Source organism: Pseudomonas nitroreducens NBRC 12694 (genome assembly GCF_002091755.1).
Classification (GTDB): Bacteria; Pseudomonadota; Gammaproteobacteria; order Pseudomonadales; family Pseudomonadaceae; genus Pseudomonas; species Pseudomonas nitroreducens.
Genome location: NZ_BDAI01000021.1, coordinates 1 through 57,204, shown reverse-complemented (window position 1 = coordinate 57,204; position 57,204 = coordinate 1). Strand labels below are relative to the sequence as shown.

Sequence of the window (57,204 nt, the reverse complement as noted above, 5' to 3'; positions counted from 1 at the left end):
TCGACCTGGGCAGCAAGATGGTGTTCTACGACGACGGTCCGCGCATCGAGCCGTGCACCGACGCCGATATCAAGCTGACCGTGGACGAGACCAAACTGGGTGTCGACGCGCAGGCTTCGGCGGGTGATGTCGCGGCACTGTTCACCGGCCACTTCGGCGCCGATAGCGCTGGCGGCATCACCTACAAGGTCACCACCACCGACGGCACCGACAGCGGCCTGAAGGACACCGCCACGGGCGGGAAGATCTTCCTCTACAACACCGCCAATGGTGTCGAAGGGCGCGTGGAGGGCACCAACCTGGTGGCCTTCAGCGTGAACCAGCACAACGGGGTGATTACCCTCGACCAGCAACGGGCGCTGGTACACCCGGTGACCACCGATGCCAATGATCCGCTGAGCATCGACGCCGACAAGATCACCCTCACCGCGACCATCACCGATGGCGACGGCGATCATGCATCGGCCAGCATCGACCTGGGCGGCAAGCTGACCTTCCTCGACGATGGTCCCAGCATCCAGCCGTGCACCGATGCCGACATCCGCCTGGAAGTGGACGAAAGCAACCTCGCCAGTGACGCGCGGGTCGAAGCGCCGCTGGTGTCGGAACTGTTCACCGCCAGCTTCGGCGCTGACGGCGCCGGGTCGGTCACGTACAAGGTCAGCACCGTGGACGGCACCGACAGCGGCCTGCGCGAAACCGCCGGCGGCGCGCGCATCCTGCTGTTCAATGACGGCAACGGCGTGGTGGGCAAGGTCGAGGGCACTGGCGCCATCGCCTTCGTGGTGCGCCCCGATGGCGGTGCGCTCACGCTGGACCAGCGCGTGGCCTTCATCCATCCCGATGCCCATGACGACGATGAAGCCCTGAGCATCGCCAGCGGCAAGATCACCCTGACCGCCACCATCACCGACAAGGATGGCGACAGCGACAGCGCCTCCATCGATCTGGGCAGCAAGCTGGTGTTCCACGACGACGGGCCGAGCATCGTGGCCAACCAGGCCGATGGCCCTGCCCTGGTGGTGGACGAGAGCAACCTGGGCGCCAATGCCAGCGCCAGCGTCAGCAGCCTGTTCACCAGCCACTACGGCGCCGATGGCGCGGGTTCGCTGGTGTACAAGGTGGTCGCTGCGCAGGATGGCAGCGACAGCGGCCTGCGCGTCACCAATGGCGACAAGATCTACCTGTACAACGAAGGCAATGGCGTGGTCGGCCGGGTCGGCGGGCAGAGTGGGGCGGTCGCCTTCACGCTGACGGTGAACAACGGCACTGTCACTCTCGACCAGCAACTGGCGCTCAAGCATCCCGATGGCAATAACCCGGATGATGCACTGAGCATCGCCAGCGGCAAGATCAGCCTGACGGCCACCATCACCGACGGCGATGGCGACTCCCACAGCGCCAGTGTCGAACTGGGCAGCCAGCTGAGCTTCCATGACGACGGCCCGAGCATCACCGCCAGTGCGCAAGGCGCACCGGCCCTGGTGGTGGACGAGACCAACCTGGGTATCGACGCCAGCGCCAACATTACCAGTCTGTTCACCAGCAGCTATGGCGCCGACGGTGCGGGCTCGCTGGTGTACAAGGTGGCCGCGGCGCAGGACGGCGGCGATAGCGGGCTGCGCGTCACCAGCGGCGACAAGATCTACCTGTACAACGAGGGCAATGGTGTCGTCGGTCGGGTGGGTGGAGCCAACGGCGCCGTTGCCTTCACGCTGACGCTGAACAACGGCAGCGTGACCCTCGACCAGCAGATGGCGCTCAAGCATGCCGACGCCAGCAACCCCGATGATGCGCTGAGCATCGCCGACGGCAAGATCAGCCTGACCGCCACCATCACCGATGGCGATGGCGATTCGAAGTCCGCCAGCCTGGACCTGGGCAGCAAGCTCAGCTTCCATGACGACGGCCCGAGCATCACCGCCAATGCCGCTGCGGCGCCGACCCTGACCGTCGATGAAACGCACCTGAACGTCGATGCCACCGCCAACTTCAGCACGGCCTTCACCGCCAATGCCGGCGCTGACGGCGGCAGCACGACCTACAGCCTGAGCGCGACCACGGGCACCCAGAGCGGCCTGCAGACCACCGACGGGCAGAACATCGTGCTGGTCAAGGTCAGCGCCACCGTGGTGGAAGGCCACGTCGGCACTGCCAGTGGCGCGACCGCCTTCACCCTGACGCTCGACAGCGGCACCGGCGTGGTCAAGCTCGACCAGCAACTGGCGCTCAAGCATCCCAACGCCAGCGACCCGAACGATCCGCTGAGCCTGGCCAGCGGCAAGATCGGCCTGGTCGCCACCGTGACCGACGGTGACGGCGACACGAAATCAGCGAGCATCGACCTGGGCAGCAAGCTCAGCTTCCTCGATGACGGCCCGACCGCGGTGGACGACTCGCCGCGCTGCCTGGTGCAGCAGGCGCCGCCAGCGGTGAACCTGACCCTGGTGGTCGACGTTTCCGGCAGCATGGCTGGCGACAAGCTGACCAACGCCAAGGCGGCCCTGGTCAACCTGGTGCAGCAGTATGCGGCCATGGGGATTGCCATCCATGTATCGCTGCTGAGCTTCGCGGCCACTGCCAAGGACCTGGGCGACTTCAACTTCACCGGCACTTCCGACGCGCAGTACACGGCGCTGGTGAACAAGATCAATGGCCTCAGCGCCGACGGCGAGACCAACTACCAGGCTGCCCTGGACCTGGCCAGGACCAATGTCACCTCCGACATCACCGTCAGCGGCCATGATCCGGCGGCGATCAACCGGGTGTACTTCATCTCCGATGGCGAGCCGACCACCGGCAACACCAACTCGGCAATCACCCAGTGGAAGGCCTTCCTGGCCAACCCGGACGGCGACGGCAATGACGCCACCAACCATGTGGATGCCTACGCCGTCGGTCTGGGAGCCTCGATCACCGATGTCGACCTCAAGGGCGTGACCAACACTGGCGATCCGATCATCGTCACCAAGCCCAGCGACCTGACGGCCACCCTGCAGAACCTGGTGACCATCGACTCGGTGAGCGGCAACCTGCTGGCCAACGACCTGCCGGTCAGCGCCGATGGCACCGTGCGCATCACCCAGGTCGAGTTCGGCGGCGAGAAGTTCGCGGTGGATGCCGCGGGCAACCTCACCAACGAGAACCCCAACGCCACCACCGCGACCGGCAGCTACAACGCCAGCAGCGGCCTGCTGACCATCCAGACGGCCAACGGCACGCTCACCGTCTACCTCAAGGACGTGACCGGCCACCAGGCCGGCGACTACAGCTACGCCTCCAAGGCCGGCGTGGCGTTCCCGGAAAGCGGGCAGATCAGCGAGGTCTTCAAGTACACCATCGTCGATGGCGACGGCGACACTGCGTCGGCCAACCTCAACATCTGCCTGAAGTACGGCCAGCCGATCCTGGTGGTGGGCAGCAACAGCGGCGACGTGGATGGCTCGACCGTCCTGCACACCGTCCCCAGCCCGCTGGATGCGGACAAGGCCGGGCAGATCAACGGCAGCGGCGGCAACGACGTGCTGATCGGCGATGCCGGCGGGGTCTCGGTCTACACCCAGCCGGGCAAGAACTACAACATCTCGCTGATCGTCGATACCTCCGGCAGCATGGCCGACCCGTCGGGCAGCAACATGTCGCGCATGGCCCTGGCGAAGAACGCACTGATCAACCTGGTCAACACCATCAAGGGACACGACGGGGTGATCAACGTGAGCCTGGTGTCGTTCAGCGACAACTCCCACGTCACCACTTTCAATGGCCTGAGCGCCGCCAACGTGACCGCGCTGATCGCCGCCATCAACGCTCTGAGTGCCAACGGTGCGACCAACTACGATGACGCGATGAAAGCGGCCTCGCAGTGGTTCAACACCCAGGTGACGACCAACCATGCCGATGCGGCCCATGGCTACATCAACCTGGCGTTCTTCCTCACCGACGGCAACCCGACCGTTTCCAACAGCGACTCCAGCTCGGGCAACATCACCAACTACGGCGACATGAACAATGCACTGGTGTCGGGCAATGACATGCTTCACCACGCCGGGGCGCTCACGGGCGACAACGCGGTGGACGTCAATGCCATCGGTATCGGCAACGGCATCAACAGCAACTACCTGAAGTTCTTCGACAACACCGACACCACGGGCACCGGCTCGGTCACCCTGGATGGCAAGACCATCAACGCCAGCGTCGGCGAGCCGCAGATCATCAACACCGCCGAGCAATTGCAGGCAGCGCTGCAGGAAGGCTTCAGCACCAGCACGCCGGTCACCGTGGGCAACGACCACCTGGTCGGTGGCTCGGGCAATGACATCATCTTCGGCGATGTCATCAACACCGACTCGCTGGCCTGGGCCGGGCATGCCGCCGGCAGTCACAACGGCCAGGGGTACCAGGGGCTGGTGGATTACCTGACCGCCACCAACGGCAGTGCGCCGACGGTCGCGCAGATCACCAACTACATCGTCCAGCACGCGGACCAGTTCAACGTCGCCGGCGATACCCGCGGTGGCAACGACATCCTCGAGGGCGGCGCCGGCAATGACCTGATGTTCGGCCAGGGCGGCAACGACAAGCTGATCGGTGGCCCCGGCGACGACATCATGTACGGCGGTACCGGCGCGGACGAGTTCATCTGGAAGTCGGGCGATACCGGGCACGACGTGATCAAGGACTTCAGCATCGCCGAAGGGGATTCGCTGAACCTCGCCGACCTGCTGCAGGGCGCGTTGCCCACCGCCGATTCGCTGTCCCACTACCTGTCCTTCTCGGTCAACTCGGGCACCACCAGCATCGCCGTCAGCCCCACCAGTGGCGGCGCCGCGACCCAGACCATCGACCTGGCCAACGTCGATCTCTCCGCCAAGTACGCGGGCCACGCCGGCAGCGGCGTGCTCTCGGCGGGAGATACCCATACCGTGCTCAACGGCCTGCTGGGTGACCACGCGATCAAGACCGACACCGTCTGACCGGCGCAATACCGGTCGAAACCGCCGCTTCCGGGCGGCGGTTTCGTTCGTGCCTGCCCAACGAGGGTGGGGGCACGGCTATACGGCTGGTGAATGATCGTCGCGGTGCTCCGTCAGTGGCGCTTATGCTCCACGCACACCTTCCTCAGTCCAACAACAAGCAACGAGGTTTCCCATGCGCGAAGTGGTGATCGTCGACAGCGTCCGTACCGGCCTGGCCAAGTCCTTCCGTGGCAAATTCAACATGACCCGTCCGGACGACATGGTCGCCCATTGCATCGACGCGCTGCTGGCGCGCAACAACCTCGATCCGCTGCTGGTGGACGACTGCGTGGTCGGTGCCGGCTCCAACGAAGGCGCCCAGGGCCACAACATCGGCCGCAATGCCGCGGTACTGTCGCGCCTGGGCACCCACGTCGCCGGCATGACCCTCAACCGCTACTGCTCCTCGGGCCTGCAGGCCATCGCCATTGCCGCCAACCAGGTGGCCTCCGGCTGCAGCGACATCCTGGTGGCCGGCGGCGTCGAGTCCATCAGCCTGACCGCGGGCAAGATGAACCGTGACAACTTCGTCAACCCGCGCCTGGAGTCGGACTTCCCCGGCATCTACTACCCCATGGGCCAGACCGCCGAGATCGTCGCCCGCCGCTACAACGTCACCCGCGAAGCGCAGGACCTGTACTCGCTGCAGAGCCAGCAGCGCACCGCACGGGCCCAGGCCGAAGGCCTGTTCGATGACGAAATCGTGCCCATGAGCGTGAAGTACCTGGTGGAAGACAAGGCCACCGGCGAGAAGAAGGTGCTCGACGCCGTGGTGGATCGCGACGACTGCAACCGCCCGGAAACCACCCTCGAGGGCCTGAACTCCCTCAAGCCCGTGTTTGCCGAGGATGGCTCGGTCACCGCCGGCAACGCCTCGCAACTCTCCGACGGCGCCTCGATGACTCTGATCATGACCCTGGAAAAGGCGCTGGAACTGGGCCTCAAGCCCAAGGCCTTCTTCCGTGGCTTCACCGTCGCCGGCTGCGAGCCGGACGAGATGGGCATCGGCCCGGTGTTCTCGGTACCGAAACTGCTCAAGGCCAAGGGCCTGCAGGTCGCCGACATCGACCTCTGGGAGCTTAACGAAGCCTTCGCTTCCCAGTGCCTGTATGCCCGCGATCGCCTGGGCATCGACAACGAGAAGTACAACGTCAACGGCGGCTCCATCTCCATCGGTCACCCGTTCGGCATGACCGGCTCCCGCCAGGTCGGCCACCTGGTGCGCGAACTGCAGCGGCGCAACCTGCGCTACGGCATCGTCACCATGTGCGTGGGCGGCGGCATGGGCGCCACCGGCCTGTTCGAGGCGGTACGCTGATCCAGGCAAGACGGCCAGCGGCCTGCGCCGCTGGCTGATCGGCAGCGACCGCTCCACGCAAGCGGTACGAGGCCCAGGAGAACCCCCGGCGGCGACGCCGGGGGGGGTCATGTCTGCTCCTGCAGGACGAAGGACGAGCCGCTCAACGCCGCCACTTCCAAAATTTTTTCGCCCCTATACCAAAATCTGCCTATGGATCTATCGGCGCACTTGGCCCTTTGGAAATAGTGCCGTCGCAATCCGTCCCTAGCATGGACCTCGTTCCTTCACGCCGCGGCACCCGCAGCGTGGACCACAAGAAAACGAGGTACCGCCATGCATCCCACCATCGCCGGCACACCGCTCAGCGTGCGCCGCATCCGCAAGCGTTTCGGCCAGTTCGTCGCTCTCGACGGCGTGTCGCTGGACGTCAAGGCCGGTGAGCTGGTCTGCCTGCTCGGTCCCTCCGGTTGCGGCAAGACCACGCTGCTGCGCTGCATCGCCGGCCTGGAGCAACAGGATGATGGCAGCCTGCACCTGGGCGAGCGCGACGTGTCGAACCTGCCGCCGCAGGCGCGGGACTACGGCATCCTGTTCCAGTCCTATGCGCTGTTCCCCAACCTCACGGTGGAACAGAACATTGCCTATGGCCTGACCAATGCATCCAAGGAAGAAGCCCGCCGCCGCGTCGCCGAGATGCTCGAACTGGTCGGCCTGACCGGCAGCGAGAAGAAGTACCCCGGCCAGCTCTCCGGCGGCCAGCAGCAACGCGTCGCCATGGCCCGCGCGCTGGCGCCGAGTCCGTCGCTGCTGCTGCTCGACGAGCCGATGTCGGCGCTCGACGCCCGTGTCCGCGAACACCTGTGCGGCGAGCTGCGCCAGCTGCAGAAGAGCCTGGGCATCACCACCGTGATGGTTACCCACAACCAGGACGAAGCCATGCTGATGGCCGACCGCATCGCGGTGATGAACCACGGGCGCATCGAGCAGTACGGCACCGCCCAGGAAATCTACAGCACGCCGAGCACGCCCTTCGTCGCCGAGTTCGTCGGCCAGGGCAACTGGCTGCCCTTCGAGCGCGGCAGTGATGGTCATGCTCGCGTCGGCAGCCTCAACCTGCGCCTGCACAGCCAGGCGCAAAGCGCCTCGGGCCGGCTGTTCTGCCGCCCGGAAGCGATCAGCGTGAACCCGGCGGTGCACCAGGAAAACCTGTTCCGCGCGCAGATCCGCGAGATCACCTTCCTCGGCAACCGCTGCCGCATGAGCTTCGAGCTGGAGCAACTGCCGGGCCATGCGCTGCTCGCCGAGCTGGCGCCGGAGGACATGCCGCGCCTGGGCACTCCGGATATCTGGGTGTCACTGCCGCCGCGCAGCCTGCAGGTGTTCGCCTGAAATGGAAGCCGTGGTGAAGCACAGCCCGACGCTGTCCGTCGGCAAGGTTCGTGGCGATCTGGGTGATCGCCTGTTCGTCCGGGGCGGCAAGGTCCTGCTGCTGGTCCTGCTCATCCTGGCGGTGCTGATGCCGCTGCTGGCCATCTTCTGGCGCGGCTTCAGCGGCGAGGCGGGGCAGGGCGGCGGCCTGGCGGCCATGGGCGAGCTGCTGCGCAGCGACAACTTCCACTGGCTGCTGGGCAACAGCCTGAAGGTCTCGGTGAGCGTGGCGTGCATCGTCGTGCCGGCGGCCTACCTGTTCGCCTATGCACTGCAACGCACGCTGATCCCGGCCAAGGGCCTGTGGCGCGGGATTTCCCTGCTGCCGCTGCTGGCGCCTTCGATGCTGCCGGGTATCGCGCTGATCTACCTGTTCGGCAACCAGGGCCTGCTGCGCCACCTGCTGTCGGACAACATCTACGGCTTCTGGGGCATCGTCCTCGGCGAGGCGATCTACACCTTCCCCCATGCGTTGATGATCCTGTTGTCCGCGCTGTCGTTGGCCGACGCGCGCCTGTTCGATGCCGCCTCCAGCATGGGCGCCGGTCCGTGGAAGGCCTTCCGCAGCATCACCTGGCCGGCTTCGCGGCAGGGCGTGTTCGCCGCCTTCTGCCTGGTGTTCACCCTGACCATCACCGACTTCGGCGTGCCGGTCGTGGTGGGCGGCGATTATCAGGTGCTGGCGCTGGAAGCCTACAAGGCAGTGGTCGGCCAGCAGCAGTTCGGCCGTGGTGCGCAGATCGGCATGATCCTCCTGCTGCCGGCGCTGCTCAGCTTTGCGGTGGATACCTGGCTGCGCCGTCGCCAGGGCGACGCCATGAGCGGCCGCGCGCAGGTCTATCACCCGAAACCCTCGCGTCGCCGCGATGCCGCCTTCCTCGCCATCGTCGTGCTGATCAGCATGGTATTGCTGGGCGTGCTGGGCATGGCCGTGTACTCCTCGCTGGTGAAGTTCTGGCCCTATAACCTCTCGCTGTCGCTGAACCACTACGACTTCAACACCACTGCCGGCGGCGGCTGGCTGGCCTATCGCAACAGCCTGACCATGGCCGTGTGCACCGCGATCATCGGCAGCGCGCTGATCTTCACCGGCGCCTACCTGATCGAGAAGACCCGCGAGCAGCGCTGGCTGAGCCAGCTGCTGCGCATGCTCTGCTTCGTGCCGATGGCCGTGCCGGGCCTCGTGCTGGGCCTGGGCTACGTGTTCTTCTTCAACCTGCCGGGCAACCCGCTGCATGTGTTCTACGGCAGCATGGCGCTGCTGGTGGTGTGCACCATCGCCCACTACCTGACCACCGCGCAGATGACCGCCACCGCCGCGCTGCGCCAGCTCGACGGCGAGTTCGAGGCGGCCGCGCTGTCGCTGAAGATGCCGCTGTGGCGCCACTACCTGCGCGTCACCGTGCCGATCTGCCTGCCGGCGCTGCTGGACATCACCCGCTACCTCTTCGTCTCGGCGATGACCACGGTCTCGGCGGCGATCTTCCTCTACAACCCGGACACCATCCTCGCCGCCGTCGCCGTGCTGAACATGGACGACTCCGGCAACGTCGGCGGCGCCGCCGCCATGTCCACCCTGATCCTGCTCACCTCCGCGGCTGTGTCGCTGCTGCTGGCCGGCGCCTCGCACGGCCTGCTGCGCCGCTCCCAGGCCTGGAGAAACCCGTAACACCGCTGGACGCTGTCGCCCCCGTTTCGGCGAGGGCTCAACCCCTGACAAAACCCGCCTCCGCGCGGGGAAAAAACACTGCCAAGGAGCTCCACATGTTCAAACGTCTCGCCCTCGCCGCCGCCGTGGTTGCCGCTTTCGCCGCACAGGTCCACGCCGCCGACACCGAACTGACCGTCTACACCGCCCTGGAACCGGAACAGCTGACCGCCTACAAGCAGGCCTTCGAAGCCGAGAACCCGGACATCAAGATCAAGTGGGTACGTGATTCCACCGGCATCGTCACCGCCAAGCTGCTGGCCGAGAAGGACCGTCCGCAGGCCGACGCCGTCTGGGGCCTGGCCGCTTCCAGCCTGGCCATCCTCGATGCGCAGGGCATGCTGGAGAAGTACGCGCCCAAGCACCTGGACGCCATCGGCAAGAACTACCGCGACCCGGCCAACCCGCCGGCGTGGGTCGGCATGGATGTCTGGGCCGCCACCATCTGCTTCAACACCGTCGAGGCCGAGAAACTGGGCCTGGAGAAACCGGTGAGCTGGCAGGACCTGACCAAGCCGGAATACAAGGGCAAGATCGTCATGCCGAACCCGGCATCCTCCGGCACCGGCTTCCTCGACGTTTCCGCCTGGCTGCAGACCTTCGGCGAGAAGCAGGGCTGGGCCTACATGGACGCCCTGCACGAGAACATCGGCCAGTACGTCCACTCCGGCTCCAAGCCGTGCAAGCTGGCCGCCGCCGGCGAGTTCCCGATCGGCATCTCCTTCGAGTACCCGGCCGTGCAGCTCAAGCGCCAGGGTGCGCCGCTGGACATCGTCCTGCCGAAGGAAGGCCTGGGCTGGGAAATCGAAGCCACCGGTATCGTCAAGGGCACCCAGCATGAAGCCGCCGCGAAGAAACTCGCCGACTTCTCCGCCAGCCCGAAAGCCATGGAGCTGTACAAGGAAAACTTCGCCGTGCTGGCCCAACCGGGCATCGCCAAGCCGCAGACCGAACTGCCGGCCGACTACGAGCAGCGCCTGATCAAGAACGACTTCGCCTGGGCTTCGAAGAACCGCGACGAGATCCTCGCCGAGTGGCGCAAGCGCTATGACGGCAAGTCGGAGAAGGTTGCGCAGAAGTAAGGTTTGACACCAATGGCTCCCTCTCCCCAACCCTCTCCCTTCAGGGAGAGGGCGGGGGAGAGGGGCTCTTCGCCACGCAGGAAATACCCCCATGAGCCACACCCACTGCGACGTCGCCATCGTTGGCGCCGGTATCCTCGGCCTTTCCCACGCCTACGCCGCCGCCCGCCGCGGGCTTTCCGTGCGTGTCTTCGAACGCACCGCCACACCCCTGGGCGCCTCGATACGCAACTTCGGCCAGGCGCTGGTCACCGGCCAGCCGCCGGGCGTGATGTCCGACCTGGCACGGGCCAGCCGGCCGATCTGGGCGCAATGGGCGGAAGGCGCCGGGTTCTCCCTGCGGCGCAACGGTTCGTTGCTGTTCGCTCGCACCGAGGCCGAGGAGCATCTGCTGGAAGCCTTCTGCGCCGGCCGCGCGAAGGCGCTGGACTACCGCGTGGGCCTGCTGCGCGGCAGCGAGCTGAACGACCTCTACCAGGGGCACTTCCGCCATCACCGCGCCGCGCTGCTCGGCTTCGACGACCAGCAGTTGTACTCCCGCGAAGCGCTGCCGAGCCTGATCGATTACCTGCGCCGCGAGCACGGCGTGCAGTTCCATTTCTCCACCCTCGTGCGTGACGTCGACAGCGGCGTGCTGCGCACCACGGCGGGCAGCTTCGCCGCCGGGCAGGTGATCGTCTGCTCCGGCCACGACTACCAGACACTGCTGGCCGAGGTCATCGCGCCGCTGGAGCCGCAGGTGTGCCGCCTGCAGATGCTGCGCGCCCGCCCGCAGGTCGATTTCGGCCTCGCTCATTCGATCCTCACCGGCCTGAGTTGCGTGCATTACGGTGCCTTCTCCGACCTGCCCGAGGCCGACGCGGTACGCGAGCAGATTCGCCGCGAGACGCCGGAACTGGAAGAGCAGGGCATCCACCTGCTGGTCAGCCCGACGCCTCATGGCGAGCTGATCATCGGCGACTCCCACCATTACGGCAGCGACGCCGCGCCGTTCAATGCCGAGGCCGTGGACAGACTCATGCTGGAGCTGGCCGAGGACACCCTGGGCATGCATGTGGAGGTGGTCGAGCGCTGGCAGGGCGTCTACGGCTCGCGCGGGCCGGGGCCGTTCTCCGTGCTGCAGGCCGCCGACGGCATCACCGCCGTGCTGATGCACACCGGCGTCGGCATGAGCATCGGCCCGGCGCTGGGCGAGCGCACCGTGGCCGGATTGTTTGGCTGACACGCAGCTGTCATCTGCCGTTCACTGGGTTCTGGTACTACCGGCACACACGGATTCGCTTTTTTGTAGGAGCGAGCAAGCTCGCTCCTACAGGCTGCGCGCGCGGAGAGACATGAACCACAGCATCGTTCAGAGCCATCAGGATTCCGACCTGTTCGGCCTGCTCTATGGCTTCAGCTTTCGTCCCGGCCAGCCCGGCCTGGAAATCGACTCGCCTACCGCGCTGCAGCGCCTGCAGGAGCCGCGGGCGACGGATGAGTTCCTCTGGCTGCACCTGAACCTGGCGCACGCGGCCTGCGAGCGCTGGATGAAGTCGCACCTGGAACTGCCCGACTACTTCTTCGAGACCCTGCGCGAAGGTTCGCGCTCCACCCGCATCGAGCATGTGGACGGCGCGTTGCTGGCGGTGGTCAACGACGTGGTGTTCGACTTCAGCAGCCGCATGTCCTCGGACGTCGCCACGCTGTGGGTCTGCGCCCGTGGCCGCCTGCTGGTGACTGCCCGTGCGCAGCCGCTACGTTCGGTGGATACGCTGCGCTCCTCGGTGAAGCACGGCGAAAGCTTCAACTCGCCGCTGGAGCTGCTGGTCCACCTGCTGCGCGACCAGGGCGAAATCCTCACCCGCATCGTCCGCGAAACCAGCATCAGCGTCGACCGCATCGAGGACCAGTTGCTGTCCTCGCGCCTCTCCGCCAGCCGCGCCGACCTGGGCGGCATGCGCCGGGTGCTGGTGCGCCTGCAACGCCTGCTGGCGCTGGAGCCGGGCTCGCTGATGCGCCTGCTCAACCGCCCGCCGCTGTGGCTGAAGGAAGACGACGTGCGCGTGCTGCGCGAGGCCACCGAGGAGTTCTCCCTGGTGATCAACGACCTCACCGCCCTGGGCGAACGCATCAAGCTGCTGCAGGAAGAGATCGCCGCGAAGATCAACGAGCAGAGCAACCGCACGCTGTTCACCCTCACCGTGGTCACGGTGCTGGCGCTGCCGATCAACATCATCGCCGGCTTCTTCGGCATGAACGTCGGCGGCATTCCCTTCTCCAGCGACCCGGAGGGGTTCTGGATTCTGGTCGTGCTGGTAGCCAGCTTCACCGGCCTGGCCGGGCGCTGGGCGTTTCGCAAGCGCGACGATTACTGACCAACGCCGGCAGGGGCACTTTGCAGGAGCGAGCGTGCTCGCGAACAACCCCGGCACCAGAGCAGCCGGTTGATACCGTTCGCGAGCAAGCTCGCTCCTACAGGCAAGGCAGGGCCCCGATTTCCGGGCAAAAAAAGACCTGCCCAATGGCCGGTCGAGGGGGAAGAAAACGACGTCAGCGGCAGACGCGGGCGATGGCCGCTGCCAGGTGGTCGAGGCGTTCGCCGTCGAGCCCGGCGATGTTCGCGCGGCCGCTGCTGACCAGGTAGATGCTGTGCTCCTCGCGCAGGATGCGCACCTGCTCGGCGTGCAGGCCGGTATAGGAGAACATGCCGCGCTGGATGGCGATGTGCGCAAAGCGCTCCGCCAGCCCGTGGGGGCGCAGGGCTTCCACCAGGCCGATACGCAGGTCGGCGATGCGCCCGCGCATGGCGTCCAGCTCTGCCAGCCACAGGTTCTTCAGTTCCGGGTCGCCGAGGATGGTGGCGACCACTTCGGCGCCGTGGGCCGGTGGGGTGGACCACAGGTTGCGGGCGAACAGTGCCAGTTGGCTGCGGATGTCGGTGAGCTTGTCGGCGTTCTCGGCGCAGACGATCAGCGCGCCGACGCGGTCGCGGTAGAGGCCGAAGTTCTTCGAGCAGGAGCTGGTGATCAGCACTTCCGGCAGGCTCTCGGCCAGCAGGCGCACGGAATACGCGTCCTCCTCCAGCCCATCGCCCAGGCCCTGGTAGGCGAAGTCCAGCAACGGCAGCAACTCGCGGCGACGGACGATCTCCAGCACGCGCTGCCACTGCGCGTGATCCAGGTCGAAGCCGGTGGGGTTGTGGCAGCAGGCGTGCAGCAGCACCACGTCGCCCTGCGGGATTTTCTCCAGCATGGCGAACATGGCCTCCGCGTCGAGACGGTTGTCCGCGCCGACGTAGGGGTAGTGCTTGATCGGCACGCCGGCGGCGGCGAACAGGGTCTCGTGGATCGGCCAGGTCGGGTCGCTCAGCCAGATATTTTTCCCCGGCAGGCAATGCGCTATGAACTCCGCCGCCAGGCGCAGGGCGCCGGTACCGCCGGGCGTCTGCGTGGCGTCGGCACGCGAATCGGCGAGCAACGGTGAGGTGACGCCCAGCACCTGCTCGCACAGGCGAGCGGCGAACAGCGCGTCGCCGTGGCTGCCGACGTAGCTCTTGGTGGTCTCGCTATCCACCAGGCGCTGCTCGGCCAGCTTCACCGCGCGGGGAATCGGCGTGAGGCCCTGGGCGTCCTTGTAGACGCCCACGCCAAGGTCGAGCCGCGCGGGGTTGGGGTCGGCCCGGTAGGCTTCGAGCAGGCCCAGGATCGGGTCGCCCGGTACGCGGGTGACCTTGGCGAAATGGCTCATTTGCGTCCCTCTGCTTTCGCGGCCAGCTCGTCGGTGCGCGCGGCCATGATGAAATCGTTGCGGTGCAGGCCCTTCAGCTCGTGGCTCCACCAGGTGACGGTGACCTTGCCCCACTGGGTCAACAGGTCGGGGTGGTGGCCTTCTTCCTCGGCGATGGCGCCTACCGCGTTGGTGAAGGCCAGGGCATGGCGGAAGTTCTTGAACAGGAAGACCCGCTCCAGCTCCATGTGATCGTCGCGGACCTCGATATTCCAGTCCGGAATCTGCTTGATCAGCACCGCCAGTTCTTCGTCGGACACCTTCGGGGCGTCTGCGCGGCAGGCTTCGCAATGGGCTTGGGTAAGTGCGGTCATGAAAGGTTCTCCTTGTCGTGGGGTGGCATAGGAGTGCGCTCGCGACCCATCTTAGGCTCGCTAGCACGTCTCATCCTAGGCACAGATGGGATCGATTGCAGCGGATCAGGCGGCCTGTTTCGGCGGAAACTTCGGCGCGTGCAGGCCCAGACGCATGGCTTCGCGCACCAGCGCCATGATGTCCTCATGGGCCAAGTCGAACAGGCGCTTGAGCTCAGGCAGCACGAAATACAGGGGCTGCAGGATGTCGATGCGGTACGGCGTGCGCATGCATTCCAGCGGGTTGAAGGCCTGGTGCTCGGGCGCATCGGAGAGGCTGTAGACCGTCTCCTTGGGCGACGAAAGGATGCCGCCGCCGTAGATGCGCAGGCCTTGCGGGGTGTCCAGCAGGCCGAACTCGATGGTCATCCAGTAGAGGCGGGCGAGGTACACCCGTTCTTCCTTGCTGGCGGCCAGGCCGAGCTTGCCGTAGGTGTGGGTGAACTCGGCGAACCAGGGGTTGGTCAGCAGCGGGCAGTGGCCGAAGATCTCGTGGAAGATGTCCGGCTCCTGCAGGTAGTCCAGCTCCTCCGGGGTGCGGATGAAGGTGGCGACGGGGAATTGCTGGCTGGCCAGCAGCTCGAAGAAGGTCTGAAAGGGAATCAGCGCCGGCACCCGCGCCACGCGCCAGCCGGTGGTGGCCTGGAGTACCCGGTTGATTTCGCCCAGTTGCGGGATGCGGTCGTGCGGCAGGCCAAGCTGTTCGATGCCGTCCAGGTATTCCTGACACGCGCGGCCTTCGATCACTTTCAATTGGCGGGTGATCAGGGTGTTCCAGACCTGATGCTCGGCTGCCGGGTAGTGGATAAAGCCATCTTCATCAGGTTGGCGGGCCACGTACTGCGTTGTCTTCATGGGTGCCCTCATAGGTACTGTGGCGTCGAGGCCTTGTTGTTGTGATGACCAACAGATAGCGCGAGTCGTGCCGCCGATCAGCCCCCTGTTCGCGGTGTTTTCAGGCTGCCAGGGCTGTAATCCGTAAAGAAAAAATTACGCAAAGCGGCGCGGGCATCCGGCCATGGCTTGAAGGTGCGGCTTGGTGTCACATATTCTTGACGGTAATTTCCGGCTGCCTTGCGAAAATCCGCGCCGGAGCGCCCACCACAACGACAACCACGGGCCCGCCATGCGCATCAAAGTGCACTGCCAGAACCGCGTCGGCATCCTGCGCGACATCCTCAACCTGCTGGTCGACTACGGCATCAACGTCAACCGCGGCGAAGTCGGCGGCGAGCAGGGCAACGCCATCTACCTGCTCTGCCCGAACCTGATCAACCTGCAGTTCCAGTCGCTCAAGCCCAAGCTCGAAGCGGTGCCCGGCGTGTTCGGCGTCAAGCGTGTCGGCCTGATGCCCAGCGAACGGCGCCACCTGGAGTTGAACGCATTGCTGGCGGCGCTGGAGTTCCCGGTGCTGTCCATCGACATGGCCGGGCAGATCGTCGCGGCCAATCGGGCCGCCGCGCAGCTGCTGGGCTCGCGGGTCGACGAAGTGCCGGGGATTCCGCTGTCGCGCTACGTCGAGGACCTCGACCTGCCGGAGTTGGTGCGAGCCAACAAGGCACGCATCAACGGCCTGCGCGTGAAGGTGAAGGGCGATGTGTTCCTCGCGGACATCGCGCCGCTGCAATCCGAACACGACGAGAGCGAGGCGCTGGCTGGCGCCGTGCTGACGTTGCACCGCGCCGACCGCGTCGGCGAGCGCATCTACAACGTGCGGCGCCTGGAGTTGCGCGGCTTCGACAGCATCTTCCAGAGCTCGCGGGTGATGGCCGCCGTGGTGCGCGAGGCGCGCCGCATGGCGCCGCTGGATGCGCCGCTGCTGATCGAGGGCGAGACCGGCACCGGCAAGGAACTGCTGGCCCGCGCCTGTCACCTGGCCAGCCCGCGCGGGCAGTCGCCGTTCATGGCGCTGAACTGCGCCGGCCTGCCCGAATCCATGGCCGAGACCGAGCTGTTCGGCTACGGCCCGGGCGCCTTCGAGGGCGCGCGCCCGGAAGGCAAGCTCGGCCTGCTGGAACTCACCGCGGGCGGCACGCTGTTCCTCGATGGTGTCGGCGAGATGAGCCCGCGCCTGCAGGCCAAGCTGCTGCGCTTCCTGCAGGATGGCTGCTTCCGCCGCGTCGGCAGTGACGAGGAGGTGTACCTGGACGTGCGGGTGATCTGCGCGACCCAGGTGGATCTGTCCGAGCTGTGCACCAAGGGTGAGTTCCGCCAGGACCTCTACCACCGCCTCAACGTGCTGTCGCTGCACATTCCGCCGCTGCGCGAATGCCTGGACGGCCTGGAACCGCTGGTGCAGCACTTCCTCGACCAGGCCAGCCGGCAGATCGGTTGCGCTCTGCCCAAGCTCTCGCCCCAGGCGCTGGACCGCCTCGGCCGCTACCACTGGCCGGGCAACGTGCGGCAGCTGGAAAACGCGCTGTTCCAGGCGGTCTCGCTGTGCGAAGGCGGCACCATTCGCCCCGAACACATCCGCCTGCCGGACTACGGCGCGCCGCATCCGTTGGGCGACTTCTCCCTGGAGGGCGGGTTGGACGCCATCGTCGGTCGGTTCGAGAGAGCGGTGCTGGAGCGGCTCTACCGCGAGCACCCGAGCAGCCGGCAACTGGGCAAGCGCCTGGGGGTGTCGCACACCACCATCGCCAACAAGCTGCGCCTGCATGGGTTGGGGCAAAGCGAGGAGTCCTGAGCGACTCCCAGGAATTGAACGCAGCGGGAAAAACAAAACCCCGGCACCGGGCCGGGGTCGCGCACTCGCGTTCGGTCAGCTCGCCGTCACTGCGCCACGCGCGCCATCAACCCTGCCGCCTGGCGCATGCGGGTGATGTATTGCGCCACCTCGCGTTCGGCATCGAAGCGGGTGAAGTAGGGCCCTTCGAGAGTCCCTTCGCGGGTGGAGAAGAAGTACTGGCCATTGACCGCGCTGATCCGATCGCTGCGGTAATGGGTGGCCGCCTGATTGTCGCCGACACGTTGTCCCAACATACGCTGACCTCCCGTACAAAAGGATTAATTGATTCGAGTGTATGCCGCAAAGCCCCGCCGTACAGGGGCTGCAGGGGGATGGCGACGAACGGTTGGGTTTTGTCTCAGCGGTGAAACACTTGGCGGGCAGAGCTTCCCGCAGCCTTGGCTATGCTCAGTGTCCAGCGCGCCCGGGGCGCCAGGGCAGGGTCGATACGAGTGCTTGATTTTGGTTATAAGAAAATCAAAATATATTCTTTTTAATGCGTAAAGACCTTGTGCATAGTGGCTACCAACACGAACAAGGAGAGACCCATGAGCTTGCGACTCGGCGACATCGCCCCCGACTTCGAACAGGAATCCAGCGAAGGCCGCATCCGTTTCCATGAATGGCTGGGCAACAGCTGGGGCATTCTGTTCTCCCACCCGGCCGACTTCACCCCGGTGTGCACCACCGAGCTGGGCCTGACCGCCAAGCTCAAGGACCAGTTCGCCGCCAAGGGCGTCAAGGTGATTGCCCTGTCCGTCGACCCGGTGGACTCCCACGTGAAGTGGATCGACGACATCAACGAGACCCAGAACACCGTGGTCAACTTCCCGATCATCGCCGACGCCGACCGCAAGGTCTCCGAGCTGTACGACCTGATCCACCCGAACGCCAACGACACCCTCACCGTGCGTTCGCTGTTCGTCATCGACCCGAACAAGAAGGTGCGCCTGACCATCACCTACCCGGCGAGCACCGGGCGCAACTTCAACGAAATCCTGCGCGTCATCGACTCGCTGCAGCTCACCGACAACCACAAGGTCGCCACGCCCGGTAACTGGCAGGACGGCGACGACGTGGTGATCGTGCCCTCGCTCAAGGACGAGGAAGAGATCAAGCAGCGCTTCCCCAAGGGCTACCGCGCCATCAAGCCGTACCTGCGCCTCACCCCTCAACCGAACAAATGATTCTCCGATCCCCATCCGGGGAATCACTCACGCCTCGAGCGGGAAATCGGGCCGGTCCGCCGGCCCCTTTTTTATCTTTCACGCGCGGACCACGCCGCGCTTTTTTATTCGCTCCATCACCAAGGATCTGACTTGCCCGCCAGACGGGAAGAAGACACCAGCCCACGCCAAGGAGAACGACCATGGGTCATTCCACCTGGCGCCGCAGCCTGGCCGTCGCTCTTCTCGCGAGCCTGCCGATCGGCGCCTACAACAGCCCCGCCCAAGCCGCCGACGCACCGAAGGAGGTGCGCCTGGACTACGCCTACTACGCGCCCACCAGCCTGGTGCTCAAGCACTTCGGCTGGCTGGAGAAGTCCCTCAAGCCGCAGGGCACCGAAGTGCGCTGGGTGTTCAGCCAGGGCAGCAACCGTTCCCTGGAATACCTCAACGCCGGCAGTACCGACTTCGCCTCCACCGCGGGGCTGGCCGCCGTACTCAGCCGCGCCAACGGCGCGCCGCTGAAGACCGTCTACATCGCCAGCCGGCCGGAGTGGACCGCGCTGGTGGTGCCCAAGGATTCGCCGCTCAAGTCCGTCGCTGACCTCAAGGGCAAGAAGATCGCCGCCACCAAGGGCACCGATCCCTATCTGTTCCTCCTGCGCAGCCTGCAAAAGGCCGGGTTGGACAAGAACGACGTGGAAATCGTCCACCTGCAGCACCCGGACGGCCGCGCCGCGCTGGAGCAGGGCAGGGTGGATGCCTGGGCGGGGCTGGACCCGCACATGGCCGCCAGCGAACTGCAGGCCGGCTCGCGGTTGCTGTACCGCAACGTCGACTTCAACAGCTACGGCGTGCTCAGCGTCACCGAGAAATTCGAGCAGGAGCAGCCGGAGCTGATCAAGCAGGTCATCGCCGCCTACGAAGAGGCGCGCCAGTGGGCCATCGCCCATCCGGAGGAGACCGCGAAGCTGCTCGCCGAGGAGGCCAAGCTGCCGCTGGAAGTGGCCAAGCTGCAGCTCTCGCGCACTGATTTCAGCAAGCCGCTGCCGGGCGCCGAACAAGTTGCCGCGCTCAAAGCCGCCGCGCCGATCCTGATCGATGAGCAACTGGTTCGCCCGGGCACTGATGTCACCGCCGTGGTGGATCAGCTGATTGCCCCGCAACTGGCCGGCGAGGTGATTGGCAAGGCTGGCGCTGTCGCCAAGGCGGAGCAGTAATCCATGCCAACCCAGAGCCTGCGCCTCGCTCGCCAGCGCCGCCTGCCAAGGCTGCGCTGGCCGCGACTGAGCTGGCGCGCCTGGCTGCTGCCGCTGCTGCTGTGCGCAGTGCTGGAGCTGGTGGTACGCGTCGGCTGGCTGCCCGAGCACCAGATGCCCGCGCCCAGCAGTGTCGCGCTGACGCTCTGGCAACTGGCCCAGGGCGAGCTGTGGAGGCACGTGGCGGCCAGCCTCGCACGGGTGGCTGCCGGCTTCTCCATCGGCGCGGCGTTGGCCATCCTGATCGGCACCTGGGTCGGCCTCAGCCAGCGTGCCGAGGCTTATCTCGGACCGACTTTCCAGGCGCTGCGGGCCATTCCCAGCCTCGCCTGGGTGCCGCTCCTGCTGCTCTGGCTGGGCATCGACGAGACGCCGAAAATCGTGCTGATCGCCCTCGGCGCTTTCTTCCCCGTGTATCTCTCGCTGGTAGCCGGCGTGCGTAACGTCGACCGCAAGTGGGTCGAGCTGGGCCGCTTGTATCACCTCTCGCCCTTTGCCCTGGTGCGGCGGATTCTGCTGCCGGCGGCGCTGCCGAGCCTGTTCACCGGCCTGCGCGGCGCCCTGAGTCTGAGCTGGATGTTCCTCGTTGCTGCCGAGCTGATCGCCGCCACCCGTGGCCTCGGCTATCTGCTCAGCGACGGCCGGGAAACCTCGCGGCCGGACATCGTCATCGCCGCCATCCTGGTGCTGGCAGTGCTCGGCAAGCTCAGCGACAGCCTGCTCAAGGCGCTGGAGCAGCGTGCGCTGGCCTGGCGCGATACCTTCCTGGGCAATGGAGAGAGCTGATGAGCGCCTTGCTGGAACTGCGTGATATCCGCAAGAGCTTCTCCGGCGTGCGGGTGCTGGACGACGTCAGCCTGAGCCTGGCGCCGGGCGAAGTGGTCAGCCTGCTCGGCCCCAGTGGCTGTGGCAAAAGTACCCTGCTGCGCATCGCCGCCGGGCTGGACGACGAGTTCGCCGGCTCGCTGGAGCGCAACCCGCTGCTGGGTTTCGGCCCGGACGGCGACACCGGTCGTGGCGGTGGTGGCGTCGGCGTGGTGTTCCAGGAACCGCGCCTGCTGCCCTGGCTCACCGTGGCGCAGAACATCGGTTTCGCCGACGGCTGGCTGGCCGATGACCACCGTATCGCGCACCTGCTGCGCGACGTGGGCCTGGAAGGCAAGGGTGACCTGCTGCCCAAACAACTTTCCGGCGGCATGGCCCAGCGCGCGGCCATCGCCCGTGGTCTCTACGGTCGTCCGCAGGTGTTGCTGCTGGACGAACCCTTCAGCGCGGTGGACGCCTTCACCCGCATCCGCCTGCAGGACCTGATCCAGCAACTGGCGCTGGAGTACGACATCAGCATCCTGCTGGTCACCCACGACCTCGACGAAGCCTTCTACCTCAGCGACCGCGTCCTGCTGCTGGGCGGCACGCCCAGCCGCCTGCGCCGCGAATTCCCCGTGCCGCTGCCGCGCCCTCGGGATCGTCGCGCCGTCGAGTTGGCCTTCCTGCGCGGCGAAGCGCTGACCGAGCTGCACCAGTCCCACGTCATCTGACTCATCACTGTTCTGTGGGAGCGAGCTTGCTCGCGAACCGCTTGATGCCGGAGCTGCCCGGAAAGCGTCCGCGAGCAAGCTCGCTCCTACATTAAAAACAAAATCGAATAACCAAATGAAAAAATAACATTTATTGGAATATGAGGTTGCCTGTTAAGGTCTATGCACATTGGTTAGCAGGGCGGCATTTGTATCGTCCTGATCGTTATAAGGAAGCGTGCAGATGTATGTAGTCACCCTAGCCGGCAGCCCCAGCCAGCGTTCCCGCTCCGGCGTCCTCCTGGACGTCGCACGGAACTGGCTGCACGCCCACGGCGCCGAGGTGCGCTCCTACTCCGTGCACGATTTTCCGGCGGAAGACCTGCTGCATGCACGCTTCGACAGCCCGCGGGTGGTCGAGCTGATCGAACAGGTCCTGCGCGCCGACGGCCTGGTGATCTCCACCCCGGTGTACAAGGCATCCATCGCCGGTGCGCTGAAGGTCATTCTCGACCTGCTGCCGGAGCGGGCGCTGGCGCACAAGGTGGTGCTGCCCCTGGCTACTGGCGGCAGCAACGCGCACATGCTGGCGGTGGACTACGCGCTCAAGCCAGTCCTCGCTGCGTTGAAGGCACAGGAAACCCTGCATGGGGTGTTCGCCGAAGAGAGCCAGGTGCAATACCTCGAGGGCAATTCCCCGGCGCGCCTGGAACCGACCCTCGAACACCGACTGCTGGAGTCCCTGGAACAGTTCCATGGCGCCCTCGCGCGCCGGCCGAAACCCATCGACCCGAACCTGCTCAACGAACGGCTGATCAACGCCCGCTGGAGCATCTGACAGACAACCCCACGCAGGAGAGCGCCAAGCCCCAACCCGGCAGGCGGCAACTGCGTCACCAACAAGAAAAGGCCCTCACCGTCCCGTCAACGGGACCGCAGGTCCGGCAATCACACTCGACGAAGGATCACTCCCATGCGGACCCTTACTTTGCGTAGTGGACTGGCGGCCCTGCTGATCGCGGCCCTGTCCTACAACGTCCAGGCGGACGAACAGCCCGGCACCCTGCGTATCGGCTATCAGAAATACGGCACCCTGGTGCTGCTCAAGGCCCGTGGCACGCTGGAGAAGCGCCTGGCCGAGCAGGGCGTCAAGGTGCAATGGACCGAATTCCCCGGCGGCCCGCAGCTGCTCGAAGGCCTGAACGTCGGCAGCATCGACTTCGGCGTCACCGGCGAAACCCCGCCGGTATTCGCCCAGGCCGCTGGCGCCGATCTGGTCTACGTGGCCCACGAACCGCCGGCGCCGACCAGCGAAGCGATCCTGCTGCCCAAGGATTCGCCGATCAAATCCGTCGCCGAGCTCAAGGGCAAGAAAGTCGCCCTGAACAAAGGCTCCAACGTGCACTACCTGCTGGTGCGCGCCCTGGAGAAAGCCGGCCTGAAATACACCGATATCCAGCCCGTCTACCTGCCGCCGGCCGACGCCCGCGCCGCCTTCGAGCGTGGCAGCGTCGATGCCTGGGTGATCTGGGACCCGTACCAGGCCGCCGCCGAGAAGCAGCTCTCCGCCCGCACCCTGGTAGACGGCACCGGCCTTGTGGATAACCACCAGTTCTACCTGGCCACCCGTCCCTATGCGAACAACCACCCGCAGGTGATCACCACCCTGATCGACGAAGTGCGTTCGGTGGGCGAGTGGTCGCAGCAGAACCCGCAGCAGGTGACCGACCAGGTCGCGCCGCTGCTCGGCCTGCCGGCGGACATCACCTTCACCGCGGTGAAACGCCAGGGCTACGGCGCCCAGCCGATCACCCCGGACGTTACTGCCGCGCAGCAGAAGATCGCCGACACCTTCACCGACCTGAAGCTGATCCCCAAGAAGCTGAGCATCAAGGACGTGGTGTGGACGGCGCCTGCCAAGGTCGCTACCGCCCAATGATTCCCTTGTAGGAGCGAGGGGGACGCCTAGTCCTTGCTCGCGAACCCGCCCAGCTCCGGAGCTGCCGGGAGTCTGTTCGCGAGCAAGCTCGCTCCTGCGAAGAACAGTAGCAACACGTACACCCATCCCATCATCGCGCGGCTACGCCACGCCGGCGCGCTTATCTGGAGTTACAGCGATGAGTCTCAACATCTTCTGGTTCCTGCCGACCCACGGCGACGGCCACTACCTGGGCACCGCCGAAGGCGCCCGTGCCGTGGACCACGGTTATCTGCAACAGGTCGCCCAGGCCGCCGACCGCCTCGGTTTCGGCGGCGTGCTGATCCCTACCGGCCGCTCCTGCGAGGACTCCTGGCTGGTTGCCGCCTCGCTGATCCCGGTGACCCAGCGCCTGAAGTTCCTGGTCGCCCTGCGTCCGGGCATCATTTCCCCGACCGTGGCCGCCCGCCAGGCCGCAACCCTCGACCGGCTCTCCGGTGGGCGCGCGCTGTTCAACCTGGTGACCGGCGGTGACCCGGACGAACTGGCCGGCGACGGCCTGCACCTGAGCCACGCCGAGCGCTACGAAGCCTCGGTCGAATTCACCCGCATCTGGCGCCGCGTACTGGAGGGCGAGACCGTCGACTACGACGGCAAGCACCTGCAAGTGAAGGGCGCCAAGCTGCTCTACCCGCCGATCCAGCAACCGCGTCCGCCGTTGTACTTCGGCGGTTCCTCCGACGCCGCGCAGGACCTCGCTGCCGAGCAGGTCGAGCTGTACCTGACCTGGGGCGAGCCGCCGGCCGCCGTCGCCGAGAAGATCGCCCAGGTCCGCGAGAAGGCCGCCCGGCAAGGCCGCAGCGTGCGCTTCGGCATCCGCCTGCATGTGATCGTCCGCGAGACCAACGACGAAGCCTGGCAGGCCGCCGACCGCCTGATCTCCCACCTGGACCAGGACACCATCGACCGTGCCCAGGCGTCCCTGGCGCGCTTCGATTCCGTCGGCCAGCAACGCATGGCCGCCCTGCATGGCGGCAACAAGGACAAGCTGGAGGTCAGCCCCAACCTCTGGGCCGGCGTCGGCCTGGTTCGCGGCGGTGCCGGCACCGCGCTGGTCGGCGATGGCCCGACCGTGGCGGCGCGCGTCAAGGAATACGCGGACCTGGGGATCGACACCTTCATCTTCTCCGGTTACCCGCACCTGGAAGAGTCGTACCGGGTCGCCGAATTGCTCTTCCCGCACCTGGACCTCGCTCGCCCGCAGCAACCGCAGGAGCGCGGCTACGTCAGCCCGTTCGGCGAGATGGTCGCCAACGACATTCTGCCCAAGGCGGCATCGGCGAGCTGATAAGGCGGTCGGGCGGCAAACGCGCCGCGTGATCCGCCCGACGAAGAATCCGGAGAGACGAAATGAGCAATTCCAATCAACTCGCCCAGCGCCTCGCGCCCTGGGCCCTGCCGGTGGGCCTGGTGGTGATCTGGCAACTGGCGGTGGAATTCGGCTGGCTGTCCAGCCGTATCCTGCCGGCGCCCAGCGCGGTGGCCGAGGCCGGCTACCACCTGGTGGTCAGCGGCGAACTGTGGCAACACCTGGCGATCAGCACCTGGCGTGCCGCCGTCGGCTTCCTCATCGGCGGCAGCATCGGCCTGGTGCTGGGGCTGATCACCGGCCTGTCGAAGTGGGGCGAGCGCTTCCTCGACAGCTCCGTGCAGATGATCCGCAACGTGCCGCACCTGGCGCTGATCCCGCTGGTGATCCTGTGGTTCGGCATCGACGAGTCGGCGAAGATCTTCCTGGTCGCCCTCGGCACGCTGTTCCCGATCTACCTCAACACCTACCACGGCATCCGCAACATCGACCCGGGCCTGCTGGAAATGTCGCGCAGCTACGGGCTGTCCGGCTTCGCCCTGTTCCGCCAGGTGATCCTGCCCGGCGCGCTGCCCTCGATCCTGGTCGGCGTGCGCTTCGCCCTGGGCTTCATGTGGCTGACCCTGATCGTCGCTGAGACCATTTCCGCCAACTCCGGCATCGGCTACCTGGCGATGAACGCCCGCGAATTCCTGCAGACCGACGTCGTAGTCCTGGCCATCCTGCTCTACGCCGTGCTCGGCAAGCTGGCCGATCTCGCCGCCCGCGGCCTTGAGCGCGTCTGGCTGCGCTGGCACCCGGCCTATCAGGTCAAGGGAGGTGCGGCATGAATGCGGTGAACAACCTGCCTCAGAAACTCAAGAAAGGCATCCCGCTGGCGCTGGAAAACGTCCGTAAACGCTTCGGCGAGCGTGAAGTGCTCAAGGGTATCGATCTGCGGATTCCCGCCGGCCAGTTCGTCGCCATCGTCGGCCGCAGCGGTTGCGGCAAGAGCACCCTGCTGCGACTGCTGGCCGGGCTCGACGAGGCCAGCGACGGGCAACTGCTGGCCGGCTCCGCGCCGCTGGACAGTGCCCGCGAAGAAACCCGTCTGATGTTCCAGGACTCGCGGCTGCTGCCCTGGAAGCGGGTGATCGACAACGTCGGCCTCGGCCTCAAAGGCGACTGGCGCAAGAAGGCGCTGGACGCGCTGGAAGCCGTGGGCCTCGCCGACCGCGCCAACGAGTGGCCGGCCAGCCTGTCCGGTGGCCAGAAGCAGCGCGTGGCCCTGGCCCGCGCCCTGATCCACCAGCCGCGCCTGCTGCTGCTCGACGAGCCGCTGGGCGCGCTGGATGCCCTGACCCGTATCGAGATGCAGCAACTGATCGAGCGCCTCTGGCAGCAGCATGGCTTCACCGTGCTGCTGGTCACCCATGATGTCGCCGAGGCCGTGGCCATCGCCGACCGGGTGATCCTCATCGAGGATGGCGAGATCGGCCTGGACCTCAATGTCGAGCTGCACCGCCCGCGCGCCCGTGGTTCGGCACGCCTGGCCGCGCTGGAAGCCGAAGTGCTCGAACGCGTGCTGTCGCTGCCGGCGCAGCCGCCCGAGCCGGAACCTGTTTCCCCACTGCCCACGCAGCTGCGCTGGGCGCTCTGATCCAACGTTCATCCGAAGACCCCATTCTCCCAAGGAGCTACGCCATGACCATCAAAGCCATCAACGTCCGCAACCAGTTCAAGGGCACCATCAAGGAAATCGTCGAAGGCGATGTACTGTCGGAAATCGACGTGCAGACTGCCGCTGGCATCGTCACCTCGGTGATCACCACCCGTTCCGTGAAAGAGCTGGAACTGGCCATCGGCAGCGAAGTGATCGCCTTCGTGAAATCCACCGAGGTGTCCATCGCCAAGCTCTGAATGCGGCGCTGGAATACAACGGGCAGTCCGGAAACGGGCTGCCCGTTTCCTTTTGCGCGACGGCTTCCGGGACGCGCCGGGCGATTTTGTAGGAGGGCTGGAGCGCAGCGACACCCATGCTGTCGGCGCGTGGCCCGATGTGTATCGCAAGCTCCACCCATCCTACGAATAGCCAGGCTTTGCGCCAGCGGCAAACGGCTAGAGCAATTGCTCTACTTCCCTTAGACTCCCGCTCAAACCAACAAGAGAAAGGAGTCCCGCATGTCCCTGAGTCCCTCTGCCTTCGCATTGCTCGGCCTGGTCGCCTGGACCGTGCTGCTGGTTCTGCTGCTGGTCAACCAGCGTGGCCTGCTGGTGATGAGCGGCCGCATGAAGGTCAACGTCTTCGCCGCCGACGGCAGCAACACCCCCGGCACTTTCGGCCAGCGCCTGGTGCGTGCCCACGCCAACTGCGTGGAGAACGTGCCGCTGTTCTGCGCGGTGCTGCTCTATGCGATGGTCACTCAGCAGACGGTAATCACCGACCCGCTGGCGCCAACCCTGCTGGTGGCGCGCATCGTCCAGTCGGTGGTGCACCTGCTCAGTACTTCCGCGCTGGCGGTGTGGGTGCGTTTCGCTGCCTTCTTCGTTCAGCTGATCATCCTGATCTGGTGGCTGCTGCGCCTCTCGACCCTGATCTGAGCGGCGACCGGAACAGTTGCGCAACGCAACTGTTCCTATGGGGCGATACCGCCATGACTTAGCATGGCGGACCGCACACGCGTCGAGGCTTCCATGCACGTTTCATCCGGCCGCTGGCAATTCGGCCTGTTCCTGGCCCTGGTCACCGCCGTTCTCTGGGGCATCCTGCCGATCAAGCTCAAGGAAGTGCTCAAGGTCATGGACCCGATCACCGTCACCTGGTTTCGCCTGGTGGTGTCCGGTGGTCTGCTGCTGATCTACCTGGCCTTCACCCGCCAGCTGCCGCGCTTCTCGCCACTTGGCGCGCGCGGCAAGGGATTGGTGCTGCTGGCCATTCTCGGCCTGACCGGCAACTACGTGTGCTACCTGATCGGCCTGCGCATGCTCACGCCGGGCACCACGCAACTGGTGATCCAGATCGCGCCGATCCTGCTCCTGCTGGGCAGCCTGTTCGTCTTCAAGGAGAGCTTCAGCATCGGTCAGGCGCTGGGGCTTGCCGTACTCATCTTCGGTTTCGGGCTGTTCTTCAACCAGCGTCTGGCGGAACTGTTCAGCTCGCTGGGCGAGTACACTACCGGCGTGCTGATCGTGGTCTTTGCCGCCTTCATCTGGACCTTCTACGGCCTGGCGCAGAAGCAACTGCTGACCCAGTGGACCTCGGTGCAGGTAATGATGGTGATCTACCTGGGCTGCGGCGCGTTGCTCACGCTCTGGGCGCATCCGCTGGAAGCGCTGGACCTCTCGCCGCTCCAGGGCTGGCTGCTGCTGGCCTGCTGCCTGAACACCCTGGTGGCCTATGGCGCCTTCGCCGAGGCGCTGGCGCACTGGGAGGCCTCGCGGGTCAGCGCGACCCTGGCGATCACCCCGCTGGTGACCTTCGCGTCGGTGGCGCTGGCTGCCTCGCTGTGGCCGGAGTTCGTGCTGCCCGAAGACCTCAACGGGCTGGCCTATGTCGGCGCGCTGCTGGTGGTCAGCGGCTCCGCGCTGACCGCGCTGGCGCCTTCACTGTTGCGCAGTTACCGGGCGCGAAGGGCGCGCATCGCCAACCTCTGAATCCCCGAGGGCCGCCGCGAGGCGGCCTTCTGCTATCCGGCGCTCGCGTTCGGCTTCATTTTCGCAAATGATATGTATTATCATTTGTGCGGTTCGATGGTTGTCGAGGCCCAGCGCCTCGGTTCGGGGGCGACGTGGTAGCGGGCAACAGCGGGGCAGGGCGGCGACGCCGGGAGGCGTGGGTCGATGGATGAGCGTTTCTCCCGTTCGGTGTCCCAGGCCTATCGCTCCTTCCATGGCGAACTGCTGCGTTTCCTGCGCAAGCAGCTGGGCAGTTCGGCGGATGCCGCCGACCTCGCCCAGGATGCCTTCGCCCAGTGGCTCAAGTCCTCCTCGCGGCATGAAGTGGAACAGCCGCGCGCATTTCTCTTCCAGGTCGCGCGCAACCTGCTGCGCGACCACTGGCAGCGCTCCCGGCGCTTCTCCAATGAGCCGGAAGAGGCCCTCGACCATGACCAGCAACCGGCCGCCGAAGGAGGCGAACCCGTGGTGCAGTTCGAGCGACAACGTTATCTTCGCCAGCTTTCGAAGGCGCTCGACAGCCTCCCGCCACGGCGCCGCGAGGCCTTCATCCTGCACAAGTTCGATGGCCTTTCGCAGCCGGAGGTAGCCAGGCGCATGGGGATTTCATTGAGCATGGTGGAGAAGCACGTTGCCAGCGCGCTGCTGCATTGCAAGCGTCAGGTTCAGGGAGAGGGCGAAGCATGACGCCGCAGGAAGAACGCCAGCAGGTGATCGACGAACTCGCCGCCAAGTGGTTCAGCCGCCAGCGCGCAGGCGCCTGGGATGCCCGCGAGCGCCAGGCCTTCGCCGACTGGCTGGCGGAAGACCCTGCGCATGAATCCGCCTACCGTGAGATCGAGCAGTTGTGGAGCGATCTCGACCATATCCGCCGACCGGCCATCGTGCCTGGCCGTCGCCCGGCATGGCCTTGGCGCGGGCTCGCGGCTGCCAGTGTGTTCTGCGCGGCGTTGCTGCTGGCAAACGACTTCAGCGGCGGCCGCCTGGCCGATCCGCAACAGGTGCAGAGCACCGCTGCGGGCGAGCAGCGCGAGGTGACGTTGGCCGACGGCACGCGGGTTTTCCTCGCGGGGGATTCGTCGTTGCGCGTGAACTTCTCGGATGCGTTCCGCGATGTCCAATTGCTGCGCGGCGAGGCCTATTTCGAAGTCACCCACGATGTTGCCCGGCCCTTCCGGGTGACCTCCGGTGGCAGCCGTGTGCGCGTCCTTGGCACCGGTTTCGATGTGCACCGCACGGACGACGGCCTGACGGTGGCCGTGCGCCACGGCAAGGTGGCCTTGCAGGCGAAACTCGATGCGCGTGACGAGCAGACCCTGACCGCGGGTGATCGCGCCCAGCTTGCTGCCGGGGCAGGGGAGGCGCAGATCGACCGCGTACCTGTCGCCTCCATCGCTGCGTGGCGCGACGGCATGCTCGCCTTCCGCAATCAGCCCCTGGGGGCGCTGGTGGACGAGTTGTCGCAGTACCGCGCTGCGCCCATCCGCCTCGGCGATGAGCGCCTGGCGCAGAGGCCCATCTCCGGCAACGTGCGCCTGGCCCGCCCGGACGACTTCCTCGCGGCCCTGCCGGTACTGCTCGACGTGCGCGTGCAGCGCAAGGCCGATGGCAGCGCCGTGATCCTGCCGCGCTGATCGCCCCTCCCTTGTAGGAGCGAGCTTGCTCGCGAACGTATTTCCCGGAAGCACCGGACCTGGGCCGGTTCGCGAGCAGGCTCGCTCCTACGAAAATCCCGTACCCGTTTCCGCTCCCACGTACCCTGAATCATTTTTGAGAAATATTTTTATTTGCAGGTGTGGTTTTTTCTCGAATGAGGGTCTTCCCCGTCATTCGCTGCGAAACGCGCAGCGCTTTTCGTCCCTGGGGAGGGCCTTGCATGCAGTCTCGTTTCAACTTCCCGTTCGCACGCCCGCTGGGCTGTGCCGTGCTGCTCGGCAGCCTGATGATGGCCGAGTACAGCCGCGCTGCCGATTGGCAGATCGACCTGCCGGCGCAGGCACTGAGCGACTCCATCGGCAGCCTGTCGCAGCAGGCCGGCGTGCAGGTGCTTTATGACGCCTCCCAGCTGGAGGGGCTCAAGGCTCCCGCGGTAGCCGGCCGCTACAGCATGCGCGAAGCCCTGGAGCACCTGCTCAAGGGCTCGTCGCTGGAACTGGTGGAGGCGGGCGACGGCTTTGTCGTGCGGCGCTCCGGCAAGGTCGACAAGTTCAGCGACAACGCCATGGAACTGGATTCGCAGACCGTCGTCGGCAGCGGCCTGTCGGTGGACTCCAGCAATGTCGGCCGTTCGACCCTGACCCGCAAGGACATCGAGCGCATCCAGGCCGACAACATTCCCACCCTGCTGCAGACCCTGCCCGGCGTGACCATGGGCGGCTCGCCCAAGCCGGGCGGGCAGACCGTCAACATCTGGGGCCTGGGCGATGCCGAGGACGTGCCCTTCACCCTCGACGGCGCACCCAAGAGCGGCTTCGAGCGCTACCAGCAGGGCACCGTGTTCATCGAGCCGGAGCTGATCAAGCGCATCGAAGTGGAGAAGGGCCCGCACTCGGTCTACAACGGCAACGGCGGCTTCGGCGGCACCGTGCACATGGAAACCAAGGACGCGCCGGACCTGCTGCGCGACGATCAGAACGTCGGCGCCATGCTCAAGTATGGCTACCACTCCAACGACCAGCAGAAGATCTACAGCGGCGCCGTCTATGGTCGCACCGAGGACCGCAAGGTCGATGCGCTGGCCTACGTTACCGCTCGCGATGGCCGCGACATCAAGCTCGCCGGGCACATTCCCGACCCGAACAACAACTACCCGATCAACCCCAGCCGCTTGCCCAATAGCGCCCAGGACCTGGACGCCGGGCTGTTCAAGCTGAACCTGCACCCCAACCTCGACAACGACATCAGCCTGGCCTACAGCCGCTCCCACAGCACCCGCTGGACGCCGTTCTCCTCGGCCTCCTACCCGACGCCACCGACCCAGTCGAGCATTGATCGCTACGGCTATGAAGCGGCGCTCAAGCGCCTGCTGGCGCACCGCGACACCACCGACACGACCTGGTCCGGCAAGTACGAATACCACCCGATCGATAACCCGCTGATCGACCTGATGGTGCAGTACTCCGAGTCGCACATCGACCAGACCGACGAGCGTAATCCGGACGCCTTCTTCCAGGTCTCCACCGGTGGCCGCAAGATGGATACCGACTACAAGGACAAGGTGCTGGAGTTGCGCAACACCAGCCTGTTCGCCACCGGCCCGGTACAGCATGCGTTCACCGTGGGTACCGAGTTCCACCGGCACACCCGCACCACCGACATGTATATCCCCGGCTCCACCTACAACACCGCGCGCTACAACTATGGGCACTTCCAGCCGACCTTCATGCCCAGCGGCAAGCAGAACACCAACAGCGCCTACATCCAGGACGCGCTGACCCTGGGCAGCGTGACCATCACCCCGTCGTTGCGCTTCGACCATGTGCGCAACCAGGGCAAGGACAATGACGCGCCGATCTACAACAACGCCGCGCAAGGCCACGACTACAGCTCGCAGACCTACAGCGGCTGGTCGCCGCGCCTCTCGCTGTTCTGGACGGCCACCGAGCGCCTGGGCTTCTTCGCCGACTACAGCCGCACCTGGCGTGCGCCGGTGATCGACGAGATGTACGAGGTGCAGAACAGCAGCACGGTCAGCGCCACCAGCCGCGACCTCGACCCCGAGCGCATTCATGCGCTGCGCTTCGGCTCGCTGGTCAACCTGCCGGACCTGTTCATCAACGGCGACAACCTGCAGGTGCGCACCACGCTGTTCCAGAACAAGATCAAGGACGAGATTTTCCGCACCCGCAGCGTCGGCTGCGAGCAGCAGGCCATCGACAACGGCACCATCTCCGGCAGCTGCGGCGACTACCTGCCGCTCTCCAACTACCGCAACCTGCCGGGCGTGACCTACAAGGGCTTCGAGATCGAGAGTTTCTACGACAGCCCCTGGCTGTTCGGCGGGCTGTCGTACTCGTGGGTGACCGGCAAGCACGACGGCGCCTACAGCAATCCCTGGGGGCCGAACGTGTGGGCGCGTGACGTGCCGCCGGCCAAGTGGGTCGCCACCCTGGGCACCAAGATTCCGGCGTGGGACGCGCAGATCGGCTGGCAGGGCGAGTTCGTCCGCCAGACCGACCGCCTGCCCAGCGACAAGTACAAGGGCGGCATGGGCACCAGCGTCGGCGACATCTTCTGGGACCAGACGGTCAACGACAGCTATGACACCCAGCGCGTCTTCGCCAGCTGGAAGCCGCGCCGCCTGGGCTTCGAGAATACCGAGCTGAACTTCACCGTGGACAACCTGTTCAACCGCGACTACCACCCGGCGCTGGCCGGCGACAGCGTCTACAGCCAGGGCCGCAACGCCAAGTTCAGCCTTACCCAGTACTTCTGAGAGGCTCACTGTCGACTGTAGGAGCGAGCTTGCTCGCGAGCGGATTTCCCGGCAGCAGCGGAGCAGGGCGCGTTCGCGAGCAAGCTCGCTCCTACGATCCGGCGTGCTCCTAGGGCGCATAAAGCGGGACGCTTTATGCGCCGATGGTGCTCACGGCGGATAACGCCGTTGGCGTTATCCGCCCTACCAAAAGGCCTGCGCCAAGTACCAACGAAAACGGGCGCCCGAAGGCGCCCGTTTGCTATTGCGGGTATCAGGCTCAGGCAGCCGGACGCACCACGCGGTAGACCAGCGCACCGATCACGCCGCCCACCAGCGGGCCGACCCAGAACAGCCACAGCTGCTTCATGAACAGCGGGTCGGCGAAGATCGCCACGCCCAGGCTGCGCGCCGGGTTCACCGAAGTGTTGTCGATCGGGATACTGATCAGGTGGATCAGCGTCAGCGTCAGGCCGATGGCGATCGGCGCAAAGCCCGCCGGGGCCAGCTTGCTGTCGGTGGCGCCCATGATCACGAACAGGAAGAACGCGGTCAGCAGTACTTCGGCCGTCAGCGCGGAGAGCATGCTGTAGTGGTCTGGCGAGCCTTCGCCGAAGCCGTTGGCGGCAAAGCCCGCCAGCGCGTCGAAGCCCGGTTTGCCGCTGGCGATGAAGTACAGCGCCGCACCAGCGAGGATGCCGCCAACCACTTGGGCGACGATGTACGGGACCAACTCAGCGGTGCGGAAGCGGCCGCCGGCCCACAGGCCGAGGCTGACCGCGGGGTTGAGGTGGCAACCGGAGATCGGGCCGATGGCGTAGGCCATGGTCACGACCGTCAGGCCGAAAGCCAGGGCGACACCCAGGACGCCAATGGCGTGGGCGGCGAAGATGGCGCTGCCGCAACCACCGAACACCAGCCAGAAGGTGCCGATCATCTCGGCGGAAAGTTTGCGAAGCATGCTGCCTCCAGAGGCGGGGAGAGGTACCCGGAATTTGGGTGTAGGCATGCTAAGAGAAAGGGTCGGGGCGACTGGTGTAGGGGAAATCCTATGTGTGACGGGGCAAAAGCCGATCATGAAAGCCGAAGGCGGCATAGAGCACTGTAATCCCGTGCTCTACGACCGAATCAGACTTGTGAGCCGATCTGCTCCGCCCGCCGCAGCCAGGACTGGCGTTGTTCCTCGCCCGAGCCGCGCACCGGGCTGAATTCCTCCAGGTGATGGAGGGCGATGCCGCAGGGCGCGAGGATGCAGCGGGTCATCTGCCGATGGGCCGGTGCGCCCTGACGCAGGCGGTAGTGCCAGTGCGTCTGGTCGTGGCTGACCAGCAGGTCGGCGCTGCGCCCGCCCAGCAAGGGTTCGAACTCGCGGGACTCCACCGAGCGGTAGCGGAAGGCGAAGCCGGGTTGCAGCACACGGTCGAAGAAGCCCTGCAGCAGCGCCGGCAGGCCGCCCCACCAGACCGGGTAGACGAAGGCGATGTGCTGCGCCCAGTGGATTTGCCGCTGCGCTTCGAGCACGTCCGGTTCGAGGGATTGGCCCAGTTCATAGCCGCCGCGCAGCACGGGGTCGAAGTTCAGCTCGCCGAGCTTGAGCATGTGCACCACATGGCCCTTGGTGCGGGCGCCGTGGGCGTAGGCCTCGGCGAGCGCGTGGCAGAAGCCGCCGGGCTTGGGCGAACCCAGCACCAGCAGCACGCGCTTGCCGTCGCCTTCAAGGGGCGTGGCGCCATGCTTGACGGCTTCAACCATTCTGCCCGGCCTCCAGCATGGTTTCCGGGCGGACCCACTGGTCGAACTCGGCGTCGCTCAGGTAGCCCAGTTCCAGTGCGGCGGCGCGCAGCGTCTTGCCTTCGGCATAGGCCTTCTTGGCGATCTCGGCGGCCTTGTCGTAGCCGATGTGCGGGTTGAGTGCGGTCACCAGCATCAGGCCGCGGTCGAGATGCTCGCGCATCTTCGCGGCGTCCGGTTCCATGCCGGCGATGCAGTGGGTGTTGAAGTTGCGGCAGCCGTCGGCCAGCAGGCGTGCGGACTCCAGCAGGTTGTGGATGATCACCGGCTTGTAGACGTTGAGCTGCAGGTGGCCCTGGCTGGCGGCGAAGGTGATCGCGGCATCGTTGCCGAAGACCTGGCAGGCGAGCATCGACAGGGCCTCGCACTGGGTCGGGTTGACCTTGCCGGGCATGATCGAGGAGCCCGGTTCGTTGGCCGGCAGCTTCACCTCGGCGAATCCCGCGCGGGGGCCGGAGCCGAGCAGGCGCAGGTCGTTGGCGATCTTCATCAGGGCCACGGCCAGGGTCTTCATCGCGCCGGCGAGGGTCACCAGCGGTTCGTGGCCGGCGAGGGCGGCGAACTTGTTCGGTGCGGAAACGAAAGGCAAACCGGAAAGGTCGGCCAGTTCAGCGGCGATGGCCTCGGCAAACTCCTTCGGCGCGTTCAGCCCGGTGCCGACGGCGGTACCGCCCTGGGCCAGCTCGTAGACGGCCGGCAGTGCCGCGCGGAGGGCGCGCTCGGCATAGTCGAGCTGGGCGACGAAGGCGGAAAGTTCCTGGCCGAAGGTGACCGGCGTTGCGTCCATCAGGTGGGTGCGCCCGGTCTTCACCAGGTTGGCGTGGCGCGCGGCCTGCTGGGCGAGGCCGCCGCTGAGTTCGGCTATGGCCGGCAGCAGGTCGTTCTGCACCGCCTGGGCGGCGGCGATGTGCATGGCGGTGGGGAAGCTGTCGTTGGAGCTCTGCGCGCAGTTCACATGGTCATTGGGGTGCACCGGCTTCTTGCCGCCGCGGCCGTTGCCAGCGATCTCGTTGGCGCGCCCGGCGATGACCTCGTTGACGTTCATGTTGCTCTGGGTGCCGCTGCCGGTCTGCCAGACGACGAGGGGGAACTGGTCGTCGTGCTCGCCCGCGAGCACTTCGTCAGCCGCTTCCTCGATCAGGCTGGTGATGTTCTCCGGCAGCTCGCCCAGCTGTGCATTCACGCGGGCGGCGGCCTTCTTGATCAGCGCCAGGGCGTGGACCACCGCCAGTGGCATGCGCTGCCCGCCGATGGCGAAGTTCTCCAGCGAACGCTGGGTCTGGGCGCCCCAGTAGGCGTCTTCGGGGACTTCTATGGGGCCGAGGCTGTCGGTTTCGGTGCGGCTCATGGTGCTTCTCCGGAAAAGGGTCTCGGCCAGTTTAGGCCGCCACGGGGCTTCCGGGTTCCACTCTGGCTCAATGGCCGTGATAGAGCGGTTTCAACGACGCGCCGGGTTACCAGCGGGCGTGAGTGGCGCCGATCCAGCCGAGCGCGCCGTTGACCGGTACCAGTTCGCCGCCGGCTTCGCGCAGGGAGCCGTCGAAGCGGCCGAACCACTGGCTGGTCTCGGCGAACAGCGGGCCCAGGCGCGGGCTGGCGCGATGCAGCTTGCGCGGAGTGAAGGTGAGGTCGACACGCTCGTCGGCATCTCGCAATTGCCACGGCGACAGCGGGTCGTGGGGAACCTGGTGGATCTCCACAGGGCCGGCCAGCGCCTGCAGTTCGCCGCCGAACCACAAGGCGTTCTCGCTCAGGTGGCTGTTTTCCGTCCAGCCGGCGCCGAAGTTGCCGGCGATGCCGCCGGGCGCTGCGAAGGCGGCGCGGGTCCAGCGGGTGTGGAAGGGCCAGACGCCGCGGCCGAAATCCAGCGCGGCGAAGCTCTGGCCCTCGCTGCAGCGGTAGGTCTTGTGGCCGAGGCTGAGGCTGCCGCTGATCGGCAGGCCCATCTGCCGGCTGCAGGCGTGGAAGCACTTGCCGCTCATCGGTACCACCAGGTTGACCGACTCCAGGTGCGCCGGGCGCTGTACTTCCAGGGAGAGGTTGAGCGGCTGGCCCCCCAGGTTCGGCGCGCAGGCGGTGATGCGCAACTGGCCCGGCTGCTCGTCGAAGCCCAGGCTGAGCTGGCCATGCGCGAAACGGTGGCTTTGGTTCGGCATGTCCGGCAGGTGGCAGCCCAGGCCGAACGGGCTGAACTGGGTACGGTGCACCGACTGTCCGGTTTCCAGGTCGAGGAAGTACACGGCGCCGTAGCCCAGGTAATCGAGGTCGGCGATGGTGATCGAGAGCATCCAGCCCGGTGCGTTGATGCACCAGTGGTTCCAGCGCTTGCGCCGGCCGGCGTTGCCGGAGAGCTGGCAGAGCGTCTGTGGCCGCGACGACCAGCCCACGGCCGCGCTGTTCAGGCGGCCGCGCGCATCGCACAGGGGCGGTGCGGCGACGGAAGTCGGCGGGTGGCTGAGGGTGTTCATCGGTCACATCCATGTGGCAACGCGCCGCAGCATGCCGTTTCATGAACTGTCCTACAAGAGAAGCCGGTCACTTCCCGCTCAATTGGCACTCACTTGAGCGCATTCCGAACTTAGGCGCAGAATGGCGGGTCCGACACGGACACCCTTCAGACTCACAGGACTGCCCCATGACCGTTCTTCGTTCCCTCTGCACCGCAGCACTTCTGGTTGGCTTCAGTTCCGTGGCACTGGCTGATGCCAACGCCGAGGCGGAGAAATTCCTCAAGCAGGTGCACGCCGACAAGCTGACCGTGCCGGTCTACGCGCAAGTCCAGCAGATGCTCGCCCAGCGCTTCGCCCAGGCCAAGGCGCCGGACAGCAAGAAGGCCGTGCTCGACCGCTACCAGGCCAAGGCCAACGCCGAGCTGGACCGTGCCGTGGGTTGGGACAAGCTCAAGCCCGAACTGGTCAAGCTCTACACCAGCAACTTCAGCGAGTCCGAGCTCAAGCAGCTGAACGATTTCTACGCATCCCCCCTGGGCCGCAAGGTCCTGGAGAAGATGCCGCGCCTGACCGCCGAATCCGCCCAGCTGACCCAGGCCAAACTGCAGACCGCGGTGGAGCCGGTGAACAAGCTGATGGCCGACATGGACAAGGAACTGGGCGTGAAAGCCCCAGCCGCTCCGGCCAAGAAGCCCTGATCGTCCTGATTACCACTTGCCTGAACCGTACTGATTGCCAGCGAGACCCGACATGAGCATGCGTGACCGACTCCAGACCGCCCTGGGCGCCCTCGAACCTCAGCACCTCGACGTGCTGGACGAGAGCCACATGCACAGCCGCGGGCAGGAAACGCACTACAAGGCGGTGATCGTCAGCCCGGCGTTCACCGGGCTGAACGCGGTGAAGCGGCACCAGAAGGTCTATGCCACGCTCGGCGAGCTGATGGGCCAGATCCATGCGCTGGCTCTGCACACCTACACCCCCGAGGAGTGGGCGCAGCAGGGACAAGCGCCGGATTCGCCGACCTGCCGTGGCGGCAGCAAGCACGATCTTCCGCATTGATCGGCTGCCGGATGCGGGCTTCGTCCCGCTCCGGTAGAATGCGACACCCAGCGCCGGCTCCTGCCGGCGCTGTCATTTTCAGCTGTTCGTTTCAGCTCTTGTTGATAAAGACCCGGTCCGCCCTTTACGCGGGCGACCACTGGAGTGATGCATGACCACCGAAAGAATCGTCGTCGCGGCGTTATACAAGTTCGTCTCCCTGCCCGACTACGTCGCCCTGCGCGAGCCCCTGCTGCAAGCACTGCTGGAAAACGGCGTGAAGGGCACTTTGCTGCTCGCCGAAGAGGGCATCAACGGCACCGTCTCCGGCACTCGCGCCGGTATCGACGGCCTGTTGGCCTGGCTGCGCAACGACCCGCGCCTGGCCGATGTGGACCACAAAGAGTCCTACTGCGACGAGCAGCCCTTCTACCGCACCAAGGTCAAGCTGAAGAAGGAAATCGTCACCCTCGGCGTGCCTGGGGTGGACCCCAACGCCAAGGTCGGTACCTACGTCGAACCCAAGGACTGGAACGCGCTGATCTCCGACCCGGAAGTCCTGCTGATCGACACCCGCAACGACTACGAAGTGGCCATCGGCACCTTCGAGGGCGCCATCGACCCGAAGACCAAGTCGTTCCGTGAGTTCCCCGACTACATCCGCGAGCACTACGATCCGGCCAAGCACAAGAAGGTCGCGATGTTCTGCACCGGTGGTATCCGTTGCGAGAAGGCCTCCAGCTACATGCTCAATGAAGGCTTCGAAGAGGTTTTCCACCTCAAGGGCGGCATCCTCAAGTACCTGGAAGAAGTGCCCGAGGCCGAAACCCTCTGGCGTGGCGACTGCTTCGTGTTCGACAACCGCGTGACCGTGCGCCATGACCTGAGCGAAGGCGACTACGATCAGTGCCACGCCTGCCGCAACCCGATCTCGGTCGAGGACCGCGCCTCCGAACATTACGCCCCCGGCATCAGTTGCCCGCACTGCTGGGACTCGCTCTCGGAGAAGACCCGTGCCAGTGCCCGCGAACGGCAGAAGCAGATCGAGCTGGCGCGCCAGCGCAACCAGCCGCACCCCATTGGCCGTGATCCCCGCGCGGAGAACTGATCCATGACCAGTCGCCTGCTCTACGTGATGGACCCGATGTGCTCCTGGTGCTGGGGCTTTGCCCCGGTTGCCCAGGCACTGGCAGAGCAGGCGCGCACCGCCGGCGTGCCGCTGGCACTGGTGATGGGTGGCCTGCGCACGGGGCAGGGCGCGGCATTGGAGCCGACCACCAAGCGCTACATCCTCGAACACTGGGAAGCGGTGCACCGTGCCACTGCCCAGCCGTTCCGCTTCGAAGACGCGCTGCCTGATGGCTTCGTCTACGACACCGAGCCGGCCTGCCGCGCCATCGTTACCGCGCGCCGCCTCGATGAAGACTGCGCCTGGGCGCTGGTCGGCGAAATCCAGCGGGCCTTCTATGTGCAAGGCCGCGATGTCACCCAGGCCAGCGTGCTTACCGAACTGGCCGAACAGGTCGGCCTGCCGCGCATCGAATTCGCCGAAGCCTTCGACAGCCAGGATAATCACCTGGCAACGCTCGCCGACTTCTCCTGGGCCCGCGACCTGGGCATCGCCGGTTTCCCCACGCTGCTGGCCGAGCGCGACGGCCAACTGGCCCTGCTGACCAACGGCTACCAGCCGCTGGGCGAACTCGCGCCGCTGCTGGCGCGCTGGCTGGAGCGTGGGCGGCATGCCTGAGCTGTCCGCTGACCGCCTGAGCTGGGCGGAGATTCGCCGGCTCGCTTTCCGTCATCGCAAGGCCCTGCTCCTCGCCAACCTGGTCGCCGTGCTGGCCACCGCCTGCAGCGTGCCGATCCCGCTGCTGCTGCCGCTGCTGGTGGACGAAGTGCTGCTGGGCAAGGGCGACGCTGCCCTCCAGGTGATGAACCTCTGGCTGCCCGCCGGCTGGCACAAGCCCGCCGGCTACATCGGCCTGATGCTGCTGGTGACCCTGGTGCTGCGCAGCTGCGCGCTGGTGTTCAACGTGTTGCAGGCCAAGCTGTTCGCGCGGCTGTCCAAGGACGTGGTGTACCGCGTACGCTTGCGCCTGATCGAGCGCCTGAAGCGCATCGCCCTGAGCGAGTACGAGACTCTCGGTGGCGGCTCGGTCAGCGCACACCTGGTGACCGATCTCGACACCCTCGACAAGTTCGTCGGCGACACCCTGAGCCGCTTCCTGGTGGCGTTGCTGACCTTGTGCGGCACCGCCGGCATCCTGATCTGGATGCACTGGAAGCTGGCACTGCTGATCCTGCTGTTCAACCCGCTGGTGATCTTCGCCACGGTGCAACTGGGCAAGCGCGTGAAGCACCTGAAGAAGCTGGAGAACGACAGCACCTCGCGCTTCACCCAGGCCCTGACCGAAACCCTCGAAGCCATCCAGGAAGTGCGCGCCGGCAATCGCCAGGGCTTCTTCCTCGGCCGCCTCGGCGTGCGCGCCCGCGAAGTGCGTGACTATGCCGTCGCCTCGCAATGGAAGAGCGATGCCGCCGGGCGCGCCAGCGGCCTGCTGTTCCAGTTCGGCATCGACCTGTTCCGCGCTGCGGCCATGGTCACCGTACTGTTCTCGGACTTGTCCATCGGCCAGATGCTGGCGGTATTCAGCTACCTCTGGTTCATGATCGGCCCGGTCGAGCAATTGCTCAGCCTGCAATACGCGTATTACGCCGCCGGCGGTGCGCTGGCGCGGATCAACGAGCTACTGGCCCGCGCCGATGAACCGCATTACGAACATCGCCGCGATCCGTTCGCCGGGCAGAACAGCGTCGGCATCCAGGTGCGCGACTTGAGCTTTGCCTACCGCGATGAGCTGGTGCTGGACGGTCTCGACCTGGATATCGCCCCCGGCGAGAAGGTTGCCATCGTCGGCGCCAGCGGCGGTGGCAAAAGCACCCTGGTGCAGTTGCTGCTGGGCCTCTACCAGCCGCAATCCGGGACCATCCGTTATGGCGGCGCGGTACTGGAGGAGATTGGCCTGGACTGCGTGCGCGAGCATGTCGCCGTGGTCCTGCAGCATCCGGCGCTGTTCAACGATACGGTGCGCGCCAACCTGACCATGGGCCGCGAGCGCGGCGATGAAGCGTGCTGGCGCGCGCTGGAAGTAGCGCAACTGGCGGACACCATCCGCGCCTTGCCGCAGGGGTTGGACAGCGTGGTCGGGCGTTCCGGCGTACGCCTCTCCGGCGGCCAGCGGCAGCGCCTGGCGATCGCTCGCATGGTGCTCGCCGAGCCGAAGGTGGTGATCCTCGACGAGGCTACCTAGGCGCTGGATGCCGCCACCGAGTATGCCCTGCACCAGGCTCTGCAGCGCTTCCTCGAAGGCCGCACCACGCTGATCATCGCCCACCGCCTGTCCGCGGTGAAACAGGCCGACCGCGTGCTGGTGTTCGATGGTGGGCGCATCGCCGAGGACGGTGATCACCAGCAACTGATCGCCGAAGGCGGACTCTACGCTCGCCTGTATGGCCACCTGCAGCAGGGCTGATCAGCCGTAGCGGGTAACTTCGAGGAAGGCCACGCAATTCCCCAGATCGTGGAAGACCCGCGCGCCGCCAATGTCGTTGTAGGGAATGCCCAGCAGCAGGTCGAGCAGGCAGGCGTCGCTGCGGTAATGCGGGCGCCAGTCGAGCAGCCCTTCGAGGTAGGCGATGTCCGGCACGCCGGGCAGGAAGTTGCCCATCAGCAGGCGACCGCCAGGCAGCAGGCGGGCGAACAGGTTGCGCGTCAGGTCGCGGGCGTCGTGGTCGTCGAGCACTTCGTACAGGCCGGGGGAGTAGATCAGATCGAAGCGGGTGAGGTCGGGGCGGCCGTAGAACAGGTCGTCCAGGGTGCACTGCTGCGTCAGCACACCGAGCGCGGCGTAGCAGGCCTCCACGGTCTGCAGCGACAGTGTCTGGGTGTCGAGGGCAACGAACTCGCGGAACTGACCGTGGCGCAGCGAGCGTGCCAGCTCGACCTCGCGCAGGTGTCCGCAGCCCACGCAGAGGATGCGCGCCTGGCCGCTGAGCTGATCGCAGCAGCGGTCGATCTCTCGCGCCAGCAATTGGCGGCGCGAGCGCAGTGCGCGAGACGCAGGGGCGGAGCTGGCGTAGCGGAACAACTCATCGGTTGGTCCGTCGGGCAGCAGTGAGCGCAGGGTGCTGTCGATGCCGTAGAGATAGTCCATCAGCACGGCGTTGCCGGCGCCTTCTCCCATCGGCCGTTCACGGCGCCGGGGGAAGGGCACCACACGCGGTGCTGCGGACGGCGGCGCGCCACCCGTGGCGAGCGCCAGCAGGTCGGCCTCGTCATCCCTCAGGTGACGCAGATGCTGTTCGAGTTGCTCGATGGCTTCGGTAAGCGAGTTCGGATTCTGCTGGGTGCCGTTGTCCATGCCGTCCACCTGAGAGAATGCTCAGTGATAAGAAAGCGCCACCGGCCTGGCCGGTGATCCGTCCAACACCTTAGGGGGCAGTTGGCCCCGGGCCATCATCTGAATGAATGACGGCCGCGAAAACTCAGCGCTGCCCGAGCCGCACCAGCAGGCTGACCAGTTCGGCCTGGCGGCTGGTGTTGGTCTTGCGGAACAGCGCGCGCAATTGGCTGCGTACCGTATTGATCGAGGTGCCGAGCTGGTCGGCGCAGTGTTCGGCTGTCAGGCCGCGTACCAGCAGGGCGCCCAGGCGCTGTTCGGCCGGGGTGAGGCCGAACAGGTCGCCCAGCAGACCGCTCTGGCGGTGCGCATCGAGCAGCGCCAGCAGCACCAGCGGGCGCTGGAAGGGCTGGTTGAAGCTTGCTTCGGCAGGCACCGGGGTGACCAGCAGCTCCTGCCCGCTGCCATCGTCCAGCGGTAGCCAACCGGCCTTTGCCTTGCCGGCGCGTGGCGCGGCCTGGCGCACCAGCGCCTGGAGCCTCGAGTCGTGCTGGCGGCAGTGCAGGCGGCCGAAGACTTCATGGAACAGCCCGGCGCGCTGCCCGAGCCGTTGCCGCGCCGCCTGGTTGGCGTAGAGCACGCGGGCATTGCCCTCCAGCAGCCACAGCGAGGTGGGGAGCCGGTCCAGCAGCAGGTCGCGGTGGGCCAGTTGCTGGCGCATCTCATCGATGCGTCCGAACATCCGTGCCGCACGGGTCAGATGCTCGCTCAGGCGGGTCAGCAAGGTTTGTTCCTGCGTATCTGGATAGCGAGCGCCGAGGCTGGTCAGCACCGACAGGTAGACGCCGCAGTTGGCCTGTTCGTTGAGCTTGAGGCAGGACACGTTGTGCATGCCGTTGGGGCGCTGGAACTCCTGGTAGTACGGATCGCGGGCGATGCGCTGCGGGCCGTACTCGTCGCGATCGTGGTACCAGTGGCCTACCGGGCGGTGGAGCATGAACCCCTTGGACGGGTCGATGGTGCAGAACTCGCGGTTATAGGTTTCGATGGCGCCGGGATCGCAGAGGTTGATCTCGCTCGCCAGCGCGCCGCTCTCGGTCTGGTCCCAGAACAGCAGGGCGCCTTGCTGACGGCCGCTGGCGCAGATCAGCTCGGTGAGCAGCGGCAGCCAATTGGCCTCATCGAGCACGCACTCGTAGGTCAGGCCCACCAGCCGGTCGTACTGCATCTCCATATCCCGCTGCGGCATGGTCGCTCCATCGGTTGCTCGCGGATTGCACTTTGCACGATCGACTGAGGTATGGCACATGGCCTTAGCTGTCGCAAGGCCACTAATCGGCTGTTCGGGGCTAGTACCTGGCAGGCGGCCAAGGCGTTTTCCCTGCACGTTCCCGACATTTTCCGCCGGACGGCGGGTATCTAGCCGACCAAGCGTCATGCCGTCTGGTTTGTGGATTTCCCGTGATCGGCTAGAAGTTAAGAAGGGGCGGCCTGACAGAGATGTCCCCGAGGCGGAGAGGGTAACTCCGCCCTGTGGCCTGGCAGGGATCAGAAGAGGGAAGTCGAAACTGGTTATGGATGCAATGGGACTCTTGCCGACCCGGCGTACGACGCGTCTGCTCAAGCTGGTCTGGCCCTTCATGGTCGTGGTCCTGCTGCAGACGCTGATCGGCAGCGGCAGCTTCTTCATCCTCTCTGGCGTGCGCGCTTACGTCGGCGGCGAGAGCCTCTGGTCAAAGGGTCAGAAGGACGCCATCCATTACCTGCAACTCTACGGCCAGAGTCGGGACAGCGCGGATTACGCGCGTTACCGCGCCGCCATCGCCATTCCCCAGGGCGACCGGACCTTCCGCGCCGCCCTTGACCTCAATCAACCGGACTTTGCGCTGGCTCGCGCCGGAGCGTTGCAGGGCGGTATCCATCCCGACGACATTGGCGTGCTGATCTGGCTGTACCGCTACTTCCACGAGTACAGCTACTTCGATCAGGCGGTGAAGATGTGGATCATCGGCGACGCCTATCTCGATCAGTTGGAGCAACTGTCCGAGGAGATGAATGCGAGGATCCGCGCCAATGACGTCCGCCCGGGCGACCTGAGCTACTGGAACAGCCGTATCCAGGCGATCAACGACGGCGTCACACCGGCGGCCATGGCCTTCTCGGCCGCGCTGGGGCAGGGCTCGCGGATGATCATGTGGGTGCTGCTGGTCACCAACGGCGTCACTGGCCTGGCGCTGATCCTTCTGGCCGTGTGGCGCACGCGCAAGCTTCTGCACCAGCAACGCGCCTTCGAAAGTGCCCTGGACACTGAGCGGGAGCGCGCGCAGACCACCCTTGCGGCCATCGGCGACGGGGTGGTCACCCTCGACGAACATGAGTGCATCGCCTACTTCAACCCCGCGGCGGAGCGCCTGATCGGCTGGGACAATTCCATGGCTGTCGGCCTGCCGCTGCGCTCGTTGCTACGGGTGCTCGACGAGAGCTCCCAGGTTGAGGGCCTGCCGCTGGTCGGGCAGATCCTGCGTGGCGAAGTGGACGGCGGCAGCGAGACCAGCAAGCTGATCCAGCGCCTGGATGGCACCAGTGTGGCGGTGACCCTGGTGGCCACGCCGATCCATGCCGACAGGCGGGTGGTCGGCGTGGTGCTGGTGCTGCACGACATGACCCGCGAGCGCCAGTACATGGCCAGCCTCTCCTGGCAGGCGACCCACGACGCGCTGACCGGCCTGACCAACCGCCGCGAATTCGAATTCCGCCTCAAGCAGGCGCTGGAAAGCTCGGCGGACTCCCACGACCAGCATTCGCTGATGTACCTGGACCTGGACCAGTTCAAACTGGTCAACGACACCTGCGGCCACGCCGCCGGCGACGAACTGCTGCGCCAGGTCTGCTCGGTGTTGCAGCAGTGCCTGCGTGACGGCGACACCCTCGCGCGCCTTGGTGGCGACGAGTTCGGCATCCTACTGGAGCATTGCCCGCCGGACATGGCGGTGCAGATCGCCGAGCGCATCCGCCTGACCGTCCAGGCCCTGCATTTCATGTGGGAAGGCCGTGGCTTCAACATCACCGTGAGCATCGGTGTGGTGCACATTTCCGCCATGCTGGTGTCGGTGGAGGAGGCGCTGCGCTGCGCCGACATGGCCTGCTACATGGCCAAGGAGAAGGGCCGCAACCGAGCCCAGGTGTTCCGCCCGGATGACACCGAGTTGTCCAACCGCGTCGGCGAAATGGCCTGGGTGCAGCGCATCCGCCTGGGGCTGGAGGAAGAGCGCTTCTGTCTCTACGCCCAGTCGATCTTCCCGGTCGACGACAGTGTGATGGAAGGCGCACACGTCGAGTTGTTGCTGCGCCTGAACGACGAGTGCGGCCGGCTGGTGGCGCCGATCAACTTCATCCCCGCCGCGGAACGCTACGGCCTGATGCCGGACATCGACCGCTGGGTGGTCGAGAACGCCTTCCGGACCCTGGCCGAGCGCATCGCCGATGGTGGTTACGAACCGATCCACACCTGCGCCATCAACCTCTCCGGCGCTACCATCGGTGACGACACCTTCCTCGACTTCCTCCGCGAGATGCAGCCGCGCTATGGCATCGAGCCGTCAAGCGTGTGCTTCGAGATCACCGAGACCAGCGCCATTGCCAACCTGGTCAACGCCACGCGCTTCATCCAGGAGCTCAAGGCCCTCGGGTACCGCTTCTCCCTGGACGATTTCTGCGCCGGCATGTCCTCCTTCGTCTACCTCAAGCATCTGCCGGTGGACTATCTGAAGATCGATGGCAGTTTCATCAAGGACATGCTCGAAGACCCCATCGACCGTGCCATGGTCCAGGTGATCAACCAGATCGGCCACGTGATGGGCAAACGCACCGTGGCGGAGTTCGTCGAAACGCAGGAAATCCTCGAAGTCCTGCGCGAAATAGGCATCGACTACGCCCAGGGTTACGGCCTGGCTCGGCCGCAACCCTTCAATCGCAGCTTCCTGCGTGAGACGCACGTCTCAGTCGTGGCAACCGACACAACCTCCGGACGGTGACGCGCAGCCTATAGGGGACTAACCTGAGGCCTGATTTACCGGTGCTCGCATGGATCGACCAGCACGGAGCCTTGGATGAACGACACCTTTGTTCGAAGTGGGCCGCTCAAGGAGCTTTCCAGTTATCCGCACTGGGCGCAACGCCTGGTGCAGGAGTGCGAGACCAGCCGCCTGGCGGTGGTGGGCCATCCACTCTACGCTCGCATGCGAGACGGCCACCTGAGCCGGCAGACCATGCGCGCCTTCCTCATCGGCGGCTGGCAGGTAGTCGAGCAGTTCCCCCTGTACATGTCCCAGAACCTGCTCAAGACGCGCTTCGGCCGCAGCCCCGGCGAAGACATGGCGCGGCGCTGGTTGATGCGTAACATTCGCGTCGAACTCAATCACGCTGATTACTGGCTGCACTGGGCCGAGGCTTACGGCGTGACCCTCGCCGAGCTCAAGGCGCAATTGGTGCCGGCGGAGCTGCACGCCCTCGGTCATTGGTGCTGGCACACCTGCGCTACCGACGATCTGGCGCTGGCGATGGCGGCCACCAATTACGCCATCGAAGGTGCGACGGGGGACTGGTCGGCACTGGTCTGTTCCCTGGATACCTACGAACGCACCCTCCCGAGTGGCGCCCGCAAGGACGCCATGCGCTGGCTGAAGATGCACGCCCGCTACGATGACGATCACCCCTGGGAAGCGCTGGAGATCATCTGTACCCTCTGTGGCCCGCAGGTGCCGGTGCCGCGTGTGCTGGCGCTGCGCGAGGCCGTCTGCAAGAGCTACGGCTACATGCGCATGTTCCTTGACCACTGCCTCGCGCTGGAACAGGCGCAGGGCGGGGCGCGGCGCACTGCTTCGATGAAGGCGGCGGGGTAGTCTTCACCCGCGCTCAGGTCTCTGTCGGCATGGGAGCGGGGTGATGCCATCCCCTCACCCTGGCTGTGCACCCCTTTGCAGAGGGAAAGGGGGCGGTTCGGTGTGATGGCCTGCCTCGGTGCCTGCCGGATAGCCGCGTTAATGGCCCTTTTCCCCGGGGGGACGCCGGGCGCCCCCTCTTTCTCGGCAGAGGGCCGAGGTTAGGGGCGCTTCCAGCGCTCGGTGATTCAGCTTCAAGGCACGAGAATGATCTTCTCGCTGCTGCCTTCGTTGATCTCGTGATAACGCTGGATACCCTCGCTCAGTGGCACTTCGCGCAGGCCGCCGGGCAGCGGCAGCCTGCCGTCGTCGAACCACTGGCCGAACTGGCGCAGCATCGCGGCGCAGGCGACCGTGTCGTACAGCAGCGAATTCACCCCCACCACCGAACCGCCTCGGCGATACAGCGCCAGGGCCGGCAACTGCACGTGGCCGTCCACTGGCGCGGCGATGATAGCGATACGGCCGAAGGTGGCGAGGGCGGAAACGGCGGCCGGCAGCCAGAAACCGGTGGTATCGAAAATCACCTCGGCGCCGCCGGGGAAATGTTCGTCCACCTGCGCCGCCAGCGTTTCCGCGGAGTCCAGCAGGAGGCTCGGGATGCCTTGGGCCTGCAGTTCCACCTGCGACTCGGCGCGCCGCACTGCGCCCAGCACCTGCGCGCCTCGGGCCTTGGCCAGGGAGATGGCCGCCGCGCCGACAGCGCCGGAGCCGATCACCAGCAGGCGCGTCCCCTTGCCGACCTGGCTACGCTCCAGGGCATCCCAGGCGGTGGTGAAGGGGACGCCGCAGCTGGCGGCCTGGGCGAAGCTCATGCGCTCTGGCATCAGCGCCACGCCGCCGAGCGGTACGCTCATCAGTTGGGCGTGACTGCCATTGCGGGTGAAGCCCAGGCCCTTGCCGGTGCCCCAGACGGATTTGCCGAGCAACTCGGTCGGGCCTTTCACCACGGTGCCGGCAAAGTCGCGGCCGGGCACGCGGGGCAGGGTCGTGTAGGGGAAGCGGCCGAGGACATTCTTGACGTCGCTGGGGTTCAGGCCGGCGGCGTGGACTTCCACCAGCACCTCGTCGGTGGCGGGCACCGGATCGGCGATTTCGGTGAAGCTCAGGGCGGCGAGGTCGCCGGTGCGGTCGAATTGCAGGGCTTTCATGGCACGGGTCCTTGGCAAGCAGTGGGAGATGGGATCAGTGGAACCAGCGGGTCAGCAGCGGCAGGGCGTTCTCGCCGATCTGCATGCCCAGCAGGCCGACCAGCGCCACCAGCGGCGGCGCTGGCGAACGGAAGTCGAGGAAGTGGTAGGCCAGGCCGACGGCAATGCCGATGGCCAGGGAGATCAGGTAGCTCATGTGTCCTCCGTGGATCGCTCCGGCGGCTGGATGGGATAGGGGCAGTCTAGGGACTGCTGGAGGGTGTCGCCGGTCAGGGACTTCGGAATATCGGACAGATGTCGGTGGGGAGTATGGGATGGGCGTGCACCCGCGTAGGAGCGGACTTCGTCCGCGATGTGCCTGCCTTGCTCTGAAGTTTCCTGCGTCGCTTCGGCGTGTGCTGATGGATTGGGTTTCGCCTCTCGGCGAGTCCCTTTTGTCAAACGCCACAAAAGGAACCAAAAAGTCTTGCCCCTCCATCCGGTTTTTCGCCTAGGCGAAAAATTCCCTCGTTGAAAGGGGCAGTCCGGAGTGTGCGGATACTTCTCTGGAAGTCTTCCAGAGGCCGGAGCCAGAGCCGAAGCGTGGAGCATGCTTTTCCTGTAGGAGCGAGCTTGCTCGCGAACCCGCCCCGTGCCGGCGCTGATCGCGAATCACGAAGAAGCGCCGCTCCCGAAACGATGCGCTACCGGGCGCAATACTCCGAAGGCGCCACGCCCAGCTCGCGCCGGAACATCTCGCTGAAGCTCCCCGGCTGGTACCCCAGACCATGGGCGATCTGGCTCACCGGCATACCCTCGTTGAGTTGCGCCACCGCCGTGGCCAACTGCACCTGCCGCCGCCACTGGGCGAAGCCCATGCCCAGGCTGCGCTGGAACAGGCGGGCGAGGGTGCGCACGCTGGCGCCGGCGTCGGCGGCGTGCTGCTCGAAGGAAATCTCCTGGCTCGGCTCGGCCATCACCGTCAGGCACAGGTTCAGCAGGCGGCGGTCGGAATCCTCCGGCAGCGGCACGCGCAGCAGCAGGCTTCGGGCCCTTTGCAGCTCGAGCACGGCCAGTTGCGACAGCGCCTGGTAGTAGTCAGTGTCTGGCTCGCGCTCGTGCTGCACCAGCGTGACGATCAGCTCGCGCAGCAGCCCGCCGACCTCGAACGCCTGCACCTGCTCACCCAGCGAGTCCGCCGTGCCCGGCCGCAGGTAGATGTTGCGCATCTGCAGCTCGCTGACCACGCGGATGCCGTGGGGCACCTGGGGCGGCAGCCAGACGGCACGATTGGGCGGCACCAGCAGCGCTTCGGAGGGCGTCTCCAGCCACATCACCCCGGACATCGCATAGAGCACCTGCCCCCAGTCATGGGAGTGCGGCTCGATGTGCAGGCCGCGCGGATAGCTGCGGGCGAGGGCGCGCAGTGGAGCGGGCGTGGCGTCGAAATCGGGGGGAGCGGCGCGGGCCATGGGACGATTCGGGCAGGGGAGATGGGCCGCATGGTAGCCGCCGCGTGACGGCCTGACGAGTACGCGGCACTCGCACTGGCACGCCGGCGCTCCACCTTGTCACGAATTCTTTACGGTGCGGCGGCATGCCGCACGGGGCTTTGGGCGACGTAAGGATTTCTTGCCGCGCCGCGGCTCCCGTGGCCCCGGTAATGCCCCGCCGGTGGCTTGTTCCAAAGCGCCGCGACGGTTGTGATGAAGGTATTCCAAACGCCTGGACGGCCCCTGCGCCGAACCAGCCGATAACGACAACGAGGAGGCCGGATGAACGCCGTGACCAAGATCGAGCAACACAACCCCATCGGCACCGACGGCTTCGAGTTCGTCGAATTCACCGCCCCCGACGCCCAGGGCATCGAGCAACTGCGCCAGCTATTCACCGGCATGGGCTTCACCGAGACCGCCAAGCACCGTTCCAAGGAAGTCTTCCTGTTCCAGCAGAACGACATCAACATCGTGCTCAACGGCAGCCCCACCGGCCACGTCCACGAGTTCGCCAGGAAGCACGGGCCGAGCGCCTGCGCCATGGCCTTCCGGGTGAAGAATGCCGCCCAGGCCGCCGCCTACGTCGAGTCCCAGGGCGCCAAGCTGGTGGGCAGCCACGCCAACTTCGGCGAGCTGAACATCCCCTGCGTCGAGGGCATCGGCGGTTCGCTGCTGTATCTCGTCGATCGTTATGGCGACAAGAGCATCTATGACGTCGACTTCGAGTTCATCGAAGGCCGCAGCGCCACCGACAACGCCGTCGGCCTGCTGTGCATCGACCACCTGACCCACAACGTCAAGCGCGGCCAGATGGACGTCTGGTCCGGCTTCTACGAGCGCATCGCCAACTTCCGCGAGATCCGCTACTTCGACATCGAAGGCAAGCTCACCGGCCTGCTGTCTCGCGCGATGACCGCGCCCTGCGGGAAGATCCGCATCCCGATCAACGAGTCGGCGGACGACAAGTCGCAGATCGAGGAATTCATCCGCGAGTACCACGGCGAAGGCATCCAGCACATCGCCCTGTCCACTAACGACATCTACGAAACCGTGCGCCAGCTGCGCGCCAACGGCGTGGACTTCATGAGCACCCCGGACACCTACTACGCGAAGGTCGATACCCGCGTCGCCGGTCACGGCGAGTCCCTGAAGGACCTGCGCGATCTGAACATCCTGATCGACGGCGCGCCGGGCGACGACGGCATCCTGCTGCAGATCTTCACCAACACGGTGATCGGCCCGATCTTCTTCGAGATCATCCAGCGCAAGGGCAACCAGGGCTTCGGCGAGGGCAACTTCAAGGCCCTGTTCGAATCCATCGAGGAAGACCAGATTCGCCGTGGCGTGATCTCCGATCAGTAAATCGCCAGCAGGGTGGCTGCGCGTAGCGTGGCCACCCTCGGAGAAACGCCATGCTCACCCTGTACTCCTACTGGCGCTCCAGCGCCGCCTACCGTGTGCGCATCGCGCTCGGCCTCAAGGGCCTGGCCTACCGCCAGGTGCCCGTGCACCTGGTGAAGGACGGCGGCCAGCAGCACGCTGCCGACTACACGGCGCTCAATCCCCAGGAACTGGTGCCGCTGCTGGTGGACGGTGACGCGCGCATTGCCCAGTCCCTGGCCATCCTCGAATACCTCGACGAAACCCATCCGCAACCCGGCCTGCTGCCGCGCGATGCGCTGCAGCGTGCGCAGGTTCGTGCACTGTCCCTGCATATCGCCTGCGACATTCACCCGCTGAACAACCTGCGTGTGCTGCAGTACCTCAGCGGCCCGCTGGCGGTGGCGGACGAGGCGAAGACGGCATGGATTCGCCACTGGGTCGAAACCGGCCTGCACGCGCTGGAGGAGGGCGTAACCAACTGGAGCGGCCCGCTATCCCTCGGCGAGCGCCCCGGCTACTTCGAGGCCTGTCTGATTCCCCAGCTGTACAACGCCCGTCGCTTTGACTGCGACCTCTCCGGCTGCCCGCGCCTGCTCGCCATCGCCGCGCGCTGCGAGTTCCTCGAAGCCTTCCAGCAGGCCGCTCCGGAGGTGCAGCCCGACGCCCAGTAACCCTGTAAACCAGCCTTCCCGCTCCACCGCTCTTTAGCCTTGCCTTGCCCGTACCGCCTGGCCACAAGCCGGGCGGCCGAATCCCGTCACAGATAAAAACAACAGGTGACGCATGACGCGTGAAACTCAACACGCAGGCCAGCTCCAGCGCGGCCTGAAGAATCGCCATATCCAGCTGATCGCCCTCGGCGGCGCCATCGGTACCGGGCTGTTCCTCGGCTCGGCCGGGGTGCTCAAGTCGGCCGGCCCGTCGATGATCCTCGGTTATGCCATCGCCGGCTTCATTGCCTTCCTGATCATGCGCCAGCTCGGCGAAATGATCGTCGAGGAGCCCGTGGCCGGCTCCTTCAGCCACTTCGCGCACAAGTACTGGGGCGGCTTCGCCGGCTTCCTCTCCGGCTGGAACTGCTGGGTGCTGTACATCCTGGTGGGCATGTCGGAGCTCACCGCGGTGGGCAAGTACATCCACTACTGGTGGCCGGACGTACCGACCTGGGCCACGGCGGCAGTCTTCTTCGTGGTGGTCAATGCGATCAACCTGTTCAACGTGAAGGCCTTCGGCGAGGCGGAGTTCTGGTTCGCCATCATCAAGGTCGCCGCCATCGTCGGCATGATCGCTCTGGGCTGCTACCTGCTGGCCAGCGGCACCGGCGGCGAGCAGGCAACCGTGAGCAACCTGTGGGCCCACGGCGGCTTCTTCCCCAATGGCATCAGCGGGCTGGTGATGGCCATGGCGATCATCATGTTCTCCTTCGGCGGGCTGGAGATGCTCGGCTTCACCGCCGCCGAGGCCGACCAGCCGAAAAAGGTGATCCCCAAGGCGATCAACCAGGTGATCTACCGCATCCTGATCTTCTACATCGGCGCGCTCACCGTACTGCTCTCGCTGACCCCGTGGGACAGCCTGCTGCAGACCCTCAACGCCTCCGGCGACTCCTACAGCGGCAGCCCCTTCGTGCAGATCTTCTCGATGATCGGCAGCGGCACCGCGGCGCACGTTCTCAACTTCGTGGTGCTCACTGCCGCGCTGTCGGTCTACAACAGCGGCACCTACTGCAACGGCCGCATGCTGGTGGGCCTGGCGGAGCAGGGCGATGCCCCGCGCGCGCTGGCCAAGGTGGACAGCCGTGGCGTGCCGGTGCGCTCGCTGATGGTCTCCGCGGCGGTGACCTTCCTCGCCGTGCTGGTGAACTACCTGGTGCCGGCCCGCGCGCTGGAGTTGCTGATGTCCCTGGTGGTCGCCGCGCTGGTGATCAACTGGGCGATGATCAGCCTGGCGCACCTGAAGTTCCGCGCGCACATGGATGCCGAGGGCAAGCGCAGCGCCTTCCGGGCCGTCGCCTATCCGGCGGCCAACTGGCTGTGCCTGGGCTTCGTGGTGTTCATCCTCGGCGTCATGCTGCTCACGCCGGGCATCCAGATCTCGGTCTACGCGATCCCGGTGTGGTTGCTGGTGATGTACGGTTGCTATCGCCTCAAGCGCCAGCCGGCGGCGCACAGCAGCGCCAGCGCCGCGCTGGCTGACTGACCTGGCGGCCTGATCCTACGTTGGGTCGAGCCGCGCGCGATTGACCGCGTGGCCCGATCCTTCCTAGAGTGACCGGGCCATTTTTCGTCAGAGGGATACTCATGAAAAAAGCACTTTGGCTGCTCGCGGCGGCCGTGCCGGTCATCCTCGTCGCTTGCGGCGGTGAAGAGAAGAAAGCACCCCAGGTCGATGCGCTGGTCCTGCCCGGCGACGCCAAGCTGGATTCGCGCAGCGTCTCGTACAAGTGCGAGGACGGCCGCAAGATCAGCGTGCAGTACCTGAACAAGGGCGACAACAGCCTGGCCGTAGTGCCGGTGACGGACGCCTCCAGCCTGGTCTTCGCCAACGTCATCTCCGCCTCCGGTGCGCGCTATGCCGCCGGGCAGTACGTCTGGTGGACCAAGGGCGAAGACGCGACCCTGTACAAGGACTGGAAAGGCGGCGAGCCCGCCGATGGCGTGGCCTGCAAGGAGCGTTGATGCTTCCTGCACTGCGCTGACGAAAAAGCCCGGCATTGGCCGGGCTTTTTCATGGGTGGATCAATCTGCGTCGACAACGGGAGCAGCCGTAGGATGGCGTGGAGCGCAGCGATACCCATCGATTCTTTGCGGCATCGCTGATGGGTATCGCAAGCTCCACCCATCCTCCGTCGAGCCAAATGATCAGAAAGTGAACTCCAGGTTCACCGTCGGCGTCGAGGTGCGGGTGCCACGCCCGCCATCCACGCCGAACTTGTTGTGCCAGTACTCGTAGCCCACGCCCAGCCACAGGTTCGGCTGGCGCTTGGTGCCGGGCAGGGTGGCGAACATCAGCGAGGTACGGACCAGCGTCTCCGGCGCGGTGTCGTTGTCGTTGTAGTCCTCGCCCTTCTCCCCGGTGTAGTTCAGGAAGCCCTGGAACTTCGCGCCGTGGTCGCCCAGCTGGAATGGCCGCAGCCAGGTCAGGTTGAGCATGTAGGTGGTATCGAAGGTGTGGTCTGGGTGTTTCGCGTTGGGGATGCCGGAGTGGTTCTTCTCGCGGTAGTAGAACAGCGAGAGGTCCAGCACGCCGGGGCCGTTGAACTTGATGGTCGGGCCGAACACCAGCGCGCGCTTCTTCGCCGAGCCCAGGTTGTTGTTGCGGCTGGCGTCGAAGCCGAAGGTGAAGGCGTGGTCCTTCACCAGGCCCTTGCCCTGCGGCAGGTCGAACACCCGCGAGGCGAACAGCTGGCTGCGGAATACCCCGTAGACCTCGCTGCTGCCGTGGTCGGTGCCCTTGCGCGGATCATCGCTGTCGGACTGCAGCACATCGAGGTGGAAGAAGTTGCTGCCGTAGCGGTAACCGTCGGCGTGGCTGAAGCTGAAGATGCGCTTGCTGATGTCGTGCGGGTTGTTCGGGTTGGTGAAGCCCTTGCCGTAGCGGAAGCCCAGCGTGTTGCTGGTCCACTCGAAGAAGCGATCGTCTTCGGCCTGCGCCATGCCCAGCGGGGCGAGGACTAGTGCAGTACCGAGGGCGAACCGGCGGCCGTTGCTCAGGCGGCGGCTGGAACGCGGTTGGGGGCGGGCGGCGCCAACGGCCGTCGTCGCGGATGAAACCATGCTGCACCTCTGTCTTTTTCTTGTTTTTGTGGCTGGGGGGCCGGCGTCCCGCAGGAGGAACTGCGGTCGGTGACAGGCTGGGTTCTAATGGTGAATTGATGACATTGCAAGAAAAACTTGTACACAAATTCGTATACAGAAATTGACGCAGAAGTCAGGAACGGGCGCTTCACGGCGGGCTAGATGGCTTCGGGACACCAGCGGCGCTGCGCGGTATCCTGACGTTCATTTCCACTTTGAATGCTTCCCATGCTGCAGATTTCCAACACCGTGCAGATCCCCGATGCGGAGATCGAGCTGACTGCCATCCGCGCCCAGGGCGCCGGCGGGCAGAACGTCAACAAGGTGTCCAGCGCGGTGCACCTGCGCTTCAATGTGCGCGCCTCGTCCCTGCCGGAGTTCTACAAGGAACGCCTGCTCGCGCTCAGCGACCAGCGCATCACCAGCGACGGCGTGGTGGTAATCAAGGCGCAGCAGTTCCGGACCCAGGAACAGAATCGCGAGGACGCCCTCAACCGCCTGGCGGAGCTGATCCGCAGCGCCACGAAAGTGGAGAAGAAGCGCCGCCCGACCAAGCCGACGCTGGGCTCGAAGACGCGCCGGCTGGAGGGCAAGAGCAAGCGTGGGTCGATCAAGGCGGGGCGGGGGAAGGTGGACTTCTGAAGCGATAACGCGCCCTGCAGGAGCGCACCACACGCGCTCCTGCAGGAAACTCCAGTGGCGACTCAGCGCACCAGCATCCCCGTGAATACATAGGCTTGCGCGAGGGTGATCAGCCCGATGAACGCGGCGAAGATCAGGCTGTGCTTGACCGTGAAGCGGAACAGGTCCGACTCGCGCCCGACCATGCCGGTGGCCGCGCAGGCCACGGCGATGGACTGCGGTGAGATCATCTTGCCGGTCACCCCGCCAGTGGTGTTGGCGGCCACCAGCAGCGTGTCGCTCACGCCGAGTTGGTGCGCGGTGGTCGCCTGCAGCGAGCCGAACAGGGCATTGGATGACGTGTCCGACCCGGTGAGGAATACCCCCAGCCAGCCGAGGAAAGGCGAGAAGAACGGGAAGGCCGCTCCGGTTCCGGCGAGCACCAGCGCCAGGGTGGTGGACATCCCCGAGTAGTTGGTGACGAAGGCGAAGGCCAGCACCATGCCGATGGTCAGTACCGGCCACTTCAACTCCTTCAGTGTCTCGCCGAAGGTCGCTGCGCCGCTCTTCGCGCCAATACGCAGGATGGCCATGGAGACCAGCGCCGCAAGGAAGATCGCCGTGCCGCTGGCCGAGACCAGGTCGAACTTGTAGACCGCCGGCATCGGCGTCGGGTTGGCGACAATCGGCGCGGCCTTCAGTACCAGCTGGTCGAGGTAGGGCACGGCGATCACCGCCACCCAGCTTTCCAGCGCGCCGCCGGGCAGGAACAGCGCCTTGAACGGCTTCATGGTCCAGATAGTCACCAGCACCGTGAGGATCAGGAACGGCGACCAGGCCTTGAAGATCTGCCCGAAGCTGTACTGGGATTCGCGTTGCCTTCCGCCGCCTCCACCACCCAGGCCGCCGAGCGTCGTGGTGCCGTCGGCGTTGAGGCTGGAGAACTCCGTCTCACGCAGGTTCACCGGTTGCCACACGCGCAGGAACAGCGTCAGGCAGACCATGCTCAGCAGTGCGGAGGTGATGTCCGGCAGTTCCGGGCCGATGAAGTTGGAGGTGAGGAACTGGCTGATCGCGAAGGTACCGCCGGCCACCAGCAGCGCCGGCCAGGTTTCGCGCACTCCGCGCCAGCCGTCCATCATCGCCACCAGCCAGAACGGCACGATCACCGACAGGATCGGCAACTGCCGCCCGGCCATGGCGCCGATCTTGAAGGCATCCACGCCCGACACCTGCCCGGCGACGATGATCGGGATGCCCAGCGCACCGAAGGCCACCGGCGCGGTGTTGGCGATCAGGCACAGCCCTGCCGCATACAGTGGGTTGAAGCCCAGGCCGACCAGCAGCGCCGCGGTGATCGCCACCGGTGCGCCGAAGCCCGCCGCGCCTTCGAGAAACGCGCCGAAGGAGAAGCCGATCAGCACCACCTGCAAACGCTGGTCAGTGGTGATCGCCAACACCGAGCTGCGGATG

Annotated in this window: 48 protein-coding genes and 2 pseudogenes (1 of these 50 only partly in view); 35 read left to right on the top strand and 15 right to left on the bottom strand. The window is 65.9% G+C overall.

Going from position 1 to position 57,204, the window contains the following annotated elements; genetic code table 11:
- The 7 genes from PNI01S_RS27450 to PNI01S_RS27420 form a co-directional block, all read left to right on the top strand.
- Positions 1–4,973 carry part of the coding region annotated (locus PNI01S_RS27450; RefSeq protein ID WP_143514276.1) for a DUF5801 repeats-in-toxin domain-containing protein on the top strand (this coding region is incomplete at its 5' end). Its footprint begins 922 nt before the window's first position, so 4,973 of the 5,895 annotated nt are shown.
- A 175-nt stretch (positions 4,974–5,148) separates the two neighbouring features.
- Complete coding sequence (locus tag PNI01S_RS27445) at positions 5,149–6,333, top strand: thiolase family protein (RefSeq protein WP_024764396.1); 1,185 nt, start codon at positions 5,149–5,151, stop codon at positions 6,331–6,333.
- A gap of 315 nt (positions 6,334–6,648) precedes the next feature.
- Positions 6,649–7,704: a putative 2-aminoethylphosphonate ABC transporter ATP-binding protein gene (locus tag PNI01S_RS27440; RefSeq protein WP_084359806.1), complete on the top strand. Its 1,056-nt coding sequence runs from the start codon at positions 6,649–6,651 to the stop codon at positions 7,702–7,704.
- 1 nt (position 7,705) lies between these two features.
- The gene (locus PNI01S_RS27435) at positions 7,706–9,412 is read left to right on the top strand and encodes a putative 2-aminoethylphosphonate ABC transporter permease subunit (protein ID WP_084359805.1); all 1,707 of its coding nucleotides are present in this window, start codon (positions 7,706–7,708) and stop codon (positions 9,410–9,412) included.
- Between the two features lie 95 nt (positions 9,413–9,507).
- Entirely contained in the window at positions 9,508–10,533 is a 1,026-nt protein-coding gene (locus PNI01S_RS27430; RefSeq protein ID WP_084359804.1) for a putative 2-aminoethylphosphonate ABC transporter substrate-binding protein, read from the top strand.
- A 91-nt stretch (positions 10,534–10,624) separates the two neighbouring features.
- A complete protein-coding gene (locus PNI01S_RS27425; protein ID WP_084359803.1) occupies positions 10,625–11,755 on the top strand; it encodes a TIGR03364 family FAD-dependent oxidoreductase in 1,131 nt (376 codons plus the stop codon).
- Between the two features lie 112 nt (positions 11,756–11,867).
- Positions 11,868–12,890, top strand: a complete 1,023-nt coding sequence (locus tag PNI01S_RS27420) for a transporter (RefSeq protein WP_037012376.1) — start codon at positions 11,868–11,870, stop codon at positions 12,888–12,890.
- A gap of 175 nt (positions 12,891–13,065) precedes the next feature.
- On the opposite strand, the gene PNI01S_RS27415 is transcribed toward PNI01S_RS27420, so the two are convergent.
- The 3 genes from PNI01S_RS27415 to phhA all read right to left on the bottom strand — a co-directional run bounded on the left by PNI01S_RS27415 (position 13,066) and on the right by phhA (position 15,509).
- Positions 13,066–14,262, bottom strand: a complete 1,197-nt coding sequence (locus tag PNI01S_RS27415; RefSeq protein ID WP_084359802.1) for an amino acid aminotransferase — start codon at positions 14,260–14,262, stop codon at positions 13,066–13,068.
- A complete protein-coding gene (locus PNI01S_RS27410) occupies positions 14,259–14,615 on the bottom strand; it encodes a 4a-hydroxytetrahydrobiopterin dehydratase (protein WP_024764391.1) in 357 nt (118 codons plus the stop codon). Before PNI01S_RS27410 ends, PNI01S_RS27415 begins: the two co-directional genes overlap by 4 nt.
- 105 nt (positions 14,616–14,720) lie before the next feature.
- Positions 14,721–15,509, bottom strand: a complete 789-nt coding sequence (gene phhA / locus PNI01S_RS27405) for a phenylalanine 4-monooxygenase (protein WP_084359801.1) — start codon at positions 15,507–15,509, stop codon at positions 14,721–14,723.
- 271 nt (positions 15,510–15,780) lie between these two features.
- On the opposite strand from phhA, the gene PNI01S_RS27400 reads away from it, so the two are divergent.
- The gene (locus PNI01S_RS27400; protein ID WP_038803408.1) at positions 15,781–17,343 is read left to right on the top strand and encodes a sigma-54-dependent phenylalanine hydroxylase transcriptional regulator PhhR; all 1,563 of its coding nucleotides are present in this window, start codon (positions 15,781–15,783) and stop codon (positions 17,341–17,343) included.
- 86 nt (positions 17,344–17,429) lie between these two features.
- On the opposite strand, the gene PNI01S_RS27395 is transcribed toward PNI01S_RS27400, so the two are convergent.
- Positions 17,430–17,639, bottom strand: a complete 210-nt coding sequence (locus PNI01S_RS27395; RefSeq protein ID WP_037012382.1) for a DUF6316 family protein — start codon at positions 17,637–17,639, stop codon at positions 17,430–17,432.
- Positions 17,640–17,933: 294 nt separating this feature from the next.
- Between PNI01S_RS27395 and PNI01S_RS27390 the strand changes: the two genes are divergently transcribed.
- The 15 genes from PNI01S_RS27390 (at position 17,934) to PNI01S_RS27320 (ending at position 32,703) form a co-directional block, all read left to right on the top strand.
- Entirely contained in the window at positions 17,934–18,572 is a 639-nt protein-coding gene (locus PNI01S_RS27390) for a peroxiredoxin (protein WP_024764389.1), read from the top strand.
- Between the two features lie 182 nt (positions 18,573–18,754).
- Positions 18,755–19,771 carry an aliphatic sulfonate ABC transporter substrate-binding protein gene (locus PNI01S_RS27385; RefSeq protein WP_037012385.1) on the top strand — a complete coding sequence of 339 codons (1,017 nt, stop codon included), beginning with the start codon at positions 18,755–18,757 and terminating at the stop codon, positions 19,769–19,771.
- A gap of 3 nt (positions 19,772–19,774) precedes the next feature.
- Complete coding sequence (locus tag PNI01S_RS27380) at positions 19,775–20,596, top strand: ABC transporter permease (protein WP_084359800.1); 822 nt, start codon at positions 19,775–19,777, stop codon at positions 20,594–20,596.
- Positions 20,596–21,348 (top strand): ABC transporter ATP-binding protein, encoded by a 753-nt coding sequence (locus PNI01S_RS27375; protein ID WP_037012390.1) that lies wholly within the window; start codon positions 20,596–20,598, stop codon positions 21,346–21,348. Before PNI01S_RS27380 ends, PNI01S_RS27375 begins: the two co-directional genes overlap by 1 nt.
- A 223-nt stretch (positions 21,349–21,571) precedes the next feature.
- A complete protein-coding gene (ssuE, locus tag PNI01S_RS27370; protein ID WP_024764385.1) occupies positions 21,572–22,165 on the top strand; it encodes an NADPH-dependent FMN reductase in 594 nt (197 codons plus the stop codon).
- A gap of 135 nt (positions 22,166–22,300) precedes the next feature.
- The gene (locus PNI01S_RS27365; RefSeq protein WP_084359799.1) at positions 22,301–23,266 is read left to right on the top strand and encodes a sulfonate ABC transporter substrate-binding protein; all 966 of its coding nucleotides are present in this window, start codon (positions 22,301–22,303) and stop codon (positions 23,264–23,266) included.
- 178 nt (positions 23,267–23,444) lie between these two features.
- Positions 23,445–24,593, top strand: a complete 1,149-nt coding sequence (ssuD, locus tag PNI01S_RS27360) for an FMNH2-dependent alkanesulfonate monooxygenase (protein WP_024764384.1) — start codon at positions 23,445–23,447, stop codon at positions 24,591–24,593.
- Between the two features lie 62 nt (positions 24,594–24,655).
- Entirely contained in the window at positions 24,656–25,444 is a 789-nt protein-coding gene (ssuC, locus tag PNI01S_RS27355; RefSeq protein ID WP_024764383.1) for an aliphatic sulfonate ABC transporter permease SsuC, read from the top strand.
- A complete protein-coding gene (gene ssuB / locus PNI01S_RS27350; protein WP_065086434.1) occupies positions 25,441–26,253 on the top strand; it encodes an aliphatic sulfonates ABC transporter ATP-binding protein in 813 nt (270 codons plus the stop codon). The genes ssuC and ssuB overlap by 4 nt, the downstream gene beginning before the upstream one ends.
- Positions 26,254–26,297: 44 nt before the next feature.
- The gene (locus PNI01S_RS27345; protein WP_017517652.1) at positions 26,298–26,513 is read left to right on the top strand and encodes a TOBE domain-containing protein; all 216 of its coding nucleotides are present in this window, start codon (positions 26,298–26,300) and stop codon (positions 26,511–26,513) included.
- Between the two features lie 261 nt (positions 26,514–26,774).
- Positions 26,775–27,194, top strand: coding sequence for an MAPEG family protein (locus PNI01S_RS27340; RefSeq protein WP_024764381.1), 420 nt, complete (start codon positions 26,775–26,777; stop codon positions 27,192–27,194).
- Positions 27,195–27,287: 93 nt separating this feature from the next.
- Positions 27,288–28,247, top strand: a complete 960-nt coding sequence (locus PNI01S_RS27335; RefSeq protein WP_084359808.1) for a DMT family transporter — start codon at positions 27,288–27,290, stop codon at positions 28,245–28,247.
- A gap of 186 nt (positions 28,248–28,433) precedes the next feature.
- Positions 28,434–28,955 carry a sigma-70 family RNA polymerase sigma factor gene (locus tag PNI01S_RS27330; protein WP_024764379.1) on the top strand — a complete coding sequence of 174 codons (522 nt, stop codon included), beginning with the start codon at positions 28,434–28,436 and terminating at the stop codon, positions 28,953–28,955.
- A complete protein-coding gene (locus tag PNI01S_RS27325) occupies positions 28,952–29,902 on the top strand; it encodes a FecR family protein (protein WP_084359798.1) in 951 nt (316 codons plus the stop codon). Before PNI01S_RS27330 ends, PNI01S_RS27325 begins: the two co-directional genes overlap by 4 nt.
- 242 nt (positions 29,903–30,144) lie before the next feature.
- A complete protein-coding gene (locus tag PNI01S_RS27320) occupies positions 30,145–32,703 on the top strand; it encodes a TonB-dependent receptor (RefSeq protein ID WP_084359797.1) in 2,559 nt (852 codons plus the stop codon).
- A 259-nt stretch (positions 32,704–32,962) separates the two neighbouring features.
- On the opposite strand, the gene aqpZ is transcribed toward PNI01S_RS27320, so the two are convergent.
- The 4 genes from aqpZ to PNI01S_RS27300 all read right to left on the bottom strand — a co-directional run bounded on the left by aqpZ (position 32,963) and on the right by PNI01S_RS27300 (position 36,941).
- Complete coding sequence (aqpZ, locus tag PNI01S_RS27315; RefSeq protein WP_024764377.1) at positions 32,963–33,643, bottom strand: aquaporin Z; 681 nt, start codon at positions 33,641–33,643, stop codon at positions 32,963–32,965.
- 167 nt (positions 33,644–33,810) lie between these two features.
- Positions 33,811–34,434 (bottom strand): NAD(P)H-dependent oxidoreductase, encoded by a 624-nt coding sequence (locus tag PNI01S_RS27310; RefSeq protein WP_084359796.1) that lies wholly within the window; start codon positions 34,432–34,434, stop codon positions 33,811–33,813.
- Entirely contained in the window at positions 34,427–35,821 is a 1,395-nt protein-coding gene (locus PNI01S_RS27305; RefSeq protein ID WP_084359795.1) for a class II fumarate hydratase, read from the bottom strand. Before PNI01S_RS27305 ends, PNI01S_RS27310 begins: the two co-directional genes overlap by 8 nt.
- Positions 35,822–35,927: 106 nt before the next feature.
- Positions 35,928–36,941 (bottom strand): DUF2804 domain-containing protein, encoded by a 1,014-nt coding sequence (locus PNI01S_RS27300; RefSeq protein WP_024764374.1) that lies wholly within the window; start codon positions 36,939–36,941, stop codon positions 35,928–35,930.
- Positions 36,942–37,062: 121 nt separating this feature from the next.
- On the opposite strand from PNI01S_RS27300, the pseudogene PNI01S_RS27295 reads away from it, so the two are divergent.
- The 5 genes and pseudogenes from PNI01S_RS27295 (at position 37,063) to PNI01S_RS27275 (ending at position 41,497) form a co-directional block, all read left to right on the top strand.
- Positions 37,063–37,621, top strand: a pseudogene (locus PNI01S_RS27295) (DUF2059 domain-containing protein).
- A 52-nt stretch (positions 37,622–37,673) separates the two neighbouring features.
- On the top strand, positions 37,674–37,985 hold the full coding sequence (locus tag PNI01S_RS27290) for a BolA family protein (protein ID WP_037010396.1): 312 nt from the start codon (positions 37,674–37,676) through the stop codon (positions 37,983–37,985).
- A gap of 151 nt (positions 37,986–38,136) precedes the next feature.
- On the top strand, positions 38,137–39,072 hold the full coding sequence (gene trhO, locus PNI01S_RS27285) for an oxygen-dependent tRNA uridine(34) hydroxylase TrhO (RefSeq protein ID WP_024764372.1): 936 nt from the start codon (positions 38,137–38,139) through the stop codon (positions 39,070–39,072).
- A gap of 3 nt (positions 39,073–39,075) precedes the next feature.
- Positions 39,076–39,711 (top strand): DsbA family protein, encoded by a 636-nt coding sequence (locus PNI01S_RS27280; protein ID WP_024764371.1) that lies wholly within the window; start codon positions 39,076–39,078, stop codon positions 39,709–39,711.
- Positions 39,704–41,497: pseudogene (locus PNI01S_RS27275) on the top strand (ABC transporter ATP-binding protein). The gene PNI01S_RS27280 and the pseudogene PNI01S_RS27275 overlap by 8 nt, the downstream one beginning before the upstream one ends.
- Here the strand turns inward: PNI01S_RS27275 and PNI01S_RS27270 are convergent.
- Positions 41,498–42,385 (bottom strand): class I SAM-dependent methyltransferase, encoded by an 888-nt coding sequence (locus tag PNI01S_RS27270; RefSeq protein ID WP_065086442.1) that lies wholly within the window; start codon positions 42,383–42,385, stop codon positions 41,498–41,500.
- 124 nt (positions 42,386–42,509) lie between these two features.
- Positions 42,510–43,613 (bottom strand): helix-turn-helix transcriptional regulator, encoded by a 1,104-nt coding sequence (locus PNI01S_RS27265; protein WP_256576755.1) that lies wholly within the window; start codon positions 43,611–43,613, stop codon positions 42,510–42,512.
- 334 nt (positions 43,614–43,947) lie between these two features.
- Between PNI01S_RS27265 and PNI01S_RS27260 the strand changes: the two genes are divergently transcribed.
- Both PNI01S_RS27260 and PNI01S_RS27255 read left to right on the top strand, forming a co-directional pair.
- Positions 43,948–46,398, top strand: a complete 2,451-nt coding sequence (locus PNI01S_RS27260) for an EAL domain-containing protein (protein ID WP_065086444.1) — start codon at positions 43,948–43,950, stop codon at positions 46,396–46,398.
- Between the two features lie 75 nt (positions 46,399–46,473).
- Positions 46,474–47,265 (top strand): iron-containing redox enzyme family protein, encoded by a 792-nt coding sequence (locus tag PNI01S_RS27255; protein WP_024764366.1) that lies wholly within the window; start codon positions 46,474–46,476, stop codon positions 47,263–47,265.
- A 233-nt stretch (positions 47,266–47,498) separates the two neighbouring features.
- Here the strand turns inward: PNI01S_RS27255 and PNI01S_RS27250 are convergent, their stop codons facing one another.
- From PNI01S_RS27250 to PNI01S_RS27240, 3 genes are all read right to left on the bottom strand, one after another.
- Entirely contained in the window at positions 47,499–48,455 is a 957-nt protein-coding gene (locus tag PNI01S_RS27250; RefSeq protein ID WP_038803412.1) for a quinone oxidoreductase family protein, read from the bottom strand.
- A gap of 34 nt (positions 48,456–48,489) precedes the next feature.
- Entirely contained in the window at positions 48,490–48,651 is a 162-nt protein-coding gene (locus tag PNI01S_RS27245) for a DUF1427 family protein (RefSeq protein ID WP_081754002.1), read from the bottom strand.
- Positions 48,652–49,138: 487 nt separating this feature from the next.
- Positions 49,139–49,906, bottom strand: a complete 768-nt coding sequence (locus PNI01S_RS27240) for an AraC family transcriptional regulator (protein ID WP_024764365.1) — start codon at positions 49,904–49,906, stop codon at positions 49,139–49,141.
- A gap of 303 nt (positions 49,907–50,209) precedes the next feature.
- Between PNI01S_RS27240 and hppD the strand changes: the two genes are divergently transcribed.
- From hppD to PNI01S_RS27220, 4 genes are all read left to right on the top strand, one after another.
- Positions 50,210–51,292, top strand: a complete 1,083-nt coding sequence (hppD, locus tag PNI01S_RS27235) for a 4-hydroxyphenylpyruvate dioxygenase (protein ID WP_024764364.1) — start codon at positions 50,210–50,212, stop codon at positions 51,290–51,292.
- 50 nt (positions 51,293–51,342) lie between these two features.
- Complete coding sequence (gene maiA, locus PNI01S_RS27230) at positions 51,343–51,984, top strand: maleylacetoacetate isomerase (protein WP_084359794.1); 642 nt, start codon at positions 51,343–51,345, stop codon at positions 51,982–51,984.
- A 112-nt stretch (positions 51,985–52,096) separates the two neighbouring features.
- Positions 52,097–53,512 carry an amino acid permease gene (locus tag PNI01S_RS27225; protein ID WP_084359793.1) on the top strand — a complete coding sequence of 472 codons (1,416 nt, stop codon included), beginning with the start codon at positions 52,097–52,099 and terminating at the stop codon, positions 53,510–53,512.
- A gap of 101 nt (positions 53,513–53,613) precedes the next feature.
- A complete protein-coding gene (locus PNI01S_RS27220) occupies positions 53,614–53,991 on the top strand; it encodes an MliC family protein (protein WP_024764361.1) in 378 nt (125 codons plus the stop codon).
- A gap of 183 nt (positions 53,992–54,174) precedes the next feature.
- Here the strand turns inward: PNI01S_RS27220 and PNI01S_RS27215 are convergent, their stop codons facing one another.
- The gene (locus tag PNI01S_RS27215) at positions 54,175–54,969 is read right to left on the bottom strand and encodes a nucleoside-binding protein (RefSeq protein ID WP_226046570.1); all 795 of its coding nucleotides are present in this window, start codon (positions 54,967–54,969) and stop codon (positions 54,175–54,177) included.
- A gap of 369 nt (positions 54,970–55,338) precedes the next feature.
- Here PNI01S_RS27215 and arfB point away from each other — a divergent pair, with 369 nt between their 5' ends.
- Positions 55,339–55,752, top strand: a complete 414-nt coding sequence (arfB, locus tag PNI01S_RS27210) for an alternative ribosome rescue aminoacyl-tRNA hydrolase ArfB (RefSeq protein WP_084359792.1) — start codon at positions 55,339–55,341, stop codon at positions 55,750–55,752.
- Between the two features lie 62 nt (positions 55,753–55,814).
- On the opposite strand, the gene PNI01S_RS27205 is transcribed toward arfB, so the two are convergent.
- The coding region (locus PNI01S_RS27205) for a lactate permease LctP family transporter (RefSeq protein ID WP_143514275.1) at positions 55,815–57,204 on the bottom strand (1,390 nt) is incomplete at its 5' end.

Bases quoted from the DNA above. Each gene is read 5' to 3' on its own strand.
- PNI01S_RS27445 (WP_024764396.1), top strand. From the start codon at position 5,149: ATGCGCGAAGTGGTGATCGTCGACAGCGTCCGTACCGGCCTGGCCAAG.
- PNI01S_RS27440 (WP_084359806.1), top strand. From the start codon at position 6,649: ATGCATCCCACCATCGCCGGCACACCGCTCAGCGTGCGCCGCATCCGC.
- PNI01S_RS27435 (WP_084359805.1), top strand. From the start codon at position 7,706: ATGGAAGCCGTGGTGAAGCACAGCCCGACGCTGTCCGTCGGCAAGGTT.
- PNI01S_RS27430 (WP_084359804.1), top strand. From the start codon at position 9,508: ATGTTCAAACGTCTCGCCCTCGCCGCCGCCGTGGTTGCCGCTTTCGCC.
- PNI01S_RS27425 (WP_084359803.1), top strand. From the start codon at position 10,625: ATGAGCCACACCCACTGCGACGTCGCCATCGTTGGCGCCGGTATCCTC.
- PNI01S_RS27420 (WP_037012376.1), top strand. From the start codon at position 11,868: ATGAACCACAGCATCGTTCAGAGCCATCAGGATTCCGACCTGTTCGGC.
- PNI01S_RS27415 (WP_084359802.1), bottom strand. From the start codon at position 14,262: ATGAGCCATTTCGCCAAGGTCACCCGCGTACCGGGCGACCCGATCCTG.
- PNI01S_RS27410 (WP_024764391.1), bottom strand. From the start codon at position 14,615: ATGACCGCACTTACCCAAGCCCATTGCGAAGCCTGCCGCGCAGACGCC.
- phhA (WP_084359801.1), bottom strand. From the start codon at position 15,509: ATGAAGACAACGCAGTACGTGGCCCGCCAACCTGATGAAGATGGCTTT.
- PNI01S_RS27400 (WP_038803408.1), top strand. From the start codon at position 15,781: ATGCGCATCAAAGTGCACTGCCAGAACCGCGTCGGCATCCTGCGCGAC.
- PNI01S_RS27395 (WP_037012382.1), bottom strand. From the start codon at position 17,639: ATGTTGGGACAACGTGTCGGCGACAATCAGGCGGCCACCCATTACCGC.
- PNI01S_RS27390 (WP_024764389.1), top strand. From the start codon at position 17,934: ATGAGCTTGCGACTCGGCGACATCGCCCCCGACTTCGAACAGGAATCC.
- PNI01S_RS27385 (WP_037012385.1), top strand. From the start codon at position 18,755: ATGGGTCATTCCACCTGGCGCCGCAGCCTGGCCGTCGCTCTTCTCGCG.
- PNI01S_RS27380 (WP_084359800.1), top strand. From the start codon at position 19,775: ATGCCAACCCAGAGCCTGCGCCTCGCTCGCCAGCGCCGCCTGCCAAGG.
- PNI01S_RS27375 (WP_037012390.1), top strand. From the start codon at position 20,596: ATGAGCGCCTTGCTGGAACTGCGTGATATCCGCAAGAGCTTCTCCGGC.
- ssuE (WP_024764385.1), top strand. From the start codon at position 21,572: ATGTATGTAGTCACCCTAGCCGGCAGCCCCAGCCAGCGTTCCCGCTCC.
- PNI01S_RS27365 (WP_084359799.1), top strand. From the start codon at position 22,301: ATGCGGACCCTTACTTTGCGTAGTGGACTGGCGGCCCTGCTGATCGCG.
- ssuD (WP_024764384.1), top strand. From the start codon at position 23,445: ATGAGTCTCAACATCTTCTGGTTCCTGCCGACCCACGGCGACGGCCAC.
- ssuC (WP_024764383.1), top strand. From the start codon at position 24,656: ATGAGCAATTCCAATCAACTCGCCCAGCGCCTCGCGCCCTGGGCCCTG.
- ssuB (WP_065086434.1), top strand. From the start codon at position 25,441: ATGAATGCGGTGAACAACCTGCCTCAGAAACTCAAGAAAGGCATCCCG.
- PNI01S_RS27345 (WP_017517652.1), top strand. From the start codon at position 26,298: ATGACCATCAAAGCCATCAACGTCCGCAACCAGTTCAAGGGCACCATC.
- PNI01S_RS27340 (WP_024764381.1), top strand. From the start codon at position 26,775: ATGTCCCTGAGTCCCTCTGCCTTCGCATTGCTCGGCCTGGTCGCCTGG.
- PNI01S_RS27335 (WP_084359808.1), top strand. From the start codon at position 27,288: ATGCACGTTTCATCCGGCCGCTGGCAATTCGGCCTGTTCCTGGCCCTG.
- PNI01S_RS27330 (WP_024764379.1), top strand. From the start codon at position 28,434: ATGGATGAGCGTTTCTCCCGTTCGGTGTCCCAGGCCTATCGCTCCTTC.
- PNI01S_RS27325 (WP_084359798.1), top strand. From the start codon at position 28,952: ATGACGCCGCAGGAAGAACGCCAGCAGGTGATCGACGAACTCGCCGCC.
- PNI01S_RS27320 (WP_084359797.1), top strand. From the start codon at position 30,145: ATGCAGTCTCGTTTCAACTTCCCGTTCGCACGCCCGCTGGGCTGTGCC.
- aqpZ (WP_024764377.1), bottom strand. From the start codon at position 33,643: ATGCTTCGCAAACTTTCCGCCGAGATGATCGGCACCTTCTGGCTGGTG.
- PNI01S_RS27310 (WP_084359796.1), bottom strand. From the start codon at position 34,434: ATGGTTGAAGCCGTCAAGCATGGCGCCACGCCCCTTGAAGGCGACGGC.
- PNI01S_RS27305 (WP_084359795.1), bottom strand. From the start codon at position 35,821: ATGAGCCGCACCGAAACCGACAGCCTCGGCCCCATAGAAGTCCCCGAA.
- PNI01S_RS27300 (WP_024764374.1), bottom strand. From the start codon at position 36,941: ATGAACACCCTCAGCCACCCGCCGACTTCCGTCGCCGCACCGCCCCTG.
- PNI01S_RS27290 (WP_037010396.1), top strand. From the start codon at position 37,674: ATGAGCATGCGTGACCGACTCCAGACCGCCCTGGGCGCCCTCGAACCT.
- trhO (WP_024764372.1), top strand. From the start codon at position 38,137: ATGACCACCGAAAGAATCGTCGTCGCGGCGTTATACAAGTTCGTCTCC.
- PNI01S_RS27280 (WP_024764371.1), top strand. From the start codon at position 39,076: ATGACCAGTCGCCTGCTCTACGTGATGGACCCGATGTGCTCCTGGTGC.
- PNI01S_RS27270 (WP_065086442.1), bottom strand. From the start codon at position 42,385: ATGGACAACGGCACCCAGCAGAATCCGAACTCGCTTACCGAAGCCATC.
- PNI01S_RS27265 (WP_256576755.1), bottom strand. From the start codon at position 43,613: ATGCCGCAGCGGGATATGGAGATGCAGTACGACCGGCTGGTGGGCCTG.
- PNI01S_RS27260 (WP_065086444.1), top strand. From the start codon at position 43,948: ATGGGACTCTTGCCGACCCGGCGTACGACGCGTCTGCTCAAGCTGGTC.
- PNI01S_RS27255 (WP_024764366.1), top strand. From the start codon at position 46,474: ATGAACGACACCTTTGTTCGAAGTGGGCCGCTCAAGGAGCTTTCCAGT.
- PNI01S_RS27250 (WP_038803412.1), bottom strand. From the start codon at position 48,455: ATGAAAGCCCTGCAATTCGACCGCACCGGCGACCTCGCCGCCCTGAGC.
- PNI01S_RS27245 (WP_081754002.1), bottom strand. From the start codon at position 48,651: ATGAGCTACCTGATCTCCCTGGCCATCGGCATTGCCGTCGGCCTGGCC.
- PNI01S_RS27240 (WP_024764365.1), bottom strand. From the start codon at position 49,906: ATGGCCCGCGCCGCTCCCCCCGATTTCGACGCCACGCCCGCTCCACTG.
- hppD (WP_024764364.1), top strand. From the start codon at position 50,210: ATGAACGCCGTGACCAAGATCGAGCAACACAACCCCATCGGCACCGAC.
- maiA (WP_084359794.1), top strand. From the start codon at position 51,343: ATGCTCACCCTGTACTCCTACTGGCGCTCCAGCGCCGCCTACCGTGTG.
- PNI01S_RS27225 (WP_084359793.1), top strand. From the start codon at position 52,097: ATGACGCGTGAAACTCAACACGCAGGCCAGCTCCAGCGCGGCCTGAAG.
- PNI01S_RS27220 (WP_024764361.1), top strand. From the start codon at position 53,614: ATGAAAAAAGCACTTTGGCTGCTCGCGGCGGCCGTGCCGGTCATCCTC.
- PNI01S_RS27215 (WP_226046570.1), bottom strand. From the start codon at position 54,969: ATGGCGCAGGCCGAAGACGATCGCTTCTTCGAGTGGACCAGCAACACG.
- arfB (WP_084359792.1), top strand. From the start codon at position 55,339: ATGCTGCAGATTTCCAACACCGTGCAGATCCCCGATGCGGAGATCGAG.